This is a genomic window from Psychrobacillus antarcticus (assembly GCF_029533155.1).
GTDB lineage: Bacteria > Bacillota > Bacilli > Bacillales_A > Planococcaceae > Psychrobacillus > Psychrobacillus antarcticus.
The window spans coordinates 57,672-103,364 of record NZ_JAIZDB010000007.1 but is presented as its reverse complement, the minus strand read 5'-3'; the positions used below and the strand labels follow the sequence as shown (position 1 = coordinate 103,364).

Here is a 45,693-nt window from a genome sequence, read left to right as displayed (position 1 = left end):
AATCCTGGTAAAAACATGTTAAAATTCAATTGCACACATCTCCAATCTCTACTTGTTTCTCGACAATTCAAGTATAAAAGATTTGGAAGATGTCGTGCATTTTTTTATGCACTAAATTTTTTGTAGACCCCAACATTTATTGTAGAGCCGTTAAAACAGAACCCAACAAAAAAGCGGGTGAGAAAGTAATACTTCTCACCCGCTTTTTCTATTTATTAATCCTTTTTCTCAAATATCGTTACCAGCTCGTCTGCACCTTTGCGATCTCTTGGTTTCGGCATTTCGTCAAAGTACCCCACTTGGAGCATGCTTATAATACGTTCCCCAGGTTGCACACCAAGGGCTTTGCGGAATAATGGATTATCTAAGTATCCAGGGGTTTTCCAGCAAGATCCAATACCTCGATCCCATGCTAGCAATTGTATATTTTGTACAAGCATGCTTGCTGCTGCATAATCCTCTAAACGTTCTTTTTGACGAGCATCCTCTGGAACAACAACAAATACATACCCGCCTGGAGTCGTAAATTTCTTCATTTGTTTTTCTAGATCTTCTTCCGAAAGATCTTTCCATTTTGGAATGGCAAATTCCTTTAACACACTATATAAATCTTCTAATTCTTTTCCACACGCCACGATAAACCTCCATGGCTGTCTTAATTGATGGTTTGGTGCCCATACGGCATCATCTAAAACTGATAATAGTGTTTCTCTCTCCACAGGCTGTCCATTAAATAATTTGATAGATCTTCTTTGTATTATTGCATCGCGTACTGTAAGTGATTGCATCTAGTTTTTTCAATCTCCCTTTTACTATTGAGTTATTTTATTCATCATACCAATTTAATCATCTTTAAGAAAGAGACTTGATTTTTCCATATGGTTTTTATTCATCTAAAGCGTAATCCGATATTTATTTCCTTGTCTCTTAATGTAAAATTAACAGTAAGGTTCAAATAGTATTTTACATACATATATCTGAGGTGATTGTATGCTTTTCTATTGGTTGTTTAGTTATATAATCGGTAACTTCCTTTCTGCTTGGTGGGTTGGTAAATGGAAAAAAACTGATTTGAGAATAGAAAGAAGTGGTAATTTAGGTGCAAGAAATGCTGGTGCAGTACTTGGAAAATCTGCATTTCTTTTGACATTTTTGGGTGATGCTTTAAAGGGTGTCCTTGTTATTTGTATAGGGTTTTATTTTGAATATCCTTTAGAATATATTGCTGCTGGAGGGTTAGCAGTAATTCTAGGACACCTTTTTCCATTTTGGTTAAAAGGAAAAGGGGGTAAAGGGATTGCCACGTTCATCGGTGTATCCTTAGCAATAGAACCCACTTTGTTTGCTATGTTGGTCATTTGTTTTATTCTTTTAATGGCTTTGTTTAGAAGTGCAACCCTTAGCATGACCATAGCATTTTGTGCATATGCTATTTTAACTTGGATAATACCTGCCTTTGTTTCCCTATGGCCACTGTCTATTGCTATTCTCATTATCCTAGTTCGTCACCGATTGGATATTGTAGAATCGTGGAACAAGAGATGGTGGAGAAAGACACATTAATGTTATTAATTTTATAGTATTTTTCCTTAAAATAAACGTGTGATAAGTATTTTTGTGATATAATTACTATCATTTAAATAACAAATTAGATAGGATGTTCAAAATGACTTTGAAAAAAATTGCGTGGTTAATCGATAGCAGTGCGTACTTAAGTAATGCGTTAAAAAACCACCCAGATATATACGTTATTCCTCTTAATATTCATTTTGGTGTAGAGCAATTTGTAGATGGCGTAGATTTAACACCCGACCAACTATACGATAGAATACGTAATGGATCAGAATCCATTAAAACTTCTCAGCCTTCTGCGGGCGAATTTGCAGTGTTATATGAAAAACTGAGTAAAGAATATGAGTCTATTATTGCAATTCATGTCTCTAAAAACCTCAGTGGTACACTTTCTTCCTCCATAAGCGGAGCTGAAATTGCACAGGTCCAAGTAGAATTTATCGACTCTTCCTCCTTATCAGCTGGTATTACAGGATTAGTTGAAAAAGGACTGCAACTACAAGAAGAGGGCAAATCGTACGAGAAGATTGCAGTGGAGTTAAGAGAAATGGTGTCGAAGTTCCGTAACTTTATTTTAATAGGTAACTTAACTCAATTGTATAAAGGTGGCAGGCTGAGTAGTGTACAATTCTATTTAGGAAGCCTACTTAAAATAAAACCAATTATTCAAATCAACGAACAAGGTGAGCTGAAGGAATTAGATAAAGTTCGTTCTCATAAAAAGGCAATCCAGTACCTGATCAATAAGGCGGTTGAAGCTTCAGCTAAGGATGGTCTACAACATGTGTATATAATGCACGCCAATGCGGAGCAACAAGCAAACGACTTAAAAGATGCCATTTTACAACAAGCACCACATTTACAGTTTACTGTCGGTGAAATAAGTACATCGCTTGCAGTACATGCAGGCGAGGATACAATTGCCTTACTTTGGTATTTGTAATTCGTACTTTGTAAGACTAAAATAAGAAAAAACAGTCGCATGCCTCGTCTTTAGTTTCAAGACCTGTTTCTATCGTTTTCGAAGGGCTTTGGACAGACATTTTGCTATATGATTACCTAGCGAATTTTTAGGGATGTTGGTTGGTTGTGACGTTCGTCACAACCAACCAACATCCCTTTTTTCGGTAATCTTATGGCGTTTGTCCCGCATTAACGGGCAGTAGAGAACTGCCCGTTAAAGCCCGAATGGTTCAACTAACAATCAGTGGGGAAAGCCCCACTGATTGAAGTTTCACTTTTTCTATCCGTCGCCCTCCTGCAACTCTTAGAAACAGGTTTTAGTACATTTTTGGCTAACTAGGGAAAAGATCCTTTCTTATTCATAGAGCTGGATGAAAGATGACAGTCTAAGTACGCGACATCGTGTCGCAACGACTGCATGACCCGCATCGTGCGGGCCCGAAGATGCAATGTCGTTCGCTATTTCACTTCTTTATTCAGTAAACACTTACTATTTCTCTTTATTTCCTCTCTTATAAAAGAAAATCTACTATTTTCATTCTCATTCTAGAATAGTATTTCTAATTCAAGACTAATTTATCATTATATTTACTTTGACTACTATTTTCATCTAAGATAGGTTGTGCTAAATCTTATTCTTGAAAACTACACGTTAAATTGGTTGGAGTGAAAGTGGCGACTATTAGCTCTGTTCCACCACCTAAAACAGAAATCAGCGGTATTAATCTTTCTTTAAATTCCCATGAACCTGTTGTACACGGTACATTTGCAAGTTCATAGCTGTGGTTGTTTGATATTAACTAGTGAGAGTCGTCATTTTGCATTTATTTGCTGTAAATTTACGTTAAAATTTATCTTTTACGTGGAAGAATATATACTTTGTTCTTGGAGTATGTGCATAGGAATCCTCGTAGCTCCAGTAACGATTGCGGCTATTATTCGTATGTGCGTTTACATATGGAACTCCATTTTGAACACTTGTTACTATGGTCGAGTGATCGTATCTACCATCTCCTTCGAAATCATAAAAAATAAGATCACCTATGACTAACTGATCAGGTGAATTGACTTGCATCGCCTGCAGACCCTTTGTCGAGCCCGCTAAGTACCAACGCAAGGAATGAGGAGTGCTCCAGCTCAAACTCCATGTTTCACTACTCAACCACCATCCCCGCTCCCTGTTTGGTTGACCCCTCATTGGAGCGCCTCCCGCAAACAAGCATTGTGAAATATAATTTGTACAGTCCACATCGAACATCGGAAACCTCGGATTATTACTGTTCCACCATTTCTGTGCATAGGCTACTGCAGCCTCACGATTGTATGTTGCCAATTTTCAACCTCCCTCTATTTTGTTTATATGATTAAACAGAAAATATATGCTAGTATGGGATTAACAAACTAATTTTTTTGACAAATTACTTTGTAGGGAGGAAGATGGTCAGTGAAGCAGCATGCAGAAAAAGAAATTTCAGTGCCCACTTTACTTTGCGATAAAAAAGGTAATTTGAATCCTAAAGCAATTGGATTTGCCAAGAAGCCCCTAATTGAAAGTAATTTAAAAGGGCATTATATGCGTAAGAAAAAGTGGAATTATTGGTGTGTTTTTGGGGACGATATTCTTTTCTCTGCAACTATCAGTCATCTAGATTACGCAGCGGTTTGCTTTGTCTATTTCCTAAACTATGAAACACAACGATATGTTGAAAAGACAGTTACAATTCCCCTCGGAAATAAAATAAAAATGCCTACTAATATATTGGAAAGTATACAGCTTCATTCGAAAGAAATGTCGATTCAATTACTTTATACACAAAATGAAACTCATATGATTGTAACTATTCCAGATTTTGATGGAGATTTATTACATGCCGATTTACATATATCTCATCCTGCTGAAGACGAATCGTTGAATGTAGTAATTCCTTGGAATCGAACACAATTCCAATTTACCGGGAAGCACCATACGTTACCAACATCTGGATTTGTAAAGATTGGTAACTCCCGTTTTAGCTTTCTGCAAGAGGACAATTTTGCAGTACTCGATTATGGCCGAGGTGTTTGGCCTAGAGAAGCTCTATGGAACTGGGGGTTTGCTTCTCAACGCGTTGGTTCTAAAAGAATTGGATTAAACTTTGGCGGAAAGTGGACAGATGGCACAGGTATGACCGAAAATGCTATTTTTATTGATGGGAAAATGACCAAAATTCATGAAGACTTATTATTTACATACGATCCGAATGATTTTATGAAACCTTGGAAGGTTAACACGAAGTTTTCCAATGGTGTGAATATGACATTCACCCCATTTTTCCACCGCATTGCCAAAACCGATTTGAAACTTATATACTCCGAAGTTCATCAAATGATGGGTTATTTTAATGGCAAAATCCAGTTAGAAGATGGACCTACTCTAGAGGTAAAACAATTACTAGGCTGTATTGAGGAACATAAAGCTAGATGGTAAATAACACGAATGATAGAGGATTATGACTAGTGTCATGATGCTCTATTTTTTAAATATAAAGAAATTATATAAAAATACAACATGAACACTGGGTTAGCAGAACATTTAAGAATGAATAATACTATTGATTTACGTTACATGTGGACGCTTTCCGCGGGCGAGGCCGAGCCTCCTCAGTCAGGCGCTATGCTTCTTCCCTGCGGGGTCTCGACTTTCTCGCTTATCCCGCTGGAGTCGCCACATTTCACTCCAATCAATTAAATGAGTAGTACTAAACTTTAAGATATTGCATAGACTCTCGCTTAGATGATAAGAGTAGTCCAAGTTAATTTAGGGATAAAATCGTCCGCTTGGTTAAGAATACTATTTTATTAGGAAAGAAGAAAATGTATTTTCTTTAATCGAATTACTTTCATCCTTCCTTATTTTAAAGTAAAATACGTATATTTAAGTGGTTTTATACCAATTATCCGATCATAAAAAGTGTATCTAATTGATTTGAGCGCAGAGCGGCGACTCCAGTGGGAACAGCGCGAGCTGAAGACCCTGGACTGAGCGTAGCGAAAATCTTTTTTGCGACGAGCTTGCGCAGGAGCAAGGGAAGCGGCTGAAGCCGTGCCCACGGAAAGCGTCCGCTAGGAGCGGAAATCAATGGCATATCTACGTTTTTGTTTTAAAGAACCGGGCGTCTTTTGCCCGGTTTTTCTTATGCCCGAGGGGAGTATCCAGGTTTAGTTGGAATAGTTAAATTTCCCCTGTTACTCTTCCCTGCATAAAAAATATGTCTCCAAGTACTAAATTACTTAGAGACAACTTTTTATGTAGGGTAGAAAAACTTTATGCTTTCTGTTTATATGAATTGCTTCACTAACTTTTTATTTCGCTCTTTGAATACTTCATTATGCGAAGAGACCATCGCAAATTTGTTAGCATCTGGTTGGATATATTGCTTCGCTTGATTGACGGCATTCGCAGCATCCTGGAAGGTACCAGCTATTAAGTTTATTTTCCCTGGATATTGAACAATGTCCCCTGCTGCATAAATTCCTGGAATAGATGATTCACATGAGCTATTGCCCTTTACATAAAAGTTATCAGCGATATCAATTGGCACTTCACTATTTTTCAGGAGCTCTGCATCCTGATCATAGCCATGATTGATAATGACCTCATCGACCTTTATATACGTAATCTCTCCTATTTCATTGTCCAAAACAGCAACTCGTTCTATCATATCGTGGTTTCCATTAGCGATTAGCTTTGTGATCTTAGTGTTGAATAAGCAAGTTACAGAGCTCTCTAATAATTGAGTTACCTGTGCCTCATGACCATTTAACGAATCCTTCCGATAGATTACATACACTTTTTTGGCAATAGGCTCCAGCTCATTGGCCCAGTCAATTGCTGCATTTCCTCCACCTGAAATAATGACTGTTTTATCTTTAAAACGTTGAATTGATTTGACTGTATAGTTTAAGTTGCTTACCTCGAAACGCTCGGCCCCTTCGATTTCTAACTTCGTAGGGTTTAAAATCCCACTACCAACTGCAATGATAATAGTTTTTGAATAATGTTCAACGCCGGAAGCAGCATGTAAGACAAAAATATCATCTTCTCTACGAGTAATTGACTCTACTTTCTCATTCACTACAACTTCAGGGTCAAATGTTAGTCCTTGTTGAACTAATTGATCGATTAAACGTTCACCCGAAATCGGCGTCTGACCACCTACGTCCCAAATCATTTTTTCGGGATACACATGCAGTTTGCCTCCTAGTTGAGGCTGGAACTCTATAATCTTCACTTTCATTTCTCTTAATCCACTATAAAAAGCTGAATATAAACCAGCTGGACCACCACCAATAATAGTCACATCAAAAATATTATGCATTTTCAGTCTCCCACCCTAAAATAATTGTTGACATAAGTTGAATAATTAAATATAGTTGCTAATATGATAATGATAATCGTTATCAATTATTTATGCAAGATTTAGTTTGGAGGTATTTAAATGGTTCGTTTATATACGGACGATTTATCCATTGGCTACGGTGAGCAACTAATCGTAAAAGAATTGTCTGTTCAAATCCCAAATCAGAAAATTACTACGATCATTGGACCAAATGGATGTGGGAAGTCTACTCTTCTTAAAGCGATTACAAGAATCATTCCTTTTCAGTCGGGTGCTGTCATATTAGATGGTAAAAGCGTTGACAAAGAAAACACTAAAATTCTTGCAAAAAAGATAGCTATATTACCTCAAACACCTGAGAGTGCAAACGGTCTAACTGTCGGAGAATTGGTTTCATACGGACGCTTCCCTTATCAAACAGGTTTTGGTCGGCTTTCCAAAAAGGATTACGAGGTGATAGATTGGGCACTTCAAGTTACTAACACCAGCTCATTTAAGTATTTACCGGTAGATTCACTTTCCGGTGGTCAACGTCAGCGTGTATGGATAGCGATGGCTCTTGCTCAAGAAACAGAAATTATATTTCTTGATGAACCTACTACTTATCTTGATATGGCACACCAATTAGAAGTTTTGGAGCTTCTACAACGTCTAAATCAGGAAGAACAACGCACAATCGTCATGGTACTACATGATTTAAACCAAGCAGCGCGTTTTGCAGACTATATCGTTGCTTTAAAAGATGGGCAAATTGTGAAGGCTGGACCTTGTGAAGAAGTTATCACAAAAGAAGTTTTACGCGGTGTCTTTCATATAGATGCTGAGATTGGAATAGATCCACGAACAAAGAAGCCAATGTGTATTACATACAATTTACTAAAAGGAGAAAAATAAATGAAAAAGCTACTATTACCGATTACAATCTTATTAATACTTATCCTAGGTGCTTGTAACAGTGAAAGCACGGATACAAAAACAAGTGAATCGAAAGAAGTGCCCACTACCATTACATACGAATCTGAAAATGGTCCAATAGAGGTCCCTGCAGACCCACAACGAGTAATTGTTCTTTCTACCTATGCAGGAAACGTTGCTGCACTAGATGTAAACTTAGTAGGTGTAGATTCCTGGTCAAAGGCTAACCCTGGCTATGATTCATTCCTTGCAGATGTAGAGGAAGTATCAGAAGAAAATTTAGAGAAAATTATTGAACTGAATCCAGATTTAATAATTGCTCTTTCTACCGTTCAAAACTTGGACAAAATAAAAGAGATTGCACCGACAGTAACATTCACTTATGGAAAAGCAGATTATTTAACGCAACATTTAGAAATTGGAAAACTACTGAATAAAGAACAAGAAGCACAAACATGGATTGATGATTTCAAAGAACGTTCAACAGCTGCCGGAGAGGAAATTAAAGCAGTAATTGGGGAAGATGCGACTGTTTCAGTGTTTGAAAACTTCGACAAACAATTATATGTCTTTGGAGATAATTGGGGTCGCGGAACAGAAGTTATTTATCAAGCAATGGGACTAAAAATGCCTGACAAAGTAAAAGAAATGGCTTTAGAGCCTGGATATTTTGCATTATCTTTAGAGGTTCTTCCTGAATTTGCTGGGGACTATGTGATTTTAAGTAAAGTAGCAGACCAAGATAACTCGTTCCAAGAAACAGATGTATTCAAAAATATCCCTGCAGTACAAAACGGGCAACTATTTGAAGCAAATGCAGAAGAATTTTACTTTAATGATCCTATTTCATTAGATTATCAATTGGAATTCTTTAAAGAAAATTTCTTAAACAGCTAGTAATAATAGTGGAGGAATTCTAATGGGATTCCTCCACTATTTTTGTAGAAAGGATAAGATAATGAAAACCTCTATTCATTTTAGTTATAAGTTTGTTATTGGCCTTATTTTGTTGGTTACAATGTTCTGTGTCTCGATGGTTTTTGGTGCAGCTTCGACCTCCTTACAAGATGTATGGCAAGCATTATTTACCCCTTTAAAAAGCGATGCTATCAATATATTGCGAGAGCTTAGATTACCGAGAGAAGTAGCTGCCATGTTGGTTGGTGCTGCCTTAGCAGTATCTGGTGCGATTATGCAAGGAATAACCCGTAATCCTCTTGCCGACCCTGGATTATTAGGGTTAACATCAGGAGCAAACGCCGCCCTTGCTATTAGCCTTGCGCTCATTCCCGGGATCAATTACTTCGGCATTACTATCGCATGTTTTATCGGTGCTGCAGTTGGTGCAGTAATGGTATTTGGCATTGGTTCTATGAACAAAGGGGGCTTTTCTCCACTCCGAATAGTTCTTGCTGGTGCTGCAGTCTCTGCCTTTTTGTATGCAATTGCTGACGGTGTTGGAATCTATTTTAATATTTCCAAAGATGTCTCTATGTGGACAGCTGGTGGATTAATAGGAACTTCCTGGAGTCAGCTCCAGATGATTACTCCTTTTATCCTAATCGGATTCATTGTAGCTCTTTTACTATCAAGACAGTTAACTATTCTAAGTTTGAATGAAGAAGTTGCCGTCGGACTGGGGCAAAAAACCACTCAAACAAAAACGATTTTATTTATAGTTGTTATTTTACTAGCCGGTGCATCGGTTGCACTAGTTGGAAATATGGCTTTTGTCGGCTTGATGGTTCCTCACATTGTCCGAGCAATTGTAGGAACCGATTACCGACTAATAATTCCTATGTCGGTGATAGCAGGAGCTATTCTTATGCTACTTGCTGATACAATTGGCCGAACAATTAACATTCCATATGAGACACCAGTTGCTGCAATCATAGCTATCATGGGATTACCTTTCTTTTTAGTAATTGTTCGTAAAGGAGGGCGGGTATTTCAATGATTCATCGTCAGCAAATTAAAAAACAGCGTATACTATTTATTGTTTTACTATCATTGATTGTTGTTACTGCTTTTATTAGTGCAGGAATTGGATATTCCACCCTATCCTTTAATCGTCTTTTACCAACTTTTTTAGGGCAAGGAACATTTAAAGAAGAATTTGTTTTGTTCTCTGTTCGCTTACCAAGAATTATTATTACAATTCTTGCGGGAATGGCATTAGCACTGTCTGGTGCTATTCTACAAAGTATTACGCGCAATGATTTGGCAGACCCAGGGATTATTGGGATCAATTCCGGAGCTGGAGTGGCGGTATCTATATTTTTCTTATTTATGCCTATTCAACCTGGTTCCTTTGTGTACCTACTACCACTAGTGGCATTTGTCGGTGCTTTGATTACTGCATTTTTCATCTATATCCTTTCTTACAGCCGAGGAGTTGGGCTACAGCCTGTTCGTTTAATTTTAGTTGGTGTTGGGTTCTCAATGGCTCTTTCAGGTTTGATGATTGTTTTGATATCATCTGCTGATCGTCAAAAGGTCGATTTCATCGCTAATTGGATGGCAGGGAACATTTGGGGGGCGGATTGGCCATTTATATTGGCTCTTTTACCTTGGTTGATTGTTCTTATCCCGTTCACATTATATAAGGCGAATAAATTAAATCTACTCAATTTAAATGAACCTGTAGCAATTGGAGTGGGAGTTGCAGTTGAGAAGGAGCGTATTATTCTCTTATTAGCTGCTGTCGCACTTGCAGCTTCTGCAGTATCTGTAACTGGGGGGATTGCCTTTATAGGCTTGATGGCCCCTCATATTGCTAAATCTTTAGTCGGACCGCACCATCAATTGTTCATCCCTATTTCTATCCTCATCGGTGGGTGGCTCTTACTTTTCGCCGATACAATCGGTCGCAACGTGATTGAGCCAAATGGTATTCCAGCGGGAGTTGTGGTTGCTTTAATAGGGGCACCTTACTTTATGTATTTATTGATGAGGAAGTAAACGCCCTGCCATTGAGCGAGAGTGCGAGAAAAAGATCTCATAGGAATAAAAGAGCATAACGACAAAATAGAAATCATAAATGGATGAATTTCCCTTTCCGCCAGTAAATCACTGTCTAGAGCAAGTAAACGAGTATTGAGCGGGAGTAAGTTATATATTAAAGCCGGTAAGCGTAGTTCTCTCTCGTATAGATGCCCCGCTCTCTCGTATAGCACGGCTTATTCTCGGATAGAGTGGATTCGCTCTCGTTTAGATGCTCCGCTCTCTCGTATAGGCGTAGTTCTCTCTCGTATAGCATGGCTTATTCTCGGATAGAGTGGATTCGCTCTTGTGTAGATGCTCCGCTCTCTCGTATAGGCGTAGTTCTCTCTCGTGTAGCCTGGCCATTCTCGGATAGAGTGGATTCGCTCTCGTTTAGATGCTCCGCTCTCTCGTATAGGCGTAGTTCTCTCTCGTATAGCCTGGCCATTCTCGTATAGAGTGGATTCGCTCTCGTGTAGATGCTCCGTTCTCTCGTATAGGCGTAGTTCTCTCTCGTATAGCATGGCTTATTCTCGGATAGAGTGGATTCGCTCTCGTGTAGATGCTCCGCTCTCTCGTGTAAGCGTAGTTCTCTCTCGTATAGCCCTAATGAACGCAAGTAACCAAGTTTGTAGCGCAAGTAAATAGATTTATTTCCGCCAACATAAAAATGGACTACGATTTTTTCGTAGTCCATTTTCTTATGATTGAAGGTGTTTCCACATTTTCTCTGGATAGTCTGTGAAAATAGCATCTACCCCAGCTTGTTTTAACAGATCCGCATATTTTTCTTCATTGACAGTAAAAACACGAATTTTTTTGCCACTTGCAATCGCCTCTGCCCCCATCCGCCTTAGGACTGTCGGGAAAAACGCATGCAGTGCATCTGCTCCAACTGTTTCGGCGTATTTGTGAGGCTCTATCATAACTTCCATAAAGAGAATCGCCGTTTCTATAGGCGGAGCCAATTGTTTAAAATTCCTAACCATCTCATGGTTAAACGAAGAGATCACGACACGTGTTTCTAATCGATAATCATTTAATATTTGCACTACTGCCTGCTCCATACCTTCATATGGAAATATGTCGGATTTTAACTCTAAATTTAGGTGATGCTGTGTATCTTTAAATACATATAGCACTTCCCTGAGCGTTGGAATTGTTTCCTGTTTAAATTTTGGAGAGTACCAAGAACCAAAGTCAAGTTTCTTCAATTCAGCTAACGTCATATCTTTGATAAAACCTGTTCCATTGGATGTGCGATCAATCATCTCATCATGAATAACTACCAATTCATGATCTTTCGTCATATGAACATCAAATTCCACACCATGGACAGGTAGTTTTGCAACTGCTTTAAAAGCTGCTATTGTATTTTCTGGATGCGTACCTGACGAGCCTCTATGGGCATAAATTTTCATTAAGCCAACCTCCTTGCACCATTATTAAGTATATTATACCTCTACATTTTCTATATATGAAAGCAGTGTACTAACAGTTTTTATTCGTCTGCTAAAATATCTTGTAAAAATTTCTCTCTATTTTGTAAAAAGTATTTGGTTATTTGATAATGATCCGTTTCCTCATAGTCTATCTCATTAATCTCCCCTTCATCAAAACTAAGAATGGTCGCCTCGGGATAACCTAATAGAATTGGAGAATGTGTGGCGATGATAAATTGACTATCATCCTCTTGTACTAAATCATGTAAAATTCTTAGAAATGCAAGTTGGCGCGAGGGCGATAAAGCAGCTTCCGGTTCATCTAATAAATATATACCTCTTCCTCTAAACCTATTGGAGAAAAGAGAGAAAAAAGCCTCTCCGTGAGACTGATGATGCAAGGACTTTCCACCGTAAGGACCAGTTCCCATAGTATCGATATGAGAGGCAAAATTATAAAATGATTCGGCACGCAGAAAGAAACCATTTGTTACTTTAGGAAGCCAGGACAGCCTTATATAATCTCCAAGTGCTGATTCCGATGCATTTACCTCGTAAAAGTTATTCTTTCCTCCTCCCGCTGTATTAAATTCACATTTATCCGCAATGGCTTCTAACAGAGTAGACTTTCCCGAACCATTTTCACCAACGAAAAAAGTAACTTTGCTGTGTATATCTATTTGATCTAAATTTTTAATAGATGGAATGGAGAACGGATACTGATTATATGACGGAATAAGATCTCGTTGAAGTTCAATTCTTTTTAAGAACATGTTATACCCCCATTCCATTCTTTATTTTACTGTTGTGACTCTCACAAATATTAAGAAGTTTTATATTTTTTTATATCTCATTAAATTACTTCCATTTACTGCAGTAGAAAAACCAAATTTCTCATAGTAGGGGACTAATTTATCTGGACAATAGAGTTCAACTCTCTCCACTTCTCGAATTAGTCGATGTTCTAAGATATGGTTTAATAGTAGAGTGCCTATACCCTTATTTCTATATCTTTTATTAGTGATTACATCAAATATAAATGCTCTGTATAGTGAGTCTGAAATAACCCTTGCAAACCCAATTAGTTCTTCCGTTTCAGTATTTATTAGCGCTACAACTAGGCTACTATTGTCTACCAACTTCCTAAGATCCGATTGCTTGCGTTTTTGTGTCCACCATTCTTCTTTAAATAGATTATGTAACAAATTTAATTGATTTTCATTTAATTCTTCTACTATTTGATAATCCATTTGCTTAATTCTCCTTAATATCCATATTGAGATGCTTCGTACAGTTATAGAGGGAACAATTCCAAACACCTTGTTTACTGTTAAGAATAGTTAGCGATGTATTTTCTAATTGTGTTTTTTGGAACTGCTCCGGTAGCAACCTTTGTAGAGTAAGCCCTATTAAAGCCCCATGACTTACTACCAATACTCGTTTGTCACTATATGTAGTAGTTAATTCTGTTAGAAATTCATGTCCTCTTTTAGATACATCTCCGTACTTTTCCATTCCAAGGTCCAATTCTCTCCAGTTACTTCCCCACCTTTTTAATCTTTCCTCTTCAGTTGTACCTTCGAGTTCTCCACAGTTTATTTCTCGTATTCTTTTATCAAAAATATCGGCAGATAGGTTTAGTTTAGCTGCGATTATTTGTCCTGTTTCTTTGGCACGTGATAAATCACTTGTCACAATAACATCCCATTCTCTTTCTAATACAAGTCTATTTGCCAAAGCAATTGCCTGCATTTTTCCGAGATCATTTAAAGGAATATCTGATATACCTTGTGATTTGCCAAGTATATTCCAATCCGTTATTCCATGCCTTACAAGTCCTATAGTGGTCATAATTCTTTATCCCCTTTTTTTAATGTGAAATCAGTCTCCTTGCAGGACTTTAGCTGCCAACTTAATGTTTCCTTTTAGATAAACTGGTAGAACTGCGTTATCTAAGATTTCCTGTGTCGACATCCAAAAAACCTCAGATACTTCATCCAGGCATTTAGCATAGGGCTCGCCAGATTGATGCTCGCATAGAAAAACAATGTCTACTACAGTTAAGCCTGTATCTGTTTCAAATAAAGAACTATTCACATACCTAAAATTTGAAACCTCTATGCCTACCTCTTCTGCAACTTCTCTTTTTAGAGTTTCTTCTAATATATTTGATGTTATCCCGTCTTTTTCTACCTTACCTCCAACAAGGGATAATAACCCTCCTGCGTGCTCTTCTTTTTCGCTCCTTCTTACTAACAGCCACTTATCATTTTTGTAAATTGCCCCTTCAACATTAACTATAAACATAAGCTTCCACCTCATTTTTAATATTCTATATAGTGAAAGTCTTATCCTCTATTTGTTGCTTATATCTTGATGAAAAAAAACAGCGAACAAATCAACATACAATTTGCTCGCCGCTTTTTAATAATTACTCGTTACCTTTTTACATAAAAATGGGTGTTACCCACTGTGGTAAATCCTGCTCTTTCATAAATGGAGAATGCCTGGTCATTATCTGTTTCTACATCTAAATAGACAGATGATTTCCCTATACGATTGGCTTCGTTTTTACTCCAGTTCAATAAGTAGGTTGCAACGCCTTTACCACGAGCATGTTCATGAACAGCGAGCCCTGTTATCCATAGCTTTTCGCCGTCATCTACTAAAATAAGCGTTCCAATTACTTCGCCTTGTAGCTTAGCAATCAGCAGTTGGCGATTTGGTGTTTGTGTATTAAACGTGATTAATTCTTTAGCGTCTTCATCCGTTTCATTAAATGCACTTGCTAAAATGCGAACGACTTCTGACTCCTCGTCGGTAAATTGCGAAACTGTCACTTCACTATTTAATTCCACTTCTGCCGCATCTGCTACCATCGATCTCTCCGCAAAATCAAACACATAACCAAATTTCCGAAGTAGCTGCCGACCCGCTTCTGAGCTATCTGGAAGTAAAGCTAAATCTGTAGCGGCCCCTCTTATTTCTAAATTCCTACGTAATTCAATGACTAGTCGTTCACCTATCCCTAATCTTCGAACAGTAGGTAGCACAACACTACACCACTCAAAATCCAGCGTTGCTATTCGGTCAATAGAGGTTAACACGCCTACTAATCGGTCATTTAAGTCATCATAGGCTATTATGCAAAAACCTTTTGTGTACGAAGTGGATAACTCCCCCACATTTAGTAGAGAAGTATAATCCACTTTATCCACTGCTTCTGCTTCTGCTACCAATTGCTTAATCTCTTCCATCGTCTCCTGGTCTAACGGAAAGGACACTGTCATTACAGATATATTCATTTTATTTCTCCTTAAATCTTTGAATTCGTTAACATACTATAATATCTGCCTTTCTTTTGCAACAGTTCTTCCTGTGGACCTGACTCAATTAGTTTCCCACCATCCATCACAAATATTAAATCTGCCTGGCGTATCGTATTTAATCGATGGGCTATGACGAAGCTTGTTCTGCCTTCCATCAACCGCTCAAGGGCTTCTTGGATTTTCATTTCTGTCACTGTATCTATACTGGACGTTGCTTCATCTAACAACAAAATTGCTGGATCTGCAACTAGTGCCCTAGCAATGGATAATAACTGCTTTTGTCCTTGGCTAATTTCTCCACCATCCGCTGATAGAATAGTATCGTAGGTATCTGGTAATTTCATGATAAAGTCATGTGCATTCGCTTCTTTTGCAGCGTGCAGTACCTCTTCATCTGTGGCATTTAGTTTGCCGTATCGGATATTTTCTCTTACCGACATTTCGAACAAAAATGGATCTTGTAAAACAAATGCCGTTTGACTACGCAGGGTATGTCTAGGCAACTGGTCTATAGGAATACCATCCACTAATATACGGCCGCCATTTACTTCATAAAAACGTGCAAGTAACTGCATAATGGTCGTTTTCCCAGCTCCTGTTGCACCAACTAGTGCAGCAGTTTTACCTGATTCTACATGAAAAGAGACGTCGGAAATCGTAGGAGACTCATCTTCTTTGTTGTAATAAAACGTTACATCTTCAAATGTCACATTACCTTGTAGCTTGTAATCTGTATGCTCCATGGCAGCATCTTCTTCAATAGGCTCATCCATAATAGCAAAAACACGTTCTGCCCCTGCAATTGCAGAAAGCACCGTATTGAATTGGTTAGCCAAATCATTTAATGGTCGAGTAAACTGCCTTGAATACTCTGTGAAAATAACGATTTCTCCTATTGTCACATGCCCATAATATGCTAATAATCCGCCCGCCGCTGCAACAAGCGTAAAGCTCGTATTATTTAATAAGTTCATCACTTTCGGTATGAAACCTGAGTAAGTTAATGCCCAAAATCCAGTTCTTTTTAAACGTTCACTTTTTACAGCAAACTCTTCTTGCATCCGACCTTCCTGAGAGAAGGCTTTTACAATTCGTTGACCAGAAATCGTTTCTTCAATCATTCCATTTAAATCGCCTACCGCTTTTTGCTGCTCCTTGAATAATTTAGAAGTTCTTCTCGTAATCCATCTCATTGCAAAATACATAAATGGAACAATAATAAGCGTGATTAAAGTCATTAATGGACTGAGTAAAAGCATAACAATAGTCGTTCCAACTAAAGTGAGAATACTTGAAAACACTTGGATAAAGGATGAATTTAATGTTTGGCTAACATTTTCAATATCATTCGTCATCCGACTCATTAACTCTCCATGTTGGCGTTTGTCAAAAAAGGATACAGGAAGCTTCTGTAAATGTTCAAATAATCCTGTACGTAATCTATAAATTGTTTGCTGAGAAATACCAATCATCCAATAACTTTGCAAGTAAGTAACAATCGAGAAAAATGAGTAAACGATGAGTAACACAACAATTATTTTGGAAAGGCCGACAAATATACTTTTGGAAATATGTTCATCTACAATAACCCCTATTAAATAGGGACCAACCAAAGCTAAAGCCGAACTAACAACTACCATCAAAAGTACGATGATTAATAGAAAACGTTGTTCGTCTACTAAGTCCCATATACGTTTTAGGACACCCTTCCAATCGGAGGCTTTATCGACTTTCTTTTTATGATCTTTCTTTAAATCTTCTTTAGTAATAATAGGCTCATACCCAAAAGGTTTACGAATGAAGTTCATCAGGCTCGCCCCCCTCTTGTTGTGATTCAGCTATAGCCTTATACAGAGTAGAGTCCTTCATCAGCTCATCATGCGTGCCATAGGCAGATACTTGACCTTCTTCTAACAATAAAATATGATCCGCACCCTTTGCAGTTCGGATTTTCTGAGTAATAACAAGCATCGTTGCATGTTCTACCTCTAATGCTTCCCATAAAGCGTTTTCTGTCGACACATCTAAAGCACTCGTACTATCATCCAGCAATAATATTTCCGGTTTTCTAACAAGTGCACGTGCAATAGAAAGTCTCTGTTTTTGACCACCAGATAGATTGACTCCTTTTTGACCAACTCTTGTATTATATTCGTCTGGAAATTGTTCGATAGAGTCATGGATTTGTGCCTGGTTAGCAGCTTCTCTCAACAACTCTTCCGTCGCCGACTGATCTCCCCAACTAAGGTTTTCCTCTATACTTCCCGTAAAAAGAATAGATTGTTGAGGAACAAGTCCAATGATCTTCCTTAACTCTTTAAGAGGCCATTCTTGGACATCCATTCCATCTATTAATATTGTTCCTTCTGTTGCATCGAAAAACCTTGGGATTAAATTAAGGAGAGTCGATTTACCGGAGCCGGTTGCTCCCATAATCGCAAGCTTAGATCCTGGTTGTACCTTAAAAGAAACACCTCTTAATACTGGCATACCAGTCGTAGGATAATGAAATGACACATGCTGAAACTCAATCTCTCCTATTCTAGGAGTTGTCCCCTCCGAGTCTGCGTCTGTATTAATATTTTCAATTCCCTCCTCTACAAGGAGCACTTCCTCCATACGTTCAGCAGATGCTTTTGCTCTAGAGAAGAAAATAATGATGAAAGCAAACATAGAAAACGCGCCTGTCATTCGCATCGCATAGTTGATAATAGCTACTAGTTCACCTAGTTCCACATCTCCTGTTTGAATTTCTTTTGCACCAAACCATAGAACTGCCATCAAGCTGACATTCATCACAAAAAGTAAGACGGGCAATATTAACTCCATGATTCGGTATGCTTTAACATTATCCATTTTTAGATCAGCCGCCACAGTTGCAAACCGACTAGATTCAAAACTTCCACGCAAATACGCTTTTATTAAACGTACTGCCTGTAAATTTTCTTGTATCTGTCTTGTGACCTGGTCCACCCTTTTTTGAACTTTCCCAAATAGTTTTAAACCACTTCGACTCATAAAATATAGAAATACTAGTAAAAAAGGAGCGCCAATTACTAAAAACATTGCTAAATATGGGTTCACAACAAAGGACATAATAATACTACCGACAACTAGTAGAGGTGCACGGAGCATAATACGTAATCCCATAAAAATTACGTTTTGCGTAATTGTCACATCGGTAGTTAAACGTGTGATTAAACTCGCCGTTGGAAACTTTAAAAAAGTAGCCATTGTAAAAGCCTGCACTTTTTTAAATAATGCCTGACGGATATCAAATCCATAACTTTGGACAATATGAGAGGCGATAAATGTATTAATAATTCCTGCTAAGAATGCCAAAAAGGAAATTCCAAGCATAATACTACCCCAAAAAATAATTACTTGTTGATCCCCTGCCAAAATCCCATCATCAATAATGACTTTGATGAGCAATGGCTGAACAAGCTCAACGGAAAGCTCTACTAACATGAACACTAAAGCAACAACAACCAACATTTTATATGGTGATAAATAAGATAAGATTGTCTTCAAGATTAAAACACCCCTAGATTCTTCGACACTCGAATTAATTCATTTAAAATCTATTATGCCACAAACTCTTCTGAACACATAGAAAAAGATGACTTAATATTGAGAAAGTCATCTTTTTCTTTTACGTAACCATTTAATTTCTCCTGCAATAGAAAGCCATGTGACAAATAAAAGCATAATAATTACTCCAATATATTGCCATACTCCAAGTATTTGATTGAACCAGAATACAGAAATAATCATCGCTGTTAGTGGCTCAATACTGGACAGTATACTTGTTTCCACTGCTGATATGTATTTCATACTCGACAAAAATAATATAAATGCAATCGTTCCAATTAATATAATTACTATGACGATTAAGTTAATAGGATAGACTGCAAGATGAATCCATTCATCTGTTTTCCATATTTGGGTAATTACCGCTAGTACTACCCCTCCTATTAACATTCCCCAACCGACAATAACAAGAACACCCCATTCTTTCATCAGCCGAGCTGGATAGACGGTATAGATAGAAAATGTTACTCCTACAGCCAAGCCCCAAAGTAACGCTTCCCTACTTATTAACAATCCACTAACATTTGCATTCGTTAACAATAAAAACAAACCGATTAATGTACCGATAATGCCTATAACCTGATATTTGGGTGGAAACATTTTGTTCTTCCAAGATAAAAATAAAATAATATAAACAGGTCCTAAAAATTGAAGTAATGTTGCAATCGTAGCATTACTCGCTTCAATTGCTGCAACAAATGTATATTGGACACCCAACATTCCTAGTACTCCGAAAACAATTAATTGTTTAAGCCAACTAATATCTTTCCAAATTAAAAAAATTTGCTTGCCAGTTATTAATAGAAACAACAAAATACATAATCCAGCTGTTATTAAGCGAACCGTTAGGAAAAAAGAAACTGATAGTCTAGTATTATTTAAAATCCATTCCATCATAGGTCCTGTTGCTCCCCATAAAATAGATCCCAGAACAATTAGCAATATACCTTTGGACCTTACATTTTCACCGTTTACCATTTTTATCCACCACTTTCAAAAGTACTTTTTACCCACCTATTTATATACCAATGAATATATGGTATTATAAAAGTGACTAATTTTTTGAAACTATATATAATAATCCTAGAATAATAAAGGGGAGGTTGAATATGTTTCTCAAAGATGAAGAATCTTTAAACATAATTAACACTGTTTTTAACCACTTGCCAACACCAAGTTTTATGACGGACAATGAAGGCAAGATTGTCTGGTGGAGTCAAGAGGCAGAAAAACAATTTGGTTACTCTATTGATGAAGTACAGGACATAAATTCACCACTTCTTACAGACTATTCACAAGGACATTTAAGGGTAAATTGGGAGATTATTTTACATACAGAAAACCCTTATGAGGTTAGTCCCATAGTTCTTTATACGAAAGATAAAAAAGCTATAAAAACTTCCATAATTGCAAAATCCTTTGAATCGCAGGATATGCGTTATGTATTCTTTCAGATTAAAACAGATACAAATGATTCAATGGAAAAATCATCTTTTCATGAGCTTCAGCTTATAAAAAAAGGATTATCAGAATCCTTTATGATGGTCTATATAGATCGTGAAGGGCTAATAATGCATGCGAACGATAAGTTTTTGAAACAAAGTACATGGACTCCTAAACGAATTATCGGCAAATCATTTTGGCAGTTGCTCCCTGATACCCCTGAACATATAGCAATAGGTAACAAGATTATTTCTAGGCTTAGAGACGGAAAGGTCTTTCGAGGAGCAGTTGAAAAAATCACAAAAGATGGTGCTAATTATTGGGTAAATATGTTAGCCATTCCAGTATCCAATACTCCAAATAATACACCTTACTTTTTATTATTGGAAGATGAAATTACAGAAAAAAAATTGATGCAGACCAAACTGGAACAGATAGCTTATGTAGACACAGAAACAGGTTTGTTAAGCAGACATCGTTTGGAAGAAGTAGTAAATGAATATATTGATGAAAAAAAATCATTTTCATTTGTTTTCATTAGTATCGATCAATTCTATACATTAAAAGAAATATTCAATGATCAATCGGAAGCAAGAATTTTAAATGAGTTTACGAAACGACTGAAAATCTACTTTGAAGATTCTATTATTGCTAGATCTGGTAGAGATGATTTTGCAATAGTAACGCCATTAAGTGATTGGTACATTCAAGGGTTCACCCATTATTTAAAGCAAAACCCAATTTACTTAGATAGCAAAATAATTCCAATTACTATTAGTGGAGCTATTACTAGATACCCTGAAGATCAGCAATCTTATCTCCATTTATTAAAAGCTACTACTAATACGATTCAAAAGGTTAAATTAGAGGGCGGTGGTACGATTACGACCCTTTCCAAATCCGACCATTCAAAACTTTCTCGCAAGATTCAGATTGAAAAGCGATTGCTAGAAGCATTGAACCAAAATGATTTACATGTCATGTTCTTGCCTCAAAAAGATGTGAAAACTGGTGTAATAACGTCCGTCGAGGCATTAGTAAGATGGGAAGATAGTGTTTTAGGTACTGTATCACCGGAGGAACTAATACCAATTGCTGAGGAAACAGGACTAATCAATGAAATTGGTCAGTTTATGCTGGAAAAATCTTGCGAACAAGCCGCGATTTGGCACCGAAAAGGCATGCCTATCAAAGTGAGCTTCAACTCATCTATTCGCGAGTTTAGAGATAAAAACATGGTGAAGACCATTCGAAAAGTGTTAGAAAAGTACAACTGCCCTCCAGAGCTAATCCAAATTGAGTTCACTGAGAAATTTGCACTCGAAGCAGAGGCGGAAAAATCAATTGTTCAGCAAATACAAAAGCTACAGCAAGATGGCATTGTCTTTGTACTAGATGATTTCGGAACAGGTTACGCCTCTTTGCGATATTTACAAATGCTTCCAATTGGCAAATTAAAGATAGATAAATCATTCATAAGTTCTGTAACTAAACATGAAAAACTAGAAAAGCTAGTTCAAGGTTTAGTACAATTTGGACAATCATTAGATATTCAAGTAGTTGCTGAAGGTGTAGAAACGGTTGAACAGTATGAACTACTTAAACGAGTGGGCTGTGATGCAGTTCAAGGCTATTACGTGAGCCTTCCGATTTCCGCTGAAGAAGTAGAGGAAATGTTATAATGCTATGAATCATTTATGGAGGTTGTCCCTAGGGCAGTCTCTTTTTTGAAGAATAAGATCTATCTAATAATACTGCTGATTTCCGTTTCAGGCGGACGCTTTCCGCGGGCGGTCCATGAGCCGCTGGAGTCGCCGTCTTGCACTCCAATAAATTAGATGAGTAGATATTAACTATGAAATTAAATGAGGGTACTTATTTTAAAAACGATAAATAAATAAAGGATATAAAATAGTTTCTAGTTATTGTAAAAGTGTTGATTACTAACATCTCTCGACAGAGGTTAATGGGATGTACGCCTCCAAGCATGTGGCGGTGCATATCTGATTAGAAAAAGTCTTGAAGTGAAGTGTTTTTTCCTATTTACTCGCTTTCGTGAGTAGTTTACTTGCGTTCACTTGGTATTTACTTGCTCCACTCCTTCACTTACTCGCTTACGTTGAATTTCACTATCCCAGAAATTTAATAAACCGTGATCAATGAAGAAATCTCTTTGCTCACGGTTTTGTTTTTAATTTCACAATTGCTTTAACCCATAGCTGTGTAATGATTTCAGCAAATACTAAGCCCATTGCAATAGAGCCTGAAATTAGTAGGGCTTGTGTGCCAAACTCAACCGCTGTAACATAATCTTTTTCCACAATGTTCCGCATAGCATTATAGGCAGAGCCTCCTGGAACTAATGGAATAATTCCTGAGACACTAAAAATAATCATCGGCATTTTAAATTTTTTAGACATTATATGTGATATGAATGCAACGGTAAAAGCTCCCGCAAATGAAGCAGCCACCTGGTCCTGATATAGTTGGTTTACATTCATATAAACAATCCAACCGATCATTCCTACCATTCCACAGTAAAAGAGGGATTTTTTCGGTGCGTTAAATATTACACCAAACGCAGTAGCTGCGATAAAACTTAAAATTCCTTGCGTAACATATATCAATCGAAATCCTCCCTACAGTGATAATATCAGCGCTACTCCGGCCCCAATCGCAAAAGCAGTAAGACTAGCTTCCGCGCCCTTTGAAAGACCTGATACAAAATGCCCAGCCATTAAATCCCGAACTGCATTTGTAATAAGTAAACCAGGAACAAGTGGCATAACAGAACCTATAATAATTTTATCTATCTCCATTCCAAAGCCATAAGCAACTGATAAGGTTGCGATGATTGTAACGAGCATGGCCGCCAAAAACTCGGCAAAAAACTTTACTCTAGTACGAACTTCTAACCGGTCAGCTATTGCGTACCCTACACCACCAGCGATAAAAGCAGTTGGTACCTCCATTATCCTTCCTCCAAATAATAATAGAAAAGCACCCGAGGCAATTGCAGCTGCAGCTACTTTTATCCAAAAAGGAAAAGTTTCATGATTATTTTCAACTTGTTTTAGCTCGTTGTATGCTTCTTCAATTGTAATATCACCAAAAGCTAATTTTCTAGATATATTATTTACTAAGGCAATTTTTCCTAAGTCGGTCGTTCTTGCATTTATTCGTACTAATCTTGTAGGAAGGCTTTTATTTCCACTAAAAATGATGCCAGTTGGAGTAACAAAGCTTTGTGATTGCGTAAGTTCCTGAGAAACAGCCATGCGATCCATCGTATCTTCTGTACGATACGTTTCAGCACCACTTTCCATCATTAAGCGCCCCGCAAGTAAACAACTTTCCACTACCAATTCATAATCTGCAGCCAATGAGGAACACCTTCTTTCTTCCATTTAAACTAATCTTATAGAACCAACTGTAAAAAGACAAATACTGTTCGGTATAAAATAAAGAAAGTAACACCCTTTAAATATCAAAACCTGTTTCTATCGTTTTCGAAGGGCTTTGGACAGATGTTTTACTATATGATTACCGTGTGAGTTTTTAGAGATGCTAGGTTGGTTGTGACCTTCGTCACAACCAACCTAGCATCTCTTTTTTCGGTAATCTTATGGCGTTTTTCTGTCCGTCGCCATTCTACAACTTCTAGAAACAGGTTAGTGCACTTTTTGTTAACTAAAGAAAAGCTAAATTCTTATATAAAGAAGAAGCTCACGAAGATGCAATTTCGTTCGCTATTCCGCTTCTGTAAAGCGTCCACTGAAATGGAAATCAGTAGTATTATTTAGTCATTCTTTAAAGTTCCAAGAACAAAGCGCTCACCAGACATTTTTATATATTTAAACCTAAAGAAAGTGGCTATGGTAGCCACTTTCGATTTAATACTTTACTAATCCAGTTTGTTTATAAGTATCGATATTATAACTTTTAATTTCTTTCATCGCAATTGTATATATTGTGTCTCCTGCGTAGACCATTCGTTGAATCGAGCTCTCCCATTCTTCATACGTTTGCCCAAGAGCTTTAGGTCGGAGTAGGTCCCCTTTTCTTTGAATTCCTTTTTCGACTGTTATTTCGTATATTAATGCTCCGTCCTGTTTGAAATCACTATATTCCTTCCCAGATAGTTTCTCGTAAATGGAGATTGGGAATCCATATAAGTGGTTCTCCTTGTGTTCAAAAAGTGCATGATGATCATATTGTACAGGAGAGTAAGTGCCTTGATCACCTATTATTTCCGTATCTTTTTCTTTTGGATTTGCTAAATCACTTACATCAAATAAGGAAATTTTCATCCCTTCTGTCATGATGAGCGGCTCTTTTCCACCACTTTGGGTATCAATTCTTGTTTCGTAGCCGAACCCAATGAGATGGTTTTCATCTAAAGGGTGTAGATAGTTACTAAAGCCTGGTATTTTTAATTCGCCTAATACTTTCGGTGAAGTAGGTGTAGCGACGTCGATTACGAATAATGGATCTGTCTCTTTGAAAGTTACCATATAAGCCTTGTCACCCATGAATCTTGCCGAATAAATTCTCTCGTCCTTTGCAAGTCCAGTGAGTGAGCCTACTAAATTCATGCCTTCATCTAATATAAATAAGTTATTTTCAGAAACTTCATTGTCATTCCAATTATTCCCCTTAGTTGTCACTGCTCGGAAATATCCAACATATTCATCCATAGAGAACTGGTTTAAAATATGCCCCTTTAATCGATTAGAGGCTACAAATTGGATTGCTGTTTTATCCAAAGCAAATTTGAACACTTCCGTATCCATTGAACCCGGATTCCACCCCATTTTGTTGGTTGAAGTCCCTTCTTCATAAACACTCGAAGTTAAATATAAGTTATTCTTCGACATATATAATTGCTCACTTCCGCCGAGGTACCCTTTCGTTACGACCTCATTTTTCTCCGGATTAGAAACGTCTAAGGCCGTGATAATGCTAAAAGTCGCTTCCTTGGAATTTGGTAAAATGGAGAGATCCTTGTAAGGTAAAGGCTCTACTGTTTCCCCTTTTTCTGAATCATAAGTGTACGGTCGTAACTCTGTATCTTTTTGTTCTTCCATCATCCAAAAATTTGGGTAGACATTTGTTATATAGTAGAGTGTACCCGCTGTTAGCCTAGCTCCAGCCATATTTCCTTCTGTCCCTACCTCTCTTTGTAATTTCGGGTTTTCCGGATTGGAAATGTCATAAAACAGTGCAGTTGTCATAGCCTCTATTGGCATATGCATTCGTGCTTCGTCATTACTACCTTTGTCATATTGTAATGTCTGATATACATTCTTTTGCGCCAAAACAATTAGTGTTTTGTCGGTTAGGAATAGCTGCATTGGATAATAATCCGGACCAAACCGAATCTTTGTTTCTTCTTTCATTTTCGTCGGATCTTCTATATTAATAATCGCTATATTATTTTCTGTTATGGAGTATATATGGGTGCCATTTGTTTGTACTATATCTGCTTCGTCTACCCCCTCCACTTGATTGTTTGTCGTAGAATGATCTCCACCACCTTTAGCGTCTGAAGATAATTCTGCTGATTCCTCCGCCGTATCCGTGAGGGTAACATTCTCATTTTGAATGTTTTGAAGCTTCTTTACCATGTCAAAATGGGCTTTTAGCTCCTTTTGCGATTGGACTGTTGGTAGCTCTTTATAAACGCGAAAAGGAAAATTAGTTTTTGTGATTCCAAGTTTGTCTTTTACATGCAAAGTGTATGAGCCCTCGTGCAAGCCCTCAATTTCTATGGATTTGCCGTTTGAAGTGAGCGAATAATTCGCATCTACCTTGTACCCTTGCTGATCTTCCACATACAAATCTCCATTTTCTAATGCATTGTTCTCAATAGCGGAAGAAAAAGATGCTTGAAAAACTTGACCCGATAGCACAACTGACTGGGCTGTCACAGATAATTTGGTGACATAGAATATACTAGCTACGCTTACAACTAAACCTAATATGATTAATGAAATAGTCCAACTTTTCACTATAAATCACCCTTCCTTTTTATCTTTGTTAATCCATTAGACTTTGTAAAAAGGAATAAGTTACATCTAAGGTAAGAAAATTCTGAAATTATCATTTATTGCACACAGTGATTTCCTAAGTTTGTTGTAAAAACAAAACGCAAGAATATTATTCACTTGCGTGAACAACATTCTTGCGTTTACAATTTTCTCCGCTCGGAAGCATCTTATGAGACAAACCTCATTCTTAATCTTCAAATGGCCACTTCGGCAGCATATTGCTTAGTATTTTATCTTCCCGGTAACCGAGGACATATTCCGCTTGCATGATTGTGTGAATCTCTCGTGTTCCTTCATATATAACTGGAGCTTTTGAATTTCTCAAATAGCGAGCTACTGGGTATTCATCGGAGTAGCCATATGCTCCATGTATTTGCACTGCATCATCTGCAGCTTTATTGGCAAAATCGCATGCCTGCCATTTAGCAAGAGATGTTTCTCTTGTATTGCGCACGCCTTTATTTTTCAGTTCACCTACTCGATATACGAGAAGACGACTCATTTGAAGTCCAGCTTCCATTTTGGCAATCATTTGTTGAACAAGCTGATGCCTTCCAATATCTTTTCCAAATGTTTGACGCTCGTTGCTATATTTCACACTAGATTCCAGGCAAGCTATCGATAGTCCAACTGCTCCAGCAGCTACTGTGAATCGCCCATTATCTAGGGCCGACATAGCAATTTTAAACCCTTCTCCTTCATTTCCGAGAAGATTCTCCTTGGGTACTCGCATATTATCAAAAAACAGTTCCCCTGTGTTTCCTGACTTAATGCCATATTTACCTTTGATAGCTTTAGATGAAAACCCTTCTAATGTACGCTCGACGATAAACGCACTAATACCATGATGCTTCTTGGATTTATCGGTATAAGCAAATACAATAAAATGATCTGCTACATCGCATAGCGAAATCCATGTCTTCTGTCCATTTAGGACATAGTCATCTCCATCAAGCACCGCTACTGTAGACATTGCTGCTACATCTGAACCTGCGCCCGGTTCTGTTAAGCCAAACGCTCCAATCTTTTCACCAATAGCCTGTGGCATTAAATATTTTGTCTTCTGCTCTTCTGATCCCCACTGCATTAAAGTCATGGAATTTAAACCAGTATGAACTGAAACTGCTGTCCGAAAGGCTGTATCTCCACGCTCCAATTCCTCACATACAATCGCAAGGGAATTATAATCCATTCCACTTCCACCATATTTTTCAGGTACACATACCCCCATCAACCCAAGGTCTGCAAGCCTTTTCCAAATGGCAGGATCAAATGCACCATCTGATTCCCATTTTGCAATATATGGGATTATTTCATTATCTACAAATTGCCTAATGGTTTTGCGCAATAGTACCTGTTCTTCAGAGAAGTCAAAGTTCAACTATACTCACCTCTTATAATGGATTCTCTTATTTCTACCCCTCTTGCTGCCATTTCGCGGATATACAATTCTCCTGGAACGATTAGCTCTGGTGGATATACTCCCCGATTATTAATGACCTCGTTTCCAATCATTTGTGCAACTACGGAAATAGTATTTGCTGTCGCTCTAGCCATTGCGGTTTCACCAGAAAGAGAGTCTTTTTTGGTCGCCATTTCATACGTATAATTGGTAGGGACTCCATCTTTTAGACCAGCTACAATTACTCTTAGTAATACTGCATCCTCTTTATCTCCAAGTAATAACTGGGGAGTCAGGACTTCCTTCAATACATCTCGAGCCTTTACCATATTGCCATTCACATTTACAATTGTTTTTTTATTCGTTAACCCTAAGTCTACGAGCAGTCTAAATTTATCTGCATGCCCTTTATATCGTATTGTTTTATATTCAAGTGTATCAACATTCGGAAAAGAGTTCGGAAGCGTTGAAGTACCACCAGCTGTATGAAATGCCTCTAGTTCGCCATACTCTTCAAAGGTAATTGGTTCAACTTCTGAAAGAGATGCTACTTCCTGAAGCTGTCCTTCTCTTATAACATGTGAAGCATCTGTATAATGATCGAATACTCCTTCTAATGAAAAGACGATATTGTAACCAAAAATCCCCTCGGGCTCAACAGGTATTCCCCCGACATATAGTCGAATAGCATCCACTTCGTCGAGTTTGGAAGCACCGTATCCAGCTAATATATTGATCATTCCTGGAGCGACACCTAAATCAGGAATTAGCGTAATGCCTTTAGCTTTAGCCTTTTCATGGAGCATCAATACGTTATCTGTAGCCCCTCCAATATGCCCTCCTAAATCGATAGAATGCACGCCGACTTCTACAGCGAGCCTAGCAATTTTTTCGTTGAACGTATAAAATAATGAGTTTATTACTACATCCGCTTCCTTCATTATTTTACGTATACTATCGTCCTCGTTAGCATCAAGTCTCAATACTTCAATTTTGGAGTTTTGCAATCTTTCCTTAAACATTTGTGCCTGACCTACATCTAAATCACATAATAAAACCTTTTCCACATTTGGACTTAACACTAAATCACGAGCTGCTTCTTTCCCCATTAACCCTGCACCTAATACAGCAATTATCATGTAATCATCTCCTAATTATACTGTGTCTATTTGTGCACGCTGTAATTTTCCACTGTAGTCTATATATATGCTTTTCCATTCTGTATACACATCTAAAGCTGCTACACCTGAATCACGATGTCCATTCCCTGTCCCTTTTGTTCCTCCAAAAGGCAGATGAATTTCTGCACCCGTTGTACCTGCGTTGATATAGACAATCCCAGTATCTAAATCACGCTGTGCTCTGAAAACTTTATTGACATCTCTTGAATAAATGGAGCTAGATAATCCAAACTTCACTCCATTATTTACTTCAATCGCTTCCTCTAGTGAACTCACTTCTATTAAAGAAACAACAGGACCAAAGATTTCCTCCTGTGCTATTCGCATATTTGGGGTCACATTTGTAAATAGCGTAGGGGCATAATAATTTCCTTTTGCTAACTCTGCCTCATTTAAAATGGTCCCTCCCGTTAAGAGAGTGGCCCCTTCGTCTTGTCCAATTTTTATATAGGAATGGATTTTTTCTAATGCTTTCTTATTAATAACTGGACCAATTTTGACCGTTTCATCTAAGCCATTACCAACCGTTAGTTTTTCCATTTGTTCTAGGAGCATTTTTTCTAAATCTCCTCTTACATCTTTATGCACAATAACTCTGCTACATGCCGTACATCTTTGTCCAGCAGTCCCAAAGGCACTCCATAAAATACCCTCCACTGCTAATGGTAGGTCTGCATCATCCATTACGATTACAGCATTTTTGCCACCCATTTCAAGGGAAATTTTCTTTAAATGACGACCACCAAGTTCCGCTACTTTACTTCCTGTATCTGTAGAGCCAGTGAATGAAATAACCTTCACATCTGGATGTTCAATCAAAGCCGTACCTACTTGAGCACCTGATCCAAATACGACATTAGCAACTCCAGGTGGTATTCCCGCTTCATCAAAGATCTTCGCCATTTCATATGCCATCATGGGAGTTTCTGTTGCCGGTTTCCAAATGAATGAATTTCCTGCAACAATAGCGGGGAATGATTTCCACGTAGCAATAGCAACTGGGAAGTTCCATGGTGTAATCAGCCCTACCACTCCTATAGGTGCGCGAACACTCATCGCAAACTTGTCCGCCAATTCAGATGGAGTTGTCTCGCCGAATAAACGACGTCCCTCACCTGCCATATAAAATGCCATATCAATGCCTTCCTGTACTTCTCCTCGACCTTCTTCAATCACTTTGCCCATTTCCTTTGTTAACACTTGGGCTAGATGCTCTTTCTTTTCTTTCATTATTCTTCCAATCTCATATAAATAATCGGCACGTTTCGGTGCAGGAACAAGTGCCCATTTCTTTTGAGCTTTCACTGCAGCTTCTACTGCAAGGTTTACATCTTCCTCTGTAGATAGCATGACCTCTGCCAGCTGTTCCCCATTCGCGGGATTTAACACTGGTGTATACTCGGCACTCTCAACTTCCTGCCAATTCCCATCAATAAAATTTGTTAGTTTCATTCTATTACCTCTTTTCAATTTAATATGTAAACGTTTTCATTACTTTTATATTCGATAATGGGTCTTAAAATCCCTTTAATATTTTTTTGATTAATAAAGGATGAAACTTTTTCATCTTCCTTTCGTATACATGGTAGAGAAAAATTTAAGGAGGAATTTGTTCATGAATAACCATGAAATTGACTACAAACTATACGGTGACGATATGCAATTTGTTGAAATCGAATTAGATCCAAAAGAAACAGTTGTTGCAGAAGCAGGCAGCTTAATGATGATGGAAGACGGCATTTCAATGGAAACTATTTTTGGAGATGGGTCCTCCGGTTCTGCTGGTAGTGGCGGCGGTCTTATGGGTAAATTAATGGGTGCAGGTAAACGTATGCTTACAGGCGAAAGTTTATTCATGACAACATTTACTAATGCCGGTAGTGGAAAAAAACATGTCTACTTCGCCTCCCCTTATCCAGGTAAAATTATTCCGATGGATTTAAGCCAATACCGTGGCAAAATTATTTGTCAAAAGGATGCATTCTTAGCAGCAGCTAAGGGCGTTACAATTGGCATTGAATTTCAGCGAAAGCTTGGAACTGGATTTTTTGGTGGTGAAGTTATGCTACCTTACTAATTTGTCCAATAATATTAATGAAAACAATTAATGATTACTCTTATAAATCTCCTTACCGTCCCTTAAAAAGTGTCCACTCCTAATATGTATTTCCTCTATAAAAGCAAAACATTTCTGATTACTAAACCCCATTATTATAGAAACAACTTTAGATATATATTCATTCAACACTATATGTTGTGATACAATCTAATAAGAACATACATTCCCTAGTATTCAACTAATGCTAGTTGATCAAATTAGTACCCTTTCTAAAACATGATAATAACTAGATTAATCAAAAAGGGATTTAAGCCTACTGAAGAACAAACAGTTATATATTTGATCACAATAAATATATAAATTCTAAATAATTCTATTGATTTTCTTATATTCCAGTTGAATATAAAATCTACACTCTTTATCCTGGTAACTTAGGAACCTTGATCTATTAAATTTAACATTAAAATAAAACTGGACTTTAATTTAGAGGAAATAACATCCTAATCATACTTAGGTCTAACAAGAGTTAAAGAAATAAAAATATTAAGGGAGAGTTTAATATATGGACAAAATTGTGGAATATAAAGGATACTTTGGAGTTAAATACGAAAGAATCCAAGGAAATAATTCATCTGAAGTTATGGTAGCTGCAATCCTAAAAAAATATAAAGAATTTACATATATGATGGTTATAGGTACCAATCAAAAGGTTTGCTATGACACTTATAAATATTTGAATTTAGAATTAGAAGATAAAGGATTTAGCCATAGAGAATTAGCCCTTCGTGCTTTGAAATTTCTATACTCATACTTAGAACTTTTCAACACTGATATTGGGTATTTAAATCCTGATGACAAAAATAAAATTATTACTTTCCTAAAAGGTGGTAAAGGAAATGGACAATATATAACCTACTGCTTAGAGACAGTTCGAAAAAATGATACTGTTAATGCATATTTAGGAGTGTATAGAAGTTTTTTTGATTTTTTGGGGATAACAGATAATATTTTTAAAGAAACAAAAGGATTATATAGAATTATAGATAGTGGAAATGCTTATTACTCTAAGAATAACTCACTACAAGTCCAAACATATTCCATGAACTTAAAGGAAATTAAAATAAATAAAGTTCCAAAATACATAAGTTACAAAGAATACTTGGATATTTTAAAAGTAATTAATGACAAATACACACTTAGAGAAAAAATTATTGTTAAATTGATGTATGAATATGGCCTTAGAATTGGCGAGGTTTTTGGATTAACAATAGAGGACATACAAGGAGAAGAAATAACAAAACAGAAGGACACATGTCGACTTATACTAAGAAATCGTTTTACAGATAAACCATGGCAGTACGCAAAAGGTTGTATGAAAATTACTTCACCGGACGAACACCTTAGTGATGGATACTCTGTGGAGGGGAATGGTTATCAAATTATTCCAATCTCACCTACTACATATTTTTTAATCCAAAAATATATTGATGAAACGACCTCTCCTTTTTCCATGAGTGATAAAGCATATGAAAACTACTCGAAGAAAAATATAGCAGATAAAGTTAGCAAAAATGATATTTATAGAAATTCATATGTTTTTATTAGCAAGAACTATACTCCAATTACTGGTGGAGCTTGGAATACCATTATTAAGAAGATTTTTCAAGAAGTCGGGCTTGAAATTGATAAAGGAAAAAAAATCAACAATCTAAACCATCGTTTTCGTCACGGTTTTGCAATGTTTAAAGTATTAAATGAAGGATTTGATGAGCTGAAATTAAGTTACGTATTACGACATGCAAATACAAGTAGTGTGAAGATATATTTTAACCCAACAGATACTGATTTGATTAATTTCGCAATTATGCAGGACAAACTCACTAAAAGGGGTTTAAATCTATGACTAAGCGTAAGGATGACAAATTAAGTAAGCAGGTAGTTACTGAATTTAAAGTTCATATAAATAACTATCTAAAAGATGAAGAGTTTAAGTCTTTGTACCTCGTTTTTTTCGAAGATATTTATTCACAACAAATTTTTAAAGCATCAGATCGTTTTACTGTTACTAAATATTTTAAAGACTATTTAATTACTATCTTCAAAAACCACTCTGTTAAATCCATTTCTTGGGAACAGTATTGTATAAGTATGAAGTGTATCCGTGTTCAAAAATGGGAAAATGAGAATTCGTATGGACAAAAGAGAATTCAAAAACTAGCACGGAAGATGTTATCTGATTTTTACAATTTCATATTAGAAAACGAATCGGATAACCCCAAAAACATTTCCGAAATAAAACCTTTTAAAGAATTCCTAATTTGGGAAGAAAGAAACTCCTCTAAGATGAACTACTTTCTAAGTGATAATATTTTAGATAAAATTGGAACTAACTTCCCTCTTGAAAGTTCACCAGAACAACTTCATTTAATAAAGTGTGATGAAAAAAGTTCTCCAGTGATACTTAACTTGAACATCAACATAGTTGAAATCAAGAACCTACTAATAGGTTTTTATAAAAATGTGTCTAATGGTAAAAAATACAACAGTATAAGACAGTTTATTTATTTATTTCGTTACAGTTTATTAGCAGTTGAAAAAGAACCTCAATCTATTACTGACTTTTCATTTGATGTCTTTAAAAAGCAATATAGATTTTATCAGAAAACAAATATTATAAATCCTAGTGTTTCAACGAAATTTTCTAACCACCTAATTCATTTTTATATATATCTCTGTAAGATTATAAAAGAGCAAAATATTCAACACAATATTTTTAATGGAACACCATATAACGCAAATACTTTAGGTAACATAGCTTTTGGTCCTCACTATGAAAAAGGTTATAGATTAATTACTTATAATCCTTTAGAAGTTGTACCATCGCAAAATAGGTGGTTATTAATACCTTCTGACAGTTATGCAAGTAGTAGAAAAAAAATGCCGTTTCGAATTGATTTCTTAAAAGTTAAAGACAAGTTTCTTCGGAATGATTTGAAAAGCTACATTTGGCATCAATCAAGCAAGTCGATAGACAGTGTGGCGACTGGTATGTATTCCATCATAGAATTCCTAAATTTCAGCTTTACCTACAATCTTTCAAACAAAAAACAGATTAACTATTTTACCGCAGACTTGTTAGAGCAATGGAGATTGTTTATAGGAAGTAAGCCAGCCACCACAGCAAATAATTATATTAAGGGTTGTAAAAGTTATTTGACATTCTATAGAGATAAATATCAAATCCCTCAATTATTAATTAACTCTCTCTCTCAAAGACCTATTGATTTTGATGGTGGTAACCCTATGACTAAACACGATATTACCTTGTTCGCAAAAAAATTTACAGAACTTAAGAATGAAGGTATTACAGGAGAACTTTGTTATATTATTTTTAATTTAGCTGCAACGTCCAAACTTCGCTTGGGAGAAATTTCAGCCTTGGAAAGATCTTGTATTATTGAAACTTCAGATGAAACAGGTATCATTCGCTATCACACAAAGACAACTGGAAATCAAAAAATGGATTTAATATTACCAATTGAAAAAATTAACCTTATAAAAGAAGCTATTAAAATAACAGAGAACATACAAAGTAAAGCCAATAAAGATATTGCAAAGTTTATTTTCCTAAAAGAAGATCAACATAGAAAAGATAGGATTATAGAATTTAGCGCTACTTTTGAGAAGAACTTTAGAAAGATTCAGAAGGAATTGAAAGAACAACTTGAAGGAAAATATCGCCCCTATGATCTACGTTCTACTTTTATAGATAATTTATATATTGAAGGTTTAACTGACAGGCTTCCTACTTCTCTAATCGCTGAACTTGCTGGCAATGGTGAACATACAGCTAGACGATATTATCGCAAGAAAACTGAAACTCAGGATTACGCTGAAATGTTTGCTGGTGTAACAATTTCAGGAGTTGATATCTATGGAAATTTTTTAATTGAAAAAGAAGTTGAAAAACTAAATCCAGTAGAAAATGGTCTTGGAGGATGTAAACTAAAAGGGTGTATCGATGACGAAGAAGAATATGAATGCCTTATCTGCCACCATTTTGCCACCACTACTAATCGAATAAATATTTTTAAAAAGAGAATTACAAAACTTAATAAATTAAAAGAAAGCACAGAAAGTCTCCAGGAGCAAAATAAAATTATCGCTTTAATCAAACTGCATACAGCTTATTATGTGAAATTGCTGGATAAAATTGGAGGAGAGGAAAATTAAACAGTTTTTTGAGTCATTAAATGAATTACCATCTTATGAAAATGTTTGCCAAGAACTTATCAACATAAAGCCTAAAAGTTTTATCAACTTTGCCGTGACTCCAAATATAGATTTTATAGATGATTTCTGGGATTTTAAAGAATTCAAAAGATTTTCTAGTGAGGCAGGATATTATAAGTTTGATTTTAATCAACTAGATACAACTTATAAAAATTATGCTAAATACATGGTTTTGAGAGAGTTGTTCAACAAACATAACCGCTTTAATACTGTTAAATCTAAATTTAGGGTTATAGTTAGCTTTATCACTTCCTTAACTAAGCATCATATATTTTACCCAGAACTTATTGATATTCCATTTCTTAAGGATTTTTTAGGCTCTTCATTGTCTGAGCGTTCTCTTACGGATAAGAAACATGCTATAAAGGTTTTTTTATCAGAAATAGAGCTCAGAGTACCTAAAATTAATTTCTCTGAGATCTACAAATACCTAGATATAATAAATAGAAGAAAAGTACGAGTTGAAAGAGAAAAAGGAAAACACAAACTTATCCCAATAAATCTTCATAACGGAATACTTTCTTTAGCTATAAAAGATATACGGAACGATAAATTGAATACTACTCAACGTGCTAGTGCTTGTATGATTGTTTTATTAGCAGAAACTGGTATGCGTATTGGAGAATTTCATATATTAGAAGTGAATAAGTTGGAAAAAATAAGTGTTAAAGGTGAAACAGATTTTCTACATTATCTTAACTTTAAAACATATAAGACAGTGAAAGAAAAGGATTACAAATGGACTAGAAGCTTTATTACTCAAAATGCATTCCTAGCTTATAAAACACTTACAGAAATATTTAAAAAAAACAGAAAGTCTACCTACTTATTTGTTAAGAAAGACGGGACAGAAGTATCAAGAACGTTCCTCCGCTACCTCCTAGTGGAATTCTTTTATCGTCACCAAGATGCATTAATGTTTGATAAAATAATTGATCAAGAGTTAAATCAATTTTCTATAACCAGTAAGAGAAAGTTTAATATATTGCGTTTTGTCCCAAATGATGAAATAGATAAAAAAATTTACTATGTTACTTTTCACCAATATAGAGTTACATTGGCAACGATTTTATACAATAAGGGTTATCAATTAGACTTTATCCGCCAACATATGAATCATTTAACTGAAGATATGACCAAACATTATATTAGACTAGAAGAGTTGAAAAAGTTTAATCTAAATGCAATTGAAACTTTGATGAAAAGATCGTCACAGGATGGTACAAAACTTATTACCGAAATAGATGAATCCTCAAGTAAATATTTACAAGAAGAACTAAAGTCACCGGAATATATAGAAGACTACGAAAATATAAACAATTTCATCAAAATGAATAAACTAAATATTTTCAAGGATATAAATGAAATAATCTCTCGTCTTTCTAGAACTGAAAATCAGATTGCAGATATGGAATTAGGTATATGCGGAATATCTTTCAATAAACTATGTGAACGAAATCAATATATAACTAGTATTAATGATGCTTATTATCTTGGAACTCAACTTCATACATTAGATGATTTACCCCATTCAGAAAAACGGTTCCAGGAAAAAATAAACATTATTATATATAATGAAAGCTTATATAAAAAGAATCTAAAATATCGTAATGAGTTTGAAAGAGAATTGAAAGGAATTAAAAAATACATCGAACGTAAGTTAGAACCAGAGTTAGAAATGCTAAAAGATGAAATAGCTGAAGTTGGTTTTGAGGAGACTAAGCATAAATACCCGAAGTTATCTGATATTATAACAAATATTAATGATATTGAGATGGAGATGAAAAAATGGCACAAGAAAACGTTGTAGCTTTAACTCAAGAACGTTTAAAACAATTTAATTTAGGAGAATTAAATAACTATAAGGAAAGCACTCAAGGGCATTTTATAGAGATTGAACGATTCTTTCAAATAACAGAAGAACGAATCATAAAATCCTTAGAAGAAATTAAATCTATAAACTTTAATATTCGAGGGGTGTGTAATGCGGTGAAAATATCCAAAAGTACAGTTTATAATAATCCAAATACACTACTTTTATATATTGAAAATCGTATAAGTAATATTGAAAAACAAGATTTGTTATCAAAAAATAAGCAAGGAAAAATACGAGAACGGATTACTGAACTTGAGAGGTTTCTAGATAAAGCAATTATAGACCAAATAGAATTTAATAATTTGAAGATACATAATGAACACTTACAGGCTGAAGTAAATCGACTTATGGTTAAGAATGAGTTATTGGGCATGGAACGAATAGAACTCGTGAAAAATTTAAATAATATTGAAGTAGAACTTAAGAAATTAAGAAATAAGAAAGGAAACCTAATCTCGCTTAATCTTGATTAATAACTAGTCACTTCAATATATCCACTCCATTTGTGGTTGAATAAATAGAGTGGATTTACCTAATTTCAGGACCTTTACTACATACAATTTTAATGGATTATTAATCAGTTAGCTCCGATAGTTAGACGTTTTAATTTATTATTAAAGAGTTCAAAGAACCAAGCATAGAATTTTTGCAACAGCAAAAATCTACTCTAACTATTCCAATTCATTTAAAACAAAATAATTAGGGTAATGTCGGCCTATTTTCAAACATGTAATAGGTGTCAAAGGAATGTTTGATTCCAGCTAAAAGCTGATCGCACATATCTTTGTTGAATATTCCTTTATTGAAATGAGAGACGCTGTTTCGCATCGCAAAAACAACCTTTAAGTAATTGGATTGACGTCTATCCATGAAAAATGGTTCTTTTTTTAATTGTCCAATGTAGTCACTCGCAGTAGAATTTTCATTGGTTTTGACGTCGGCTTCAGCCACATGCTTATTAATGGCCAAAAATAATAAATGTTCCAGTACACTGCCTAAACCAGCAGCACACACAAAAAACTTTTCATTCTCATACGCTTCCAAGCATTCTTCTAATTCAAGTTTAAATTGATCATCTTTGATTTCTTTTATCATTTCTATAAAATTGTACATTTCTTTATGAATTCGTAACTGATTAAATTTCATACTTTCAAAAGGGTTTGTTAATAGCGGTCTGAAATTTGATTGAAATTCGTTCTTGAATAGAAAACCTCCTACTTCACTAACTAAATGACCATCCGAAAATAGCCCCGCATTAATTATTTTTTCTGGTTCTATCTGGAGATATCCGATTCCTATTACTCCAGCTAAAAATGTACTTACATCTGCAATAATATATTCGTAAGGTATTTCTTGTTGTGTGAGATCATGCAATATAATTTTACCAGGTTGTTCAGTTTTGGAAAAAAAGGAAATATTTTTAACTGATTTGTCCTTTTCAAAATATACAATATGAATGTCTAGTTTTCTTGAAATCCATGAAAAATAATCGTTTATGCTGCTCGCTGGCGCTCCGAGTTTTTCTCTATTGTACATATAATCTTGATAAATAGACTCATATGCTTCTTGTCGTTGTTCAGGGGTTATTCGGCTTATTTTTTCGCTGTTCATTTCAAATTGAAAAACTGTAAATATTTCACCTTTTTCCATTTCACTGGACCTCTTTTCCTGTTTTTTCGAAAACTCCTATTTCTTCTATAAAAATTAATTATCCACTTTCTAACGGATACCCAGGAGTATGCTAATAAGCACTACCGTATGAAACCAATCTTCCGAAGTCATTTTAGCTTCTAATTCTGTAATTTCATTTTCACTTTTCAACCTAAAATAGACTACGAATTTCAAGAACCACCTGCATTCAATCTTTTCACAACCATCACTACTTATTTAAAACACCTTTTCATTTCAAGTAACTCTTTCTCTGACAAATAACGTGCCAAAAATTAAGCTATTACCTATCTGCTATATTACGTAAAGTCTTATCATAGTTTTCAAATAGGTCATTCATTCCATCTAAAAAATCTTGTTCTATCCCTTCTAAAACTTCATTATTCAGACGGTTATTTTTTTTAACCGATTTTCCATTCTCTTCTGATCTGAATTTAATCTTATCACCTTGTTGGATTTTTAAATGCGTTAATACTTCTTGCTGAAGCGTCATTCTTAGACTATTGCCTACTCTGGTTACATTTATTTTCACATCTATCACCACCAATTTTGTCTTTTTGAGAACCTCACTAATTTTACTAATGTAAAAAAAAATTTACTTGGAATATATTACCGGTATCTTACCTATCATTTATATATTACATTAAAAAACAGAAATATTTCTTTATATATTTTATAATTACCACCTTGAATCAATTTCATAATCCTGAGCCCTTGCGGCTCTAAGGGTAAAATGACAAAAAAATAGAGCACCTCCCCAAATTCTGTATAATGAGAGTTACTACACACACATTAACAGACTGGAGAAATGCTCTATGCCTATTATACGACAAGAAAGCCTGTTTGACATGCAAGTTTTATATGACTTGGAACCTACCCATCGTTTTAATTCTATTTTATCGGGTATCGATATCCATCCGATCCTCGATGTTGTGATGAAAAAGTCTCGTTTGGGGGCTCCACAAACACTTAATTATGCAGCGATGATTTACTCATTGGTCATACGAATCACCGAGCGCATCCCATTTATTAAGGATATGGTTATGCGGCTTCAAACTGATTTGCGATTCAAGATAGATTGTGGTTTCCTCGTGTCGGACATGATTCCATCAGAAGCTTCTTATTCACGGATGATTACGTTAATTAGTGAATCCGATGCGATGGAAATTGTTCAAGAACGTGTACTTCTACTGGCTATCTCTGAGGGCTTCGTCTCTGATGAAACGATCGCTATTGACGCAACCCACGTAGAGGCTCGTGATCGTGCACGTTTCAAGAAAGAACAAATAGAAAAAGCGCCGAAAAAACGTGGCCGTAAAAAGAAAGAAGAACGTGAAAAATGGCTTCTAGAAAAAGCGGAAAAAGAAGCAAATCTTCCGCTATATCAAAAGACGATCGCTGCACAATTGGATGTCTCTCTTTCAGAGCTTCGATCTTCTGTTCCCATACAACCCGAATGGGGTGTCAAAAAGAATAGTGAAGGAAAGAATGTCTTTTGGTATGGATTCAAATGTCATCTTGCCGTTGGAACGAAAAGTCAATATATCGTCCAATCCCTGTTTTCTTCGGGAAGTTTGAATGATGGAAAAGCGGCGATTCCCTTGTTAAAAGGCATTCAAGATCGTTTGCCTTCCTTGAAAATGGCCTATGCCACAATGGATGCCGGGTATGATTATGTTCCTATCTATCAACAGGTATATCGCATGAATGCACAATCCATCATTGCCTACAACAGAAAGAATGAACCAGAACCCATTGGCTTTGATAAATACTTCGCACCAACCTGTGTAAGGGAACATTCCTATCGATACGACAGCTTCGATTCTAAACATGAGACTTTAAAATATACACGCCCTCATGAATGTAGTAATTGTCCATTGGCTAACGACAGTTTATGTCAAAAGGTTTATAAAATGAAAGTTACAAAAGATCTTAGACGATACACGGCTCCAGCAAGAGGTTCAAAGAAATGGAACCAACTATATAAAGCACGAAGTGCCGTTGAACGTGTAAACGCCTATCTAAAAGGTTACTTTTTATTGAACCAGATTTACCATTGTACTGGAAAGAAAGCTAAACTTCATTTTGATCTTGTTCACATTGCATATAATGCATCCAAACTAGCAATTGATAGACTAAATATCCATCAACTATCTGCAGCATAATAAGTACTTTCATTCGTTTTTTTAAGAAATCATTCAATATTCTGCTCTTCCATGATTTTTTAAAAGTACGTATTATGAAATTGATTCCTTATAAAAAATATAAAATACAGGAACTAAATAATTTGTCAAATAGGAGTATTAAAAATGCAAACAACGAGAATCCAGTGGGTAGATATAAATAAAGTAATAACTAACCCTAAGAATCCACGTAAAGATCCAAGCTATAAAACTGCCGAAATGCAACGAATTCTTAAAACAAAAGGTTTTGAAGAAGCAATTGTAGCTTATAAAACAGGTCCGTTTTATTGTATTATTAGTGGCCATAGACGTTGGTGGGCTGCAAAACAAATAGGAGTGAAAGAAGTGCCTATTTATCTAGTAGATGAACCCAAAAATGCCTTAGAGGAATTAGAACGTTTAGGTTCTATACAAGGTAATCAGACAGACTGGTCATCCTATGAGTGGATGATTCACACAATGAATTTGTATGAGCATGGTATAAGGGTTGAAGAATTAGCATTAAAACTAGGAGAATCCCTTTCTACAGTTAAAAAACGTATATCTGTAGGTAGATTTTATCCAAAAACGGAAATTGAGACTCAATTAAGCACCAATACTTATAGTCTTAATATGCTTGATATTCTAAGACTTTGGTGTATTCGCGTTAAAAAACTTTATCCAGAAGTTTATAAGGATTTGCCTGAAACATATATCAGACAATCTATGTTAAAAAAGTTAGATAACAAATGCTTAAACAGTGACCTATTAAAAGGAGACTATTTAATAACTGCAGGATATACAAAAGTTGTTGAATTCATTACAGATCCAACCTTTAAATTAACCGATTTCGTTAGAGAAGTTAACTTATCGCAAGAATTCGAGAAATGTTTTAATCTGCAGGTTAACGTTACGAAAATAAAAAAAGCTTCAAAAAATGTAAATTTAATTAGCTACTTTCGTAAAAGTGATGCGAAAAAGATTTATGATGAGCTAGAAAGTTTGGAAACACAGCTATCAAATTTAATGGGAAAATTAAAAAGCTGAAATTAATACCTAGGAGCTAAAAGTATATGTCACGTTTAGAATTAGAATTAGTACTAACAACCAAAATATATCCGAATCCTCTTAATCCAAGAAAAGATTATACAGTAGAATCAGAAAAATTGCAGAAAATTATAGAAAAGCGTGGTTGGGAAACGGCTATTACTTGTTATAAACAAGCAGAAAAATATATTATACTTTCCGGACATAGAAGATGGTTTGCTGCAACACAAATGGGAGCAAAAAGTATTCCAGTTTATATAGTGACTCCCCCTGTTAGTATTGAAGAAGAATTGGACAGGCTTTCCTCTGCACAGAGAGGTAAGGAGGACTGGACTACTTACGAGTGGGGTAAATATATATTTGATTTGGCTTCAAATAGCGATGAGAATTGGACAATTAAAGAGTTAGCATATAAAACCGACAAAGGAGATAAACCTGTTAAAGAGGCTTTAAAGGTATTTAATTATTATCCTCATTCTCAAATTGAAAATAAACTACAAAAAAATAATCTTTCAATTACATTATTAGCAAGAATTATAGACTTTATAAACAAAATCAAGATTCATCATCCTGCGATCGTAAATGAATTATCTGAAGAAATGATTAGAGACAATCTACTTCATAAGGCTGAACATAAGAGGATATCGTCAACTCAATTAAGATCAGATAAATTATTAGAAGTAGCTCCAGAATCTGTCCTTAAAAGTTTCTTAAGAACTCCCAAAATGAAATATAGCGATGTATATTCATTGATAGAAGAAGATGATTTTACTATAGGTTCCAAGATACAACGAGAAATCAAAACTCTTCAATCACGAGCATTTGAAATTGCAAAAATGGATGTGAACAACACAGCAGATGCTAATTTACTATATAAAGAATTAGAAGGGTTAAGTATAAGTATTCAATTAAAAAAAGCGGAATTAGAAGAATATCTACAAAACTGAAACGTACAAGGTCTTGTAACTCTTAGTTTTTCCAGCAAAAATAACTTGAAAAGTACCCTCTATTTTCAATCTAATAGAGGGTACTATATTAATAAACTCATATTTTTTTTAGATTTCAGGTTATTTTCAAATGAATCTTTTCTCTTAGGTAGTAATATTCTATAGATTATATACTATTTCAATATGGTGGTTTCACTACATTTATAGCCCTATTTATATCGATAACTATTATTTTCAATTTTCGAAAAAACCTTATCATAAAAAAGATTTTTTTTAAAAAACAAGCGTATTTGAAGTCAAATATGCTCATTTATTATAAAATTAAAACTATTCTAATATTTCTAAGGCCGGTAAGTCATTGACTAGCTCAACTGTTTGAACTGATACATTAATAACAGAAAGCAATAAATTGAAAATATATTTTTCATCTTCAGAATACATATTCGGATCATCCGTAATACCTGAATTCTTGTCTATTTTAACTTGGTACTGTTCAATAATCCATTGAATTGCAGGCTTACCATTTACCATGTATTCATATGCTTTTTCAGGAATTTTTGTGATAGTAATATCATTATTATAAATAATAGTATCAATCATTCCTTTTTTAGGATGCTTCATTTTATTAACAACAAATGATGGATTATTTTTGTATTGTATATCAACCCCATCATACATCGCTGCATTTTCATAATTTAAATGTAAATCAATTAATTTCTTTCCAGTTTCAATAAATATCCCTTTATTTTTTACTATGGGGATTCTTGGTAATGCTTTTCCTAAATCATTTGCATATTTTTCTCTGTATTCATTTGAATGTAGTATACCGTAGACATAATTAAATACTTCTTCTGAAGTTAAATTCAGTTTCTTACAAATTTTATTTGAAATATTATAATTTAAGTCTCCGAAAATATCATCTTCTTTTACATACTTTAAAAACGCTTGACCTGAATCTTGCAAATGCAAATTAGGTACACTATCAGTAACTATTGTTGAGAAACCTCTACTAGCTCCATTACCTGTTATATAAATTATTTTATTGTTTTCCCCCAAGATATCTTTAAAACGACCTGGCCTTTCAATGACATTTTTGTCATAGAATAACCATTTTTTTGTGAATGGTCTATATAGACTCTTAGTTAAATTGCTAGAATCTACTGAAATTTCTTTTCCTTTTGCAAGTAGATTTGCAAGTCCTGTTGACCATTTAATGAAGTTACTATTTAGATTACGTGCATTTAATTTTTCTTTTGAATTTTTAATTGAAGATAATCTGCGTACTTCTTCATTGAAATTTTTAACCATTTGGAATGTATTCTGTTCAACCGAGGATTTATTAAATCCATAAACCCAAGTATCTCTGTTAGTACTTACACCAATAGCCTTATTATAAAAGTAGTCTCCATCAATAGATGGATAGTTTTCGTAATTTTGATCTCTTTGATTAATCCAATCATTGTTTGTATCAGGAATAATTGATTCCCAGTTTATATTTTTTATGGACTTAAAATCATTAATAATATTTAACTTTTGTTCACGCGACAAGTAATCCCCAATATCATGATATGAAATTTGATGCTTTTCTGAACCATCCTTTACTAGAAGTGTAATAGCTATAGGAGTTCGACTTCCTGAACCAAATATTTTTCCACCTTCTTTTCTTGATTGCTCACCTAGTGTTCTTTGGTCACCACGTAAATTAAATACATATATATAATTAAACTCTTCAAACCAACTTTTACGTAAGCCATCCGTGCTTTGACTATCAATAAAAGAGCCATTTGTTACAAAGCCAATAACACCCTTCTTATTTATGCGGTCACTTGACCACCTAAAAGCCTGAACGTACATGTCATATAGTGATTTCTTTAAATTAGCCTTACTATATTTAGAATAACTTTTATCAATTGAATTTTTGAGTATTGGGTAAGACACGTTTTGATTATCATCATTTGCATTATTTTGACCTACTGAATATGGTGGGTTCCCTATAATAGCAAAAATTGGTTCTTGTTGTTGTTTCTTTAGCCGGTCATTATTTTCATTGAATAATTCACTCATAAATGATTCCTTATATTCCGTACTTTCGAATGTATCAGTTAATACGATACCTTCAAATGGTATATAATTTCCTTCATAAATGCTATGGAACGTTTCTTCAATGTTAATTGCTGCAATATAGTAGCTTAATAGCACAATTTCATTTGCATGTATTTCTTGTGTGTATTTTCTCAATAAATCTTCTTTTGGTATTAATTCACTTTGAAGCAAACGAGTAACAAATGTACCAGTCCCCGTAAATGGATCAAGTACATGAACCCCTTCACTAGCTAAAGATTTACCAAAGTGTTTTTTTAGCACATCATCAACAGAATGAATAATGAAA

General features: G+C 35.5%; 36 protein-coding genes and 1 pseudogene (1 of these 37 cut by a window edge). 16 read left to right on the top strand and 21 right to left on the bottom strand.

Going from position 1 to position 45,693, the window contains the following annotated elements; genetic code table 11:
• Positions 1-215: 215 nt before the first annotated feature.
• Complete coding sequence (locus tag LDK52_RS05885; protein ID WP_277585021.1) at positions 216-788, bottom strand: nitroreductase family protein; 573 nt, start codon at positions 786-788, stop codon at positions 216-218.
• Positions 789-990: 202 nt separating this feature from the next.
• Between LDK52_RS05885 and LDK52_RS05880 the strand changes: the two genes are divergently transcribed.
• Together LDK52_RS05880 and LDK52_RS05875 are read left to right on the top strand one after the other, a co-directional pair.
• On the top strand, positions 991-1,563 hold the full coding sequence (locus tag LDK52_RS05880) for a glycerol-3-phosphate acyltransferase (protein ID WP_277585020.1): 573 nt from the start codon (positions 991-993) through the stop codon (positions 1,561-1,563).
• Positions 1,564-1,666: 103 nt separating this feature from the next.
• The gene (locus LDK52_RS05875) at positions 1,667-2,515 is read left to right on the top strand and encodes a DegV family protein (protein ID WP_277585019.1); all 849 of its coding nucleotides are present in this window, start codon (positions 1,667-1,669) and stop codon (positions 2,513-2,515) included.
• Positions 2,516-3,379: 864 nt separating this feature from the next.
• On the opposite strand, the gene LDK52_RS05870 is transcribed toward LDK52_RS05875, so the two are convergent.
• Positions 3,380-3,868: an amidase domain-containing protein gene (locus LDK52_RS05870; protein WP_277585018.1), complete on the bottom strand. Its 489-nt coding sequence runs from the start codon at positions 3,866-3,868 to the stop codon at positions 3,380-3,382.
• Between the two features lie 111 nt (positions 3,869-3,979).
• Between LDK52_RS05870 and LDK52_RS05865 the strand changes: the two genes are divergently transcribed.
• Positions 3,980-5,002: a DUF2804 domain-containing protein gene (locus tag LDK52_RS05865; protein WP_277585017.1), complete on the top strand. Its 1,023-nt coding sequence runs from the start codon at positions 3,980-3,982 to the stop codon at positions 5,000-5,002.
• A gap of 850 nt (positions 5,003-5,852) precedes the next feature.
• Here LDK52_RS05865 and LDK52_RS05860 read toward each other — a convergent pair.
• A complete protein-coding gene (locus LDK52_RS05860) occupies positions 5,853-6,899 on the bottom strand; it encodes an NAD(P)/FAD-dependent oxidoreductase (protein WP_407081793.1) in 1,047 nt (348 codons plus the stop codon).
• 114 nt (positions 6,900-7,013) lie between these two features.
• Between LDK52_RS05860 and LDK52_RS05855 the strand changes: the two genes are divergently transcribed.
• From LDK52_RS05855 to LDK52_RS05840, 4 genes are all read left to right on the top strand, one after another.
• Complete coding sequence (locus tag LDK52_RS05855; protein ID WP_277585015.1) at positions 7,014-7,808, top strand: ABC transporter ATP-binding protein; 795 nt, start codon at positions 7,014-7,016, stop codon at positions 7,806-7,808.
• Complete coding sequence (locus LDK52_RS05850; protein WP_277585014.1) at positions 7,809-8,726, top strand: iron-hydroxamate ABC transporter substrate-binding protein; 918 nt, start codon at positions 7,809-7,811, stop codon at positions 8,724-8,726.
• A gap of 61 nt (positions 8,727-8,787) precedes the next feature.
• Entirely contained in the window at positions 8,788-9,786 is a 999-nt protein-coding gene (locus LDK52_RS05845) for a FecCD family ABC transporter permease (protein ID WP_277585013.1), read from the top strand.
• Entirely contained in the window at positions 9,783-10,790 is a 1,008-nt protein-coding gene (locus LDK52_RS05840) for a FecCD family ABC transporter permease (protein ID WP_277585012.1), read from the top strand. The genes LDK52_RS05845 and LDK52_RS05840 overlap by 4 nt, the downstream gene beginning before the upstream one ends.
• Before the next feature lie 722 nt (positions 10,791-11,512).
• On the opposite strand, the gene LDK52_RS05835 is transcribed toward LDK52_RS05840, so the two are convergent.
• From LDK52_RS05835 to LDK52_RS05795, 9 genes are all read right to left on the bottom strand, one after another.
• Entirely contained in the window at positions 11,513-12,232 is a 720-nt protein-coding gene (locus tag LDK52_RS05835; RefSeq protein ID WP_277585011.1) for a glycerophosphodiester phosphodiesterase, read from the bottom strand.
• An 80-nt stretch (positions 12,233-12,312) separates the two neighbouring features.
• A complete protein-coding gene (locus LDK52_RS05830; RefSeq protein WP_277585010.1) occupies positions 12,313-13,026 on the bottom strand; it encodes an AAA family ATPase in 714 nt (237 codons plus the stop codon).
• A 60-nt stretch (positions 13,027-13,086) separates the two neighbouring features.
• On the bottom strand, positions 13,087-13,503 hold the full coding sequence (locus LDK52_RS05825; protein WP_277585009.1) for a GNAT family N-acetyltransferase: 417 nt from the start codon (positions 13,501-13,503) through the stop codon (positions 13,087-13,089).
• A 4-nt stretch (positions 13,504-13,507) separates the two neighbouring features.
• Complete coding sequence (locus tag LDK52_RS05820; protein WP_277585008.1) at positions 13,508-14,104, bottom strand: histidine phosphatase family protein; 597 nt, start codon at positions 14,102-14,104, stop codon at positions 13,508-13,510.
• 30 nt (positions 14,105-14,134) lie between these two features.
• A complete protein-coding gene (locus LDK52_RS05815) occupies positions 14,135-14,560 on the bottom strand; it encodes an NUDIX hydrolase (protein WP_277585007.1) in 426 nt (141 codons plus the stop codon).
• A 131-nt stretch (positions 14,561-14,691) separates the two neighbouring features.
• The gene (locus tag LDK52_RS05810) at positions 14,692-15,558 is read right to left on the bottom strand and encodes a GNAT family N-acetyltransferase (protein ID WP_277585006.1); all 867 of its coding nucleotides are present in this window, start codon (positions 15,556-15,558) and stop codon (positions 14,692-14,694) included.
• A gap of 11 nt (positions 15,559-15,569) precedes the next feature.
• Positions 15,570-17,390, bottom strand: a complete 1,821-nt coding sequence (locus LDK52_RS05805; protein WP_277585005.1) for an ABC transporter ATP-binding protein — start codon at positions 17,388-17,390, stop codon at positions 15,570-15,572.
• Entirely contained in the window at positions 17,374-19,116 is a 1,743-nt protein-coding gene (locus LDK52_RS05800; protein ID WP_277585004.1) for an ABC transporter ATP-binding protein, read from the bottom strand. Before LDK52_RS05800 ends, LDK52_RS05805 begins: the two co-directional genes overlap by 17 nt.
• Before the next feature lie 108 nt (positions 19,117-19,224).
• A complete protein-coding gene (locus LDK52_RS05795) occupies positions 19,225-20,154 on the bottom strand; it encodes a DMT family transporter (RefSeq protein WP_277585003.1) in 930 nt (309 codons plus the stop codon).
• Positions 20,155-20,285: 131 nt separating this feature from the next.
• On the opposite strand from LDK52_RS05795, the gene LDK52_RS05790 reads away from it, so the two are divergent.
• Positions 20,286-22,301 (top strand): sensor domain-containing protein, encoded by a 2,016-nt coding sequence (locus tag LDK52_RS05790; protein ID WP_277585002.1) that lies wholly within the window; start codon positions 20,286-20,288, stop codon positions 22,299-22,301.
• Positions 22,302-22,796: 495 nt separating this feature from the next.
• Here LDK52_RS05790 and LDK52_RS05785 read toward each other — a convergent pair whose 3' ends face one another.
• The 6 genes from LDK52_RS05785 to LDK52_RS05760 all read right to left on the bottom strand — a co-directional run bounded on the left by LDK52_RS05785 (position 22,797) and on the right by LDK52_RS05760 (position 30,704).
• A complete protein-coding gene (locus LDK52_RS05785; protein ID WP_277585001.1) occupies positions 22,797-23,246 on the bottom strand; it encodes a threonine/serine exporter family protein in 450 nt (149 codons plus the stop codon).
• 12 nt (positions 23,247-23,258) lie between these two features.
• On the bottom strand, positions 23,259-24,002 hold the full coding sequence (locus LDK52_RS05780) for a threonine/serine exporter family protein (RefSeq protein WP_407081791.1): 744 nt from the start codon (positions 24,000-24,002) through the stop codon (positions 23,259-23,261).
• Between the two features lie 510 nt (positions 24,003-24,512).
• Positions 24,513-26,630, bottom strand: a complete 2,118-nt coding sequence (locus LDK52_RS05775) for a beta-propeller domain-containing protein (RefSeq protein ID WP_277584999.1) — start codon at positions 26,628-26,630, stop codon at positions 24,513-24,515.
• A gap of 226 nt (positions 26,631-26,856) precedes the next feature.
• Entirely contained in the window at positions 26,857-28,050 is a 1,194-nt protein-coding gene (locus LDK52_RS05770) for an acyl-CoA dehydrogenase family protein (protein ID WP_277584998.1), read from the bottom strand.
• Positions 28,047-29,210, bottom strand: coding sequence for a saccharopine dehydrogenase family protein (locus LDK52_RS05765; RefSeq protein ID WP_277584997.1), 1,164 nt, complete (start codon positions 29,208-29,210; stop codon positions 28,047-28,049). Before LDK52_RS05765 ends, LDK52_RS05770 begins: the two co-directional genes overlap by 4 nt.
• Before the next feature lie 15 nt (positions 29,211-29,225).
• Positions 29,226-30,704 carry an aldehyde dehydrogenase family protein gene (locus tag LDK52_RS05760; RefSeq protein WP_277584996.1) on the bottom strand — a complete coding sequence of 493 codons (1,479 nt, stop codon included), beginning with the start codon at positions 30,702-30,704 and terminating at the stop codon, positions 29,226-29,228.
• 163 nt (positions 30,705-30,867) lie between these two features.
• Between LDK52_RS05760 and LDK52_RS05755 the strand changes: the two are divergent.
• From LDK52_RS05755 to LDK52_RS05735, 5 genes and pseudogenes are all read left to right on the top strand, one after another.
• Positions 30,868-31,311: pseudogene (locus LDK52_RS05755) on the top strand (AIM24 family protein); the annotation flags it as partial.
• 562 nt (positions 31,312-31,873) lie between these two features.
• Positions 31,874-33,214: a tyrosine-type recombinase/integrase gene (locus LDK52_RS05750; protein ID WP_277584995.1), complete on the top strand. Its 1,341-nt coding sequence runs from the start codon at positions 31,874-31,876 to the stop codon at positions 33,212-33,214.
• Positions 33,211-35,544 carry a site-specific integrase gene (locus tag LDK52_RS05745; protein ID WP_277584994.1) on the top strand — a complete coding sequence of 778 codons (2,334 nt, stop codon included), beginning with the start codon at positions 33,211-33,213 and terminating at the stop codon, positions 35,542-35,544. Before LDK52_RS05750 ends, LDK52_RS05745 begins: the two co-directional genes overlap by 4 nt.
• Positions 35,525-37,414 (top strand): tyrosine-type recombinase/integrase, encoded by a 1,890-nt coding sequence (locus LDK52_RS05740; RefSeq protein ID WP_277584993.1) that lies wholly within the window; start codon positions 35,525-35,527, stop codon positions 37,412-37,414. Before LDK52_RS05745 ends, LDK52_RS05740 begins: the two co-directional genes overlap by 20 nt.
• Positions 37,393-37,953, top strand: a complete 561-nt coding sequence (locus tag LDK52_RS05735) for a hypothetical protein (RefSeq protein WP_277584992.1) — start codon at positions 37,393-37,395, stop codon at positions 37,951-37,953. Before LDK52_RS05740 ends, LDK52_RS05735 begins: the two co-directional genes overlap by 22 nt.
• A 226-nt stretch (positions 37,954-38,179) precedes the next feature.
• Here LDK52_RS05735 and LDK52_RS05730 read toward each other — a convergent pair whose 3' ends face one another.
• Positions 38,180-39,130, bottom strand: coding sequence for a hypothetical protein (locus LDK52_RS05730; protein ID WP_277584991.1), 951 nt, complete (start codon positions 39,128-39,130; stop codon positions 38,180-38,182).
• Positions 39,131-39,431: 301 nt separating this feature from the next.
• The gene (locus LDK52_RS05725) at positions 39,432-39,680 is read right to left on the bottom strand and encodes an AbrB/MazE/SpoVT family DNA-binding domain-containing protein (protein WP_277584990.1); all 249 of its coding nucleotides are present in this window, start codon (positions 39,678-39,680) and stop codon (positions 39,432-39,434) included.
• Positions 39,681-39,963: 283 nt separating this feature from the next.
• Here LDK52_RS05725 and LDK52_RS05720 point away from each other — a divergent pair, with 283 nt between their 5' ends.
• From LDK52_RS05720 to LDK52_RS05710, 3 genes are all read left to right on the top strand, one after another.
• Entirely contained in the window at positions 39,964-41,313 is a 1,350-nt protein-coding gene (locus tag LDK52_RS05720; protein WP_277584989.1) for a transposase, read from the top strand.
• 144 nt (positions 41,314-41,457) lie between these two features.
• Positions 41,458-42,357, top strand: coding sequence for a ParB/RepB/Spo0J family partition protein (locus LDK52_RS05715; RefSeq protein ID WP_277584988.1), 900 nt, complete (start codon positions 41,458-41,460; stop codon positions 42,355-42,357).
• Positions 42,358-42,383: 26 nt separating this feature from the next.
• Positions 42,384-43,304: a ParB/RepB/Spo0J family partition protein gene (locus tag LDK52_RS05710; RefSeq protein WP_277584987.1), complete on the top strand. Its 921-nt coding sequence runs from the start codon at positions 42,384-42,386 to the stop codon at positions 43,302-43,304.
• Between the two features lie 327 nt (positions 43,305-43,631).
• Here the strand turns inward: LDK52_RS05710 and LDK52_RS05705 are convergent, their stop codons facing one another.
• A protein-coding gene (locus tag LDK52_RS05705; protein WP_277584986.1) for a DEAD/DEAH box helicase crosses the window boundary here: on the bottom strand, positions 43,632-45,693 show its 3' end. 2,606 nt of this gene lie beyond the right edge of the window; the window shows 2,062 of its 4,668 coding nt (coding positions 2,607-4,668); its start codon lies off the right edge, out of view — the gene reads right to left on this strand; its stop codon occupies positions 43,632-43,634.

Coding starts and splice junctions, on each gene's coding strand:
- LDK52_RS05880 (WP_277585020.1), top strand. CDS start 991: ATGCTTTTCTATTGGTTGTTTAGTTATATAATCGGTAACTTCCTTTCT.
- LDK52_RS05815 (WP_277585007.1), bottom strand. CDS start 14,560: ATGTTTATAGTTAATGTTGAAGGGGCAATTTACAAAAATGATAAGTGG.
- LDK52_RS05845 (WP_277585013.1), top strand. CDS start 8,788: ATGAAAACCTCTATTCATTTTAGTTATAAGTTTGTTATTGGCCTTATT.
- LDK52_RS05850 (WP_277585014.1), top strand. CDS start 7,809: ATGAAAAAGCTACTATTACCGATTACAATCTTATTAATACTTATCCTA.
- LDK52_RS05810 (WP_277585006.1), bottom strand. CDS start 15,558: ATGAATATATCTGTAATGACAGTGTCCTTTCCGTTAGACCAGGAGACG.
- LDK52_RS05835 (WP_277585011.1), bottom strand. CDS start 12,232: ATGAAAATTTATGCCCATAGAGGCTCGTCAGGTACGCATCCAGAAAAT.
- LDK52_RS05805 (WP_277585005.1), bottom strand. CDS start 17,390: ATGAACTTCATTCGTAAACCTTTTGGGTATGAGCCTATTATTACTAAA.
- LDK52_RS05760 (WP_277584996.1), bottom strand. CDS start 30,704: ATGAAACTAACAAATTTTATTGATGGGAATTGGCAGGAAGTTGAGAGT.
- LDK52_RS05790 (WP_277585002.1), top strand. CDS start 20,286: ATGTTTCTCAAAGATGAAGAATCTTTAAACATAATTAACACTGTTTTT.
- LDK52_RS05855 (WP_277585015.1), top strand. CDS start 7,014: ATGGTTCGTTTATATACGGACGATTTATCCATTGGCTACGGTGAGCAA.
- LDK52_RS05735 (WP_277584992.1), top strand. CDS start 37,393: ATGGCACAAGAAAACGTTGTAGCTTTAACTCAAGAACGTTTAAAACAA.
- LDK52_RS05750 (WP_277584995.1), top strand. CDS start 31,874: ATGGACAAAATTGTGGAATATAAAGGATACTTTGGAGTTAAATACGAA.
- LDK52_RS05840 (WP_277585012.1), top strand. CDS start 9,783: ATGATTCATCGTCAGCAAATTAAAAAACAGCGTATACTATTTATTGTT.
- LDK52_RS05885 (WP_277585021.1), bottom strand. CDS start 788: ATGCAATCACTTACAGTACGCGATGCAATAATACAAAGAAGATCTATC.
- LDK52_RS05820 (WP_277585008.1), bottom strand. CDS start 14,104: ATGACCACTATAGGACTTGTAAGGCATGGAATAACGGATTGGAATATA.
- LDK52_RS05745 (WP_277584994.1), top strand. CDS start 33,211: ATGACTAAGCGTAAGGATGACAAATTAAGTAAGCAGGTAGTTACTGAA.
- LDK52_RS05710 (WP_277584987.1), top strand. CDS start 42,384: ATGTCACGTTTAGAATTAGAATTAGTACTAACAACCAAAATATATCCG.
- LDK52_RS05825 (WP_277585009.1), bottom strand. CDS start 13,503: ATGGATTATCAAATAGTAGAAGAATTAAATGAAAATCAATTAAATTTG.
- LDK52_RS05875 (WP_277585019.1), top strand. CDS start 1,667: ATGACTTTGAAAAAAATTGCGTGGTTAATCGATAGCAGTGCGTACTTA.
- LDK52_RS05795 (WP_277585003.1), bottom strand. CDS start 20,154: ATGGTAAACGGTGAAAATGTAAGGTCCAAAGGTATATTGCTAATTGTT.
- LDK52_RS05765 (WP_277584997.1), bottom strand. CDS start 29,210: ATGATAATTGCTGTATTAGGTGCAGGGTTAATGGGGAAAGAAGCAGCT.
- LDK52_RS05830 (WP_277585010.1), bottom strand. CDS start 13,026: ATGTTCTTAAAAAGAATTGAACTTCAACGAGATCTTATTCCGTCATAT.
- LDK52_RS05715 (WP_277584988.1), top strand. CDS start 41,458: ATGCAAACAACGAGAATCCAGTGGGTAGATATAAATAAAGTAATAACT.
- LDK52_RS05720 (WP_277584989.1), top strand. CDS start 39,964: ATGCCTATTATACGACAAGAAAGCCTGTTTGACATGCAAGTTTTATAT.
- LDK52_RS05730 (WP_277584991.1), bottom strand. CDS start 39,130: ATGGAAAAAGGTGAAATATTTACAGTTTTTCAATTTGAAATGAACAGC.